A 54,375-nucleotide genomic window follows, 5' to 3' on the forward strand; every position below is an offset into this window, starting at 1 on the left:
CGCAACCCGCTGCGGGCGGCCTTGGCGGCGACATCCAGCAGCAGCGTGGACTTGCCCACCCCGGGTTCCCCGGCCAGCAGGATCGCCGCGGCAGGCACCAGCCCGCCTCCCAGCACCCGGTCCAGTTCGGTGACCCCGCTGGTGCGGAACGCGGCCTGGGAGGCGTCGATGGCGGCGATCGGCTGGGCGGGGTTGGCCACCCGGGCCGCGGCGGTGGTGCGCGCGGCAACGACCCCGACTTCCTCCACGGTGCCCCAGGCCTGGCATTCGGCGCAGCGCCCCACCCATTTGGCGGTGGTCCAGCCGCATTCGGCGCAGCGGAACTTGGCGGAATTCTTCGTACGCGCGGTCTTGCTCATGGATTCATGCTACCCACGGGACCGGACAGTTCGGGCATGGGTGCCTAGCGGTGCAGCGGAGGCAGGGCGGAGGTGGCCTCCTCGGTGTCCGCGCCGGCGGCCTTGAGCAGGTCCACCACCATCGGGCGCAGCAGCAGCACCAGGCCCTCGCCCTGCAACCCCTCGATGCCCATCTGGTGCGGGTCCAGCTTCGCAGCGCAGTCCTGCAGCTGGTGGCGGGCCAGCCGCTCGTACTTGTGCTGCCCGGCCACGGTGGGTTCCCGCACCGAATGCGCCAGCGTGCCCACCGCCTCGGACAGTTCGCGCAGCAGCGCGGTGATCTGCTCGGCCCCCTCGGCGCTCAGCGCGCTTTGGCTCAGCACGGCCGCCAGGCGGCGCACCACCACCCGCAGGTTGCGGGCGGCCAAATCGAAGTGGTCGCTGCGTTCGGAGAGCTGGCGGATTTCCTGGCGGTGCCGGCGCTGGGTGGGGGCGAAGGTGGCCACCTCCAGCGCGGCGGAGAAGGCGGCCGGCAGCTTGTCCACGTGGCGTTGGGTGCCGCGCGCCTTGACCAGGGCATGGAACGCGGAACGGTGGTCGTCATCGCGCACCGCCCAGGAGCATTCCAGCAGCACCTCGGCCATCTCACGCAGCAGCTCGGACAGCGCCGCGATCGGGGTGCGCCGCGAATCGCTGGGCAGCAGGATCATCAGCAGGATCGCCAGGCTGACCCCCACCACCGCATCCAGGGAGCGGGCAAAGGGCCCATCCACCGAGATCGGCAGCAGCACCACCAGCGCGGACTGCATGCCCAGCTGGGTGGAGAAGATCGGCCCGGAGTTCAGGTAGCGGGCCACCAGCAGGCTCAGCGACATCACCGCGGCGGCCTGCCACAGCCCCTGGCCCCACCAGTGCATCAGGAAGTCGCCCATCGCCACCCCCAGGGTGCATCCCACCGCCACCTCCAGCACCTTGCGCATGGTGGTGGCGGTGCCGAAGCCGGAGGCCACCAGCGCGCTGGTGGCGGCGAAGATCGGCTGGGTGTGCCCCAGCAGGGAATCGGCGATCCAGTACGCGCCGATCGCCGCAATGGTCATCCGGATAATGCGCGGCAGGGAGTTCCAGGCACGGGTGAGCCCCACCCGGTTGCGCTGGCGCACGAAGAGCCGGGCGCGCCTGAGGTTCGGTGCACTGGCCATGACAACCAGTCTTTCACGCCTGCCGCGCCGATGGGGGCATCATGACGCACTGTCGATGGTGGGGCTCGGGACGCCGGGATGTGAGGCGGTTCATAGCGGCGCGCGGCGGTGTTAACCTTCCGTTCACCTTCGCCGGGGGTGCTGGTTACCTGCACTGCCTACGCTCAAGGCAGACCTAAAGCCTGTATGGCGGTCACACCACACCGCAATTCCTGAATATGGGGGAAACACTCGTGAACTTCAAACGCCTCTCCAGTGCGGCCGCTGTGCTGTCCGTGGCCGCCCTGGCCCTGACCGCCTGCGGTTCAGACAACCCGACCGGCGCCGCGCAGAGCAGCCCCTCGGGCGACCAGGACACCGCCGCCAGCGTTTCGGGCACCCTGACCGGCGCCGGCGCCTCCAGCCAGAGCTCGGCCATGGACGCCTGGACCAACGCGTTTGCCGCCGCGAACTCCGGCGCGCAGGTGCAGTACTCCCCGGATGGCTCCGGCGCCGGGCGCAAGGCGTTCTTGGCCGGCGGCGCCCAGTTCGCCGGATCCGACGCCTACATGAGCGAAGAGGAGCTGGCCGACTCGAAGAAGGTCTGCGGCCCCGAGGGCGCCTTCGACGTGCCGGCCTACGTCTCCCCGATTGCGATCGCCTTCAACCTGGAGGGCGTGGAAAGCATCAACCTGGATGCCCCGACCATCGCCAAGATCTTCAAGAAGGAGATCACCAAGTGGAACGATGAGGCCATCGCCAGCCAGAACCCGGACGTGCAGCTGCCGGACACCGCGATCACCGTGGTGCACCGCAACGACGAATCGGGCACCACCGAGAACTTCGTGGAGTACCTGAAGGCCGCGGCCGGGGACGTGTGGGACTACGAGGTCTCCGGCGACTGGCCCAAGGACATCCAGTCGGAGAACGCCAAGGGCACCTCCGGGGTGGTTTCCACCACCTCGAGCACCGACGGGGCGATCACCTACGCCGACTTCTCCGCGGTGGGCAAGCTGTCCACCGTGAACGTGAAGGTCGGCCAGCAGTACACCGAAATCTCCGCCGAGGCCGCGGCCAAGGCCCTGGAGGCGGCCACTCCGGTCGAGGGCCGCGGTGAGCACGACATGGCCCTGGAGTTGGCCCGCGACACCACCGAGGCCGGCACCTACCCGATCGTGCTGGTCTCCTACCACGTGTACTGCTCCAGCTACAAGGACCAGCAGACCGTGGACCTGGTCAAGGCCTTTGGCAACTACGTTGTCTCCGAGGAAGGCCAGAAGGCCGCCCAGGAGTCGGCCGGCAACGCCCCGCTCTCCTCGGCCATCGCCGAGCAAGCCGGTGCGGCCATCGATTCGATCACCGTGGCCGAATAGGCCAGTGCACCACCCGGCGCGGGCCGCAGCCCGGCCCGCGCCACACCCCTCCAACCCTCCTTCGCGCCGGTAAACCCGCCGGCATACGACCCCACTAGAAGGCTTATCCCATGACCACCAATGCCCTGAAGAGCGGCTCGACCGCCGGGCGCGCCGGGGACAGGATTTTCTCCACCGCGGCGCTGTCCGCGGGCGTGCTGATCCTGCTGACCCTGTTCGCGGTCGCGGTCTTCCTCTTCATCCAGGCCCTGCCCACCTTCACCGCCGACCCGGCGGAGATCTCCGGCGGCGAGGGCTTCTTCGCCTACATTTTCCCGATCATCATCGGCACCGTGATCGCCGCGGCGATCGCCCTGCTGATCGCCACCCCGATCGGCATCGCGGTGGCCTTGTTCATCTCCCATTACGCCCCGCGTTCGATCGCCGGCCCGCTGGGCTACGTCATCGACCTGCTGGCCGCGATCCCATCGGTGATCTACGGCGCCTGGGGCTACCTGGTGCTGGCCCCGGCCCTGGTGCCCGGCTACCAGTGGTTGGCAGAGAACCTGGGCTTCATCCCGATCTTCGGCGGCCCGGCCAGCCAGACCGGCAAGACCATGTTCACCGCCGGGATCGTGCTGGCGGTGATGGTGCTGCCGATCATCACCTCGCTGTGCCGTGAAATCTTCCTGCAGACCCCGAAGCTGCATGAGGAGGCCGCCCTGGCGCTGGGCGCCACCCGTTGGGAAATGATCACCACCGCGGTGCTGCCCTTCGCCCGCCCCGGCATCATCTCCGCGGTGATGCTGGGCCTGGGCCGCGCCCTGGGCGAAACGATGGCGGTGGCCCTGGTGCTGTCCACCGGTGCGCTGATCCCGTCGCTGATCCAGTCCGGCAACCAGACCATCGCCGCGGAAATCGCGCTGAACTTCCCGGAGGCGTTCGGCCTGCGACTGGCTGAGCTGATCGCCGCCGGCCTGGTGCTGTTCGTGATCACCCTGGTGGTCAACATGATTGCCCGGGCCATCATCGCCCGCCACAAGGAATTCTCGGGAGCGAACTGATGAGCCTGACCAAAACCCCACAGCCAAAGTCCACCTCCGGCTCCGCCCAGTCCCGCGCCGAGCTGGCTCCGCGCACCCGCAACGCGCTGGCCAAGGGCAAGCTGCCGCGCTGGGCCGTGCCGGCGACCGCGGCCGGCGCCGTCATCCTGGGTGCGGCCCTGTCCACCCTGGGCGGATTCTCGGTGGCCAGCTTCGCGATCTACGCGGCGCTGCTGTTCGTCATCGGGGCCACCACGGCCACCGGCATTGTCGAGGGGGCCCGGCGCGGGAAGAACGCGCTGGCCCTGTACCTGATCTACGGCGCCTTCATCCTGGCGCTGATCCCGCTGGCCTCGGTGATCTACACCGTGCTGGAAAAGGGCCTGCCGGGGATGAGCCTGCACTTCTTGACCAGTTCAATGAACGGGGTCACCGGTGCGGTGGACAACCAGAGCGTCGCCGAGGGCGGGCCGGTCGTCGGCGGGGCGTACCACGCGCTGATGGGCACCTTGCTGATCACCCTGTGGGCGACCATCATCTCGGTGCCGGTGGGCATGCTCACCGCCATATACCTGGTCGAATACTCCAAGGGCGGGCTGCTGTCCCGGGCGATCACATTCTTCGTCGACGTGATGACCGGCATCCCCTCGATCGTGGCCGGCCTGTTCGCCGCCGCGTTCTTCGGGGTGATCCTGGGTCCCAACGCCCGCATGGGCATTGTCGCGGCCGTCGCGCTGAGCGTGCTGATGATCCCCACGGTGGTGCGTTCCACCGAGGAAATGCTCAAGATCGTGCCGAACGAGCTGCGTGAGGCCTCCTACGCGTTGGGCGTGCGCCGCTGGCGCACCATCCTGAAGGTGGTCATCCCCACCGCGATCTCCGGCATCGCCTCCGGCGTCACCCTGGCCATTGCCCGGGTGATTGGTGAGACCGCCCCGATCCTGGTCACCGCCGGCATCGCCAGCAACATCAACTTGAACGTGTTCGCCAACTGGATGTCCACGTTGCCCACGTTCATCTACTACCAGATCCTGACCCCGACCAGCCCGACGAACATCGACCCGTCAATCCAGCGTGCCTGGGCCGCTGCCCTGCTGCTGATCCTGATGGTGATGGCGCTGAACCTCGTCGCCCGCCTGGTCGCCTCGATCTTCGCCCCCAAGAAGGGCCGTTGAGCCGCACCGGCTCCGGACCTGTCACCCACAGTTTTTCCAAAGGACCCAACCACCATGTCAAAGCGCATCGACGTCAAAGACCTGAACGTCTACTACTCCAAATTCCTGGCCGTGCAGGATGTAAACATCAACATCGCCGCCAAATCCGTCACCGCCTTCATCGGCCCCTCCGGCTGCGGCAAGTCCACCTTCCTGCGCACCCTGAACCGCATGCACGAAGTGATTCCCGGCGGTCGCGTCGAGGGTGAGGTGCTGCTGGACGGGGACAACCTCTATGAGGCCGGGGTGGACCCGGTGACCGTGCGCAGCCAGATTGGGATGGTCTTCCAGCGCCCGAACCCGTTCCCGACCATGTCCATCCGCGACAACGTACTGGCCGGGGTGAAGCTGAACGGCAAGAAGATCTCCCGCTCGGATGCCGAGGCGCTGGTGGAGAAGTCGCTGCGCGGGGCCAACCTGTGGAACGAGGTCAAGGACCGCCTGGACAAGCCCGGCTCCGGCCTTTCCGGTGGCCAGCAGCAACGTTTGTGCATTGCCCGCACCATTGCGGTCAAGCCGAACGTGATCCTGATGGATGAGCCCTGTTCGGCCCTGGACCCGATCTCCACGCTGGCGATCGAGGACCTGATCAATGAGCTGAAAAACGACTACACCGTGGTGATCGTGACCCACAATATGCAGCAGGCGGCCCGGGTGAGCGACAAGACCGCGTTCTTCAACATTGCCGGCACCGGCAAGCCGGGCAAGCTCATCGAGTACAACGACACCGCCACCATTTTCTCCAACCCTGCCCAGAAGGCCACCGAGGACTACGTCTCGGGCCGCTTCGGGTAGGCGCGGAAGCACAGAATTCGTCCGCTGCCGTTGGCGGCGGGCGGTCCGGAAGGGGGTCTTCCGGGGGATCCTGGAGGGGATCAGGCCGGTGGCCCACCCGCGTGCGGGTGGGCCACCGGCTGTTTAAGACGCACGCCACCTGTCGAGGAAGCTTGCCCTGGTCATTTGGCTGCCCGATTTTACCCGTTTTTCCAAGAAGAACGTGCTGAACAGGGCCACACTCTTTATCCAGGCTGGTGGACTGTCGCCGGTTTTACCATGCTTTGGACTGACACGACCCCAGGGCGGCACGGCAACGAAGCCTGGCGGGCGCTCCCGCAGCATCAGCCGGAAACTCAGTCCTACATGGATTACTGCCGCATCTTCCGCGCAGCGGTCCTCTACCGGCCGCGCCAGTGCGGCATAGGCCGTGCTGGACCGACTGCACGACGGGCAGGGTAAGTCCGCAACCGCGGCGGCTTCACCCATCTCCAACAAGATCGAGCCAGCAGATCGCGCCACCAGCAGACGTTGGCGGCCTCGTCGAGCACTCCCACCAGAGGAGTCTTTAGCCGGCCCTCGGCGGACCGGGAGGCTAGCTCCTCGACGGCTTCCACAACTGCAGCCGTCAGGGAGCAATCGGTCGAGGGGAACGGTGTTGAGATGGTTAGGGCGGTGGCGAAGTTCCGCTGGGACAGGGCACTGTTTGGAGGCCCGCCGGTGACGCTGATCGCTGTGTCGCTGGCCTGCGCGCTACTGCTGGCACTGGGCATGGGAGTGTTTTTCGGGCTGAGCACCGCGGGGATTGGCCAGTGCTCGGTGCGGTATTAGGGGCGCTGATGGTGCTTTACATGACCGTTGCCCTTTGCTGGGTGCTGTGCGTGGAACGCAAGACGCTGGCCGCAGCCATCGAAGATGTCGCGTCCTCGGTCGAAAGCCACTGGTACGGCCGGGCGGCCAGCGCCGTGTTTGCCGACCTGCTGCTGGTGGTGGGAACCGGGCGAGGATCTTCGACTCTCCCCGGGGGCGCGCGCCGCTGAACCTGGTGCTGGTGGCAGTGCTGCTGGTGATACTCGACTTCGCCGCCCACTACCGCTCGCCAAGACGGGCCGAAGGCTGATGCGGAACCGCTTGGCCGAATTCCGCAGGGTCCTGGGGCTGTCCCAGTCGGCGCTCGCCCAGGCGCTGGCGTCTGGCGGAAGACGTTGATTTCATCGCAGAAAGGTCGGTATGACCCGTCCCTTCCGCCGGCCTTCCGGCTGGCGAGCTGTTTCGAATGCGCCATCGAGGAATTGTTCATCCCCGAGCCCCGGGACTGGCTTTGGGACTACAGCTGGGTCAGGGGATAGGCCGCCAGCGCCAGGACGGCGCCGCCTAGGACACACACCACCGGGGTGGCCAGCCAGTGGCCCACGACCCGCATGACGTTGCGCCAGATCACCGACTCAAAGGGCTGGTTGGCGCCGGCACCGACGATTGCGCTGGTCACCGACTGGTTGGTGGACAGCGGCAGGTGCAGCAGCAGGGCGCCGACATACAGCAGCCCCGCGGCCACCCCCTGGGCGACCATGCCGCGCAGCGGGTCGATCTTCACCAGCCGGTGCTCCAGGGTATGGGTGATCCGCCAGCCGCCCAGCAACACCCCGAAGGCCAGGAAGGCGGCCGCGGTCAGTTGCAGGGCCCAGGGGGTGGTTCCCGGCTCCATGGACTGGGCGGTAATGAATACCAGCATCAGCATGGCTCCGGAACGCTGTCCGTCTTGGAGCCCCAGCCCCAGGGCCACCGCGCAGGCGCCCAGGGCTTGGCCGGCTCGTGAACGGGCGCTGACATTGCGCGCCGTTTCGTGGCGGATCAGCCAGGTGGCGGGCAGAACCAGGAAATAGGCCAGTAGGTAGGCGACAATTGGGGTGACCACCAGCGGCAGCAGTACGCCGCTGGCCAGGATGTCCAGGCCGCTGCCGCCGGGCAGGGCCCCCAGCAGCACCGCCGCGCCCGTGGCCCCGGCGATCCCGGAGAGCAGCGCGTGCGTTGAAGAGGTCGGCATGCCCCGCCACCAGCAGAACAGTCCCCAGCCGGAGGCGGCCAGCAGCGCGCAGATCAGCATCATTAGTCCAGCGTTGCCCTCGGGCAGGCTGACATCCAGGCGGTTAACCAGGAAAAAACCGAAGCTGGAGCTGGCCAGGGTGCCCAGGAAGGCGAAGATCGCCGCCACGGTGACCGCGATGCCCGGGGTCAGGGCCCGGGTGCGCACCGCTGCGGCCACCGCCGTGGAGGCGTCACGGAAACCGTTCAGGGTGGTGTAGCCAAGGGTCAACAGCACGGCCACAGCGCACAGGATGGTGGTCATTGCCCTTAGGACTCCTTGACCAGGACGCGGCCCAGGTGATCAGTGAACTGGCGCATGACGGTGCACGCGTCCTGCAGCTGATCGGCCACCAGCTGGTGGCGGTGCATGGTCGAGGCCTTGGAGTAGGAGGCGTTCTCCACGCTCCAGGCCAGATGGGTGCGGGCCATGCGCTTGGAGACGTGCAGCATCTGCAACCAGTTGTCCTCCAGGTCATCAAGGTGGTGCAGCTGGCGCAGCGAGGCGGTGGCCATTTCCCCCAGCTGCCCCATCAGGTCCAACTGCTCGGAGGCCCGGGCGGAGAGCGGGGTGGAGCCCACCAGCGCGATCAGCTCGCCGGTGCCGCGCAGCTTCTCAATGGTCTCGTGCAGCAGCCGGGCGAAGGTGTACATGTCTTCGCGCGGCAGCGTGGACAGGTAGGAGGTGCGCAAGTGGGTGAGCACCGCGTGGTGCAGGTCGGAGGCCTTGGTTTCGGCCTCGGCCAGGGAGCGCAGGGTCTGCTCCCGGCCCTCGGCGTTGCCGATCATTTCGGCCAGGGTGTCCACCGCGCCGTGAATCAGCGCGGCCAGGTCTCGCAACAATTCAAGTCCGCGGGAGGCGGAGGGAAAGAGCTGGAACTTCACGATTTACGGCGCACCATTCAAGTCGTACTTCATTGGGGGAGGACTGACGTTGAACAGTGTACGTCGGGAAGGTTAACAACCGTGATTGGTGGTGCCGGACCGGGAACGCCTCTCGGCGGAAGGCCGCTCGCAGCGGCTAATGGTTGGAGCCCGGGGTTACCAGCGGCCCGACACCAGAGTCCAGTTTTCTCGCTTGCCCCGGTAGATGTCAACCGATTTCAGCTTCCGTGCTGGATCTCACGCATCCGGACGCGGCGGCTGCGGGGCGAGCCTGCCCCGCCGGGCCTCAGGTGGCGCGGCGGCGCAGTGACTTTTCCAGCCCGCTGGCCGCCAGCAGGGCGCAGCAGAACCAGATGGCCCCGGCCGGGCCCAGGCCCACCGCCGCGGTGCCGGCCACCATCGGCACCACCACCTGGCCCAACCGGTTGCCCATGAGCCGCACCGCCAGCGCAGCCCCGCGGTCCTGCCCGGGCACGGAGGTGGAGACCATGGTCATGGTCAGCGGCTGGCCCAGGCCCAGCAGGAACCCGCCGGCGAACAGCGCCAGCGAGGCCACGCCCAGGTGCTCCATCAGCAGGGGCACCAGGGCGATGGCCAGCCCGGAGCCGAAGAGGCTTCCCAGCACCATCTTCTGCCGGTCAAAGCGCTTCGAGGCCCACGGCAGGATCAGCCGGGAGAGCACCGAGGCGGCGCCGCGCACCGCCAGCAGCACCCCGACGGTGGTCGGCGCCACCGCGTGATGTTCGGCCACCAGCGGCAGGAACGCGGCCAGGATGTCAATGATCGCCAGCAGCGTCAGCGAGGCGAACATGTGCGAGGCCATCCCCGGGATCCTGATGATGGAAAGAATGGTGGCCTGGGAGCGCGCCGGTGCACCCTGCGCCCGGGCCGGCCCATCCACCGCCTCGGTGCGTCCTGCCCGGCGTGGCTGCAGGTTCGGCAGCAGCAGCGGGATAGCCACCGCGGCAATTACCGCGCCCAGCCACAGGGATAGGGCGATGTCCCCGGAACGCTGTGTGGACTGCAGCTGCGCATCGTTGCCCAGGATCAGCCCGCCCAGCAGCGGTCCAAGGAACTGGCCCACCGAATAGGCGGCCGTGAACCAGCCGAACCCCTTGTCCAACTGGTCATCGGGGAAGAAGCGGGCAATGGAGGACTGCCCGCCAATGGTGAACATCAGGTGGCCCATGCCCAGCACCGCGCTGCCCGCGGCCACCACCAGGACGCCCGGGGCGCTGGCGATGGCCGCCGCGCCGAGCACGAACAGCAGCACCCCGGCCAGCATCAGGTAGCGGATGCGGCGGATGCGGGAACTGGCCCTTCCCAGCCACATGGCGCTGAGCAGCGGCAGCAGGGCGTACGCTGCGGTGGTCAAACCCACCGCCACCGGCCCGGCGGAGAAGGTCAGCAGCTTGTAGGTGGTCACCGGGCGCACCAGGTTCAGCGTGGTCTGGGTGAGAATTGCGGTGAGAATCAGAACCAGAAGCCATCGGCCGGTGCCCGTAGCTGGCCGTCGTGGTTCTTCGCTCAATCTGCCCGCCCTGGTCGCCTGGAATCTGCCAAGCTACAACTTATCGCGCCCGCGGCTAATCGAGGCAATCATTGCGCCACATGTGGGCGCAGGCCTCCAGGTCCTCGGCGGTGCGCACCAGGGCGGTGGCCCGCTGGGTCAGCACGCTGCCGCGCACCGCATTGGCCAGATCCGCGGCGTCCGCATGCTCCGCCATGCCCAGGGCGATGACCCGGCAATAGGCGGCCGTGCGTTCCAGGGCATGGGCGAAGTCCCCGTCAAAGGCGCCGGAGAGAATCGAGTCGGCCATCCTGCGCAGCTCATCGGCTGTCGGCGGCTCCGCCGCCCCGGCCACGATCCGGTCCACCTCGGCCCGCTCGGCCCCGGCACGGAACCGGGTGGCCATCACCTCCGGGTTGTTCAGCGTCGCGGTGCGGATGGCGTACAGCCGCCACAGGGCACCGGGCAGCGAGCGGGCCGGGGCTTCGCTCCACAGCTCGGCCAGCACCTCGATGCCCTCATCCTCGGCCACGGCCACCAGCCGGGCACTGACCTTCGGATCCTGGTTGGCCAGCCCGCCGTGCACAAAGGCGCGGGCCGAGAGGTGCGCGGCTTCCGAAACGCGCGCGGGATCGGCACCACCCACGTAGGCTTCGAACTCGCGGGGGGTGAATGGCTTGGGCTTGTGGTGGCGGAATCCGGAGTCGTGGGGGACCTTGGAACCTGCGCGTGGGCCTTTCATGGTGTCGAGAATACTCCCTGTTGCTGGGTGGGTGGTCTAAAAGCGGCGGCCAGCCAGTCTACGCCACCGTGGCGCCCGGGGGCAGTTAGCTGGCACACCCCGTGGGGGAGGGAGTCAGCACTGGGCTGACCTGCGGATTAAGAGCGGGTGGCGGTGATCGGGTAACATTGATCTTGGCTAAATGCCGTGCGCCTTTAGCTCAGTTGGTAGAGCACTGGACTTTTAATCCATTGGTCGTGGGTTCGAGCCCCACAGGGCGCACCATCAAGATCGGGTCCGGCGAGGAACACCTCGTGGGGCCCGATCGTTTTTGTTTCGTGCATCCGCGGCGAGGCGGTTATGGCGTGGACCGGTCAGGGGACGCGGCGAGCCGCTCAAGAAACACCCCGACGCGCTGCATCAGCAGCGCAGTGGCCTGCGGATCGTGGCCGGGCAGGGAACTGTCGGTGAACAGGTGGGCCCGTCCCGGGTAGGTGAAAAGCTGCGCCAGCCCGGCGCCCGGACCCTGCACGAACTGCTGCGCCGCGTCCAGGTCCCCTTCATGGGCGAAAAACGGGTCATCAGCCATGCCGTGGATCTGCACCGGCACGGTACTCGGCCACGGCCCGAAGGACCAGGAGGCCTGCGGGTCCACAAAGGACTCCAGCAGCAGGGCACCACGCGCCCCGGCCCGCCGCTGGGCGAAGCGCTGGGCCAACATCACGCCCCAGGAGATCCCGGCATAGACCAGATCCTGCGGCAGGGCGCCCACCAGCTCATCGGCCCGCTGGTTCACCGTCTCCTGCCCGAGCCGCTGCACCAGCTCCATCCCGGAGGGAATGTCGGGCGGCAATTCGCCGGCAAAGAAGTCCGGTGTGTGAACGACGTGCCCGGCCTGCTCCAATTCATCGGCCAGTGCGCGCACCCCGTCGGTCAGGCCCTGCACGTGGTGGAACAAGATGACTTCGGCCATGGGGGCTCCTGAGAGTGGGAGAGGCGGGGATGCGCCCGATCCTAGGGTGTGGGCCGCAGCGCGTCAACGTCCCGCCGCCGCTAACGCCCGCCACCGCCTAGCGTTCGTCCACCAGGTTCTCGATGCGCTGGGGCAGGTGCTGAAGCGCCGAATCCCAGCCGGGCATCTCACTGTTGATCTCCACGCTGTACCCCTCGGTCAGGATGAACTCGGCGCAGGTCAGGGTCTGTGATCCGGAGGTGCTTTCGTAGATGAAGGCGCGGCGGATGTCATGCCACAACAAGGTGGCGGACTCGTCGATGACCAGCCCGGTGGGTTGAACCTCGACGGTGCGCTGCGGGTAGCTCATGGGGGCCTTCCGTGGCTGAAAACGTGCTTTCGTCCCAGTGTAAGGGCAGGATGCGGCGAATCCGGAAGGCCCGGGCCGCAACTCAGGCAATCTTTGGCGGATCCACACGACGCAGCGAGCCCTCGGGCTCCAGGCTGAGCAGGTAGTCCAGGCCCAGGGACGCCAGGAACGCCTCGTCGTGGCTGACCACCAACAGCGCACCGTGGTAGGCCCGCAGCGCCTGGACCAGCTGCTCCACGCTGGAGATGTCCAGATTGTTGGTGGGCTCGTCCAAGATGACCAGGTGGGGAACGGGCTGGGCCAGCAGCACCGTGGCCAGGTAGACGCGGAACCGCTCACCGCCCGAGAGTGTCCCCAGTTCCCGGTCCACACTGGAGCCGCGCAACAGCATCCGGGCCAGGAAGTTGCGGATTTGTCCCGGGCTTGCCCCCGGCGCCGCCGACCGGACATTGTCCAGCGCCGAGGCGTGCTCATCCAGCGAATCCAGGCGCTGTGGCAGGTAGCCCACCAGGTCGGTGTGCAGCGTGGCCGACACCGCGCCATCGGTTGGGCCGGTGCCGGAAAGCAGCCGGCGCAGCAGCGTGGTCTTGCCCGCCCCGTTCGGGCCCACCAGGCCGACCCGTTCGGGGCCCCGGATGCTGTGGGTGGCCGCTGCGTCGCTGAATTCGGCGATGCGCCGTCCGCGCGGCAGCGCCGGGTCGGGTAGTTCCAGGTTGATCTGCTCCACCTGGCGGACCTTCGCGTCGGCCGCGTCCACGGCCTGCTGCGCGCTGTCCACCTTGGATTCCAGATGCGAGCGCATCGCCCCGGCCGAGGCCTGGGATTTCTTGCGCAGGTTATCGGCGGCCATGCGCGGTATGCTGCCGCTCATCTGCAGGGACCGGCCCTGCCGCTGGCGCCGTGCCAGCTTTGTTTCCGCCTCGACGCGTTGGCGCTTTTCCACCTTCAGCGCCTGTTCGGCGTTGCGGGCCGCCTGCTGCGCGGCGGCCTGTTCGGCCTGCAGCTGTTCGCGGTAGATGCTGTAGGGGCCGCCAAAGCTGCGCAGCGTTCCGCCGTGCAGCTCGGCGGTCTGCTCCATCAATTCCAGCAACTGCAGGTCATGGCTGACCACGATCAGGGTGCCCGGCCAGGTCTGCAGCATTGCGTAGAGCTGGCGCCGGGTGGGCAGATCAAGGTTATTGGTCGGTTCATCCAGCAGGGTGATCCCGTGCTGCGCCAGGCGCAGACCGGTGACGGCCAGCAGCATCGCCTCCCCGCCGGACAGGCTTGTGACCGCGCGGGTGAGGTCCTGGGCTCCAAAGCCCACACGCGCCAGCTCGGCCTCGGCCCGCGCCTCGATGTCCCAACGCTCGCCGACGGCCTCGAAATCGGCTACCTCGACGCTGCCGGCCTCGATGGCCCGCAGCGCGGCGAGGGTGGTCTCAATGCCCAGCAGCCCGGCGACGGTCATCTGTTCGTCCAGGATCAGGTTCTGCGGCAGGTAGCCGACCTCCGCGGTGGTTTCCACGTGCCCGCCGCTGGGGCGAAGCTGCCCGGCGATCAGCTTGAGCAGGGTCGACTTTCCGGCGCCGTTCTCGCCCACCAGGCCGGTTTTCCCGGTGTTGAATGTGCCGTTGACTTCCCGCAGCGCGGGGCTGCCGTCGGGCCAGGCGAAGGACAGGGAATGGATGGCGACGGCCGGTGAGTGAGCCATGGGATTCTCCTCGGGCGCCGTGCTCGGCGCGGGTTGCGGCCGGCGACGGGCTGCAGATGGCATCGAGGAAAAGAGCCGCCCCGGCTGGGAGGCGACGTCTTGGGGAATTCGACGAGATCTGAGGTCGGCCAGCCGGTAGTGAACAAGGGCGCGTGCGCGCGGTTCGTTGGGCTAGGCGGTGACGATCTCGGTCTTCATGCAGTGCAGTCTAGCAAAGTGCGGGTGCTGTTCGGCGGAGTTGTGGGCCATTGCACCCAGCGCAGCCGATGCCACGCGCGGAAGCCGACAGAAGCAAAGCACCGCCGCAGGCATTGCCCGCGGCGGTGCTTTCGGGGTCTGTGGCTGGGGCCGGATGCTATTTGGTTGCCCGGTGCAGGGCAACGATGCCCCCGGTGAGGTTGCGGAACTCCACGTTCTGCCAGCCGACGGCCAGGAACTTGTGGGCAAGCTGCTGCTGGTTCGGCCAGGCGGCAATCGACTCCGCCAGGTAGGCGTACGCCGAGGGGTTGGAGGAGACCAGGTAGCCCAGCGCCGGAATCACCCGGGGCAGGAACTGCTGGTAGGCAATCCGGATCGGGGCGAAGGTGGGGGTGGAGAACTCCGCCACCACAATCCGTCCGCCGGGCTTGGTGACCCGACGCATCTCGGACAGCGCCTTTTCGGTGTCGGAGATGTTGCGCAGCCCGTAGGAGATGGTCACCGCGTCAAAGGTGTCGTCCTCAAACGGCAGATCGGTGCCGTCCCCGTACACGAATTCCAGTTCCGGGTGGCGCTTGCGGCCCTCGGCAAGCATGCCGTGGGACATGTCGCAGGCGGTGACCTTCGCCCCGGCCTGTGCGAAGGGAACCGAGGAGGTGCCGGTGCCGGCGGCCAGGTCCAGGATCCGCTCCCCGGACTTGGGGTTCACGGCCTCGGTGGTGAGCTTGCGCCAGTAGTTGACGATGCCGCCGGTCATCAGGGTGTTGAGCAGATCGTAGCGGGGTGCCACGTTGTCGAACATCTCCTGAACCTGGTTTGCCTGCTTGTCCAGGCCCGCACGCACATTATGGGAAGTCATGGATCCAAGTCTTTCACAATCTTGGTGGGTTGGCGTCCAGCCTGTGCCGCACATCGCCCCGCGCCCCGGCGGGTGCCGGGGCGCGGGATGCGCACGGTCAGAGCAGGGAGTCCAGCCGGGCGTAGCTTGCCTCCATCCCGTCGGTCATCCCGGTGCCCAGGATCGAGTCGCGGGTGTGGGCGTCCGGGTAGGTGATCACCAGGGTCAGCAGGGTTCCGCCGGGCGCCGGGGTCAGTGTCAGCTCATTGACGGTGACCGGGGAATCGGTGCCGATCATCTGCTCGGTGGTGCGTTCGTAGACCGGGGCCTGGCGGGCCAGGATTCGGCCGCAGAAGCCGAATCCTTCCTGCCCCGACCCGGCCTGCGGTTCCCACCAGGAACGGTGCTCCTGCCCTACCTCGCTGCCGACCGCACATTCGGTCAGCCGCCAGCCGTCCGGGCCGAACATCCAGCGGCGCAGCATTTGGGGGTCGTGGTAGGCGTGCCAGACCTGCTCCCGGCTGCCGCGGATGACCCGGCTGATGCGCACCTTCGTGTCGCTGAGCAGCTGGGCCTCGGTGGGCCGTGCCAGGGCCACATCACCCAGGTCGACCAGCACCTGGTCCAGCTGTCCCATGGCCAGACGCAGGCCTTCATCCATCCCCATTTCCAGCAGCTGCTCCAGGTCCTCGACGGAATTGAAGTGGGAGGTGACCGTCAATTTCGAGCCTTCTTCCCACGGGCGGAAGGCGAAGCTGACCCGGGTGGTGGGCAGTTGCCGATTTGGTTCCCCCTCGGCCGTGGCGAAGCCGTCGATGACCTCGAAGAACCTGTGCTCGAGAAGTTCACTCCACTGCCAGTAGCCGTGGAACGTCTCGCCCTCGGGGGAGGTCATGTAGTAGTGGCTGAAGCCGTTCGCGCAGCCGTCGTGGCGGGTGAAGGTGGCCGGGTAGTCCGGAGGCCCCCAGAATTTTTCGATCTGGCGCGGGTCGAGGTAGGCCTGCCAGAGGCGTTCGACCGGCACGGGGAATTCGGCGTGCACGGTGAGGGTCAGTGTCTCGGCGTCCTTGAGGACCGAGGTGACGGGCATGGCGTGTTCCTTAGGATGGTGCCTCGTCGGCGAGGAAGTCATCCAGGCGTTCGATGCGCTGGCGCCAGATGTCCTCGAAGGCTGAGAGTGTTTGCGTGATGTGCCGGAGTCTTTCCGGCTGGCCCCGAACGAGTCGTTCGCGGCCACGTGCGATCTTGCTGACCAGGCCCGCCGTCTGAAGCGCGGCCACATGCTTTTGCACCGCGGCGAAGGACATGTCGTAGTCCGCCGCCAGGTCCGAGATGCTGACCTCGGCGTTAAGGGTTCGCCGCACGATGTCACGTCGTGTGGCGTCGGCCAAGGCGCGGAAGACCCGGTTCAGCTGCTCATCGCTCAACTCTTGTACAACCATTTGGTTGTACAATACCGGATGCCGCACGGGCTGGGAAGGGGGCGGGGCAGAAAAATCTCCGCAATTCACTAGGGCGCTAGTCAGGTGACAATTCATCTAATCAAAAGGTGATAAGTCCCCGGGATTCAGGGCGACGGCTCCGGCTCTTCCCAAGGCGTCGCCGGGAGCCTAGCATCGAAGTCACCACCGAGGGGGCGGACAGAGCACGCTAGGGGGCGCAATGGGCGAGGCGATCATCCAGATTTCCGCACTGAGGAAGAGTTTCGGACGCGTCGAGGCGCTAAGGGGCCTGGATTTGGAGTTGGCTCCCGGTCAGATCCATGGCTTTCTCGGCCCCAATGGGTCGGGCAAGACCACGACCATCCGGGTGCTGTTGGGGCTGTTGCGTGCCGATGCGGGCCGGGTGCGGCTTTTCGGGGCTGATCCGTGGCGCGGGGCGGTGTCCCTGCATCGGCGGTTGGCCTACGTCCCCGGGGAGGTGAACCTGTGGCCGAAGCTGACCGGCGGGGAGGTGATTGACCTGCTCACCGCGCTGCGCGGCGCCGCGGACAAGGCGCGGCGCGATGAGATGATTGAACGCTTTGAACTGGATCCGCGGCGCAAGACCCGCACCTATTCCAAAGGCAACCGGCAAAAGGTGGCCCTGGTGGCCGCCCTGTCCAGTGACGTGGATCTGCTGATCCTCGATGAGCCGACCAGCGGCCTGGACCCGCTGATGGAACGCGTGTTCCAGCACGCGGTGCAGGAAGCGGCCGAGCGCGGCACCGCCGTGCTGCTCTCCAGCCACCTGCTGGCCGAAGTGGAGAAGCTGTGCAGCCACGTCACCATCATCCGCGATGGGCGCAGCGTGGAATCCGGAACCCTGCAACAGCTGCGCCACCTGACTCGCAGCGATGTGGTGCTTTCCAGTGACATTCCGCTGGAGCGGCTGCGCGGGTTGCAGGGAGTGGAGGCGGTCCACCAGGAGCAGGGGCTGATCCGGTTCAGCATCGAGCAGCAGCGCGTGGCCGGGCTGCTGCGGGTGCTTGGCGGGTACACCGTGCACTCCTTCAGCTGCACCCCGCCGAGCCTGGAGGAGCTGTTCCTGCACCACTATCAGGCCGGGGCGGGACGATGAGCGCCCGGCGCGGGGGGGCGGCATGCGCAGGTGGGTGTGCGCCGGCAGGGGTTCGGCGCCGCACTGCTCCTGTGGCGGCGGATGCTGTTCGCCTCCCGGTGGGGCATCCTGGTCTGGTCACTGGTGATGGCGGGCCTGCTGTACTACATGGTCCAGGCGGTGCACACCGTGATGGGCCCGGACGGGTTGCAGGCCCGGGCACAGGTGATTGGGCTGCCGGCCGGAGCCATGTTGTCCGGGCCCGGGTACGGACTGGAGGACTATACGCCGCAGGCCATGACGGCCAACGAGCTGCTCGGGGGCTTCGCGGTGGCCGTGGCGATCATGTCCCTGCGTCTGGCGGTGCGCCACACCCGGGGCGATGAGGAAGCCGGGCGTACCGAGCTGCTGCGGGCGCTGCCGGTGGGCCGGTTCGCGCCGCTGGGTGCCGCCGTGGGTACCGGGCTGACGGCCAACCTCGGTGCGGCTGTGCTGGTGTTTCTGGCGTTGCGGGCCTGCGGCTTCGAGGCCAACGGCAGCCTTGGATTCGCCCTCGGGCTGCTGTTGCTGGGGTCGGTGTTCACCGGCGTCGGGGTGCTGTGTGCGCAGCTGAGCCTGACGGCGCGCACGGCCAGCGCCTGGGCGGGAATGCTGTTGGGGTTAACCTACCTGCTGCGTGCCGTGGGGGACGCCGGGCAGCGTGGGGGCGGTGTGCTGTCCTGGGCCAGCCCGATTGGGTGGATCCAGCAGCAGCGGCTCTTCGTTCAGCAGCGCTTCTGGCCGCTGTGGCTGGTGCTGGGTCTGGGGGTGCTCCTGATCGCTGCCGCCTTCGCGCTGCAGGCCCGGCGGGAGGTCGGTGCCGCCATCTTTTCCCAGCGTGCCGGCCGGGGGAGGGCCGGGTTGCTGGGCCGTACCCTGCTGGGATTTGGGCTGCGCATGGAGCGCAACCGGATGCTCTGCTGGGCTGCTGCCGTGCTGGTGGCCGCGGTGCTCACCGGCTCCCTGGCCGGGGCGGTGGCCGATACCTTCGCCCAGTTGCCCCAGCTCCAGGCCCTGTTGGGGGCGCCGGGGGCGGATGCCCAACTGGATCAGCTGGTGATGGCCGCGCTGGCCAAGTTCCTGGCCTTCTTCGCGATGGTGGTGGGCGTCTTCGCAGTGCAGAGCCCGCACCGGCTGCGCCGCGATGAACTGCACCACCGCGGTGAGGTCGTGCTGGCGCTGCCGGTGTCCCGGTGGTGGCTGATGGGTCACCAGATGCTGCTGGGTCTGCTGGGCAGTGCACTGCTGCTGGCCATGGCCGGGCTGGGTCTGGGGATCGGGGCCGGTTCCGCGCTGGCCGCTCCGGTGCTCGGGAGCTTTGTTGCCGCGAGCCTGTGGTACCTGCCGGTGGTGGCCTGCTGGCTGGCGCTGTCCATGGTGGCGCTGGGCATCGAGGTGCGCGGCGGGGCAGCGCTTGTCTGGGTGCTGCTGGTTGGCTGCATCCTGATCGGCACCTACGGGCCACTGCTGAATGTGCCGCAATGGGTCATGGACGCCGAGCCATTCACCTCCATCGCGGCACTGGAAATCGTGCGCGAGGGCGCATCCGCCGTCCCGGCGGCGGGGTTCACCGCCGCGGCGCTGCTGCTCGGTGCCCTGGCCCTCGGGCTGTACCGGCGCCGGGATCTGCGTGGCTAGCCGGCAACGCGCTTAGGGGAGCTCCTGGACCTGGATAATCTTGCCCGTCTGGACATCAACCACAATGGTGGCCGGCTGTCCTGATAAAACCGCGGCCCGATCCTGCAGCGACAGCTCGCTGACGGCTTCGGCCAGCGAACCCTGCGGGACAAAGGCCTCCTGCAGCGGGAAGGGCCGGGACTGGGGCGCGACACCCGCAGGCGCGGGCGCCAGCACGGGCACGGCGATGACAGCGGCAGCCAGCATCAGCACAGCGGCACCGGCAACGCGGCGCATGGAGGTGAACTTCACGGTGTTGTCCAATCACTGGGGAACGAGATTAACCGTCATTGTCTCCCAAGGTGGGACTGTTGCGGGAAAAAAACCACGCATCGGTGCGCGCCCTGGCGGCGGCGCCCTTCAAAAGCCCGCGGATTTGCCCTAGTCTGATGTTCCACGATCAAAAGTTTTAGGCACGGGTCTACGCTTCGGGATTTGGAGTGGCATGGGGGGAGCGGTCATCGACTGGACGGCAGAGGCCCGCAAGGCGGCGCGCGCCCACGAAATGCTTGGCAGCCAATCCGGGAACATCGACGCATTGCCGCTGCGCAACGTGGTGCGCGAATCCTGGAAGCGCTCCCTGTCCATTCCCGGGATCCGCCGCGAACCGGCGGTGCTCAGTGATGAGCGGCTGCGGTTGACTCGCGAACGCAGTGAGCTGCAGCGGATTTGGCCGGTGTTCGAAAAACTACTGGTGCCCGCCGCCACCGACGCGAACCTGCTGGTGGCGCTCGCCGACGCCCAGGGCACCTTGCTGTGGGTGGCCGGCAGCGGCTCCTCCGTGGACGGGGCCGAACGGGTGGGGTTCGCCGCGGGCGCGAACTGGGCCGAAAGTTCGGTGGGAACCTCCGCCCCGGGGCTGGCGCTGGCCACCGGTGACGGGGTTCAGGTTTCGGGGGCCGAGCACCTGTACGAGCACGTGCATCACCTGAACTGTTCGGCAGCGCCCATCCACCACCCGAAGACCGGGCGGATCATCGGCGCGGTGGACCTGACCGGCGGGGATGAGGCCATCGCCGTGCACTCCCTGCCGCTGTTGCGTGCCGCGGTGGCGGCCGCCGAAAGCCAGCTGCTGCTGCCGGGGCCCGCCCACCGTCCGGGCAGCGGGGACTTCCTGGATCTGGGCGCCGCCGAGGGCCCGGAACTGTCTGGCCAGCCCATCTCGCTGCGCCACGCCGAGATCCTCACCCTGCTGGGCGCCCACCCGCGGGGGCTGAGCAACGCCGAGCTGGTCGAGCGGCTCTTCGAATTCCCGGATGCGGCCGCCGCCGGGACGGTGCGCGCCGAGATCGTTCGGCTGCGCAAGGTGCTGGCCGCCGTCCCGGGCCGCAGCATCGCCGCCCGCCCCTACCGGCTGGGATGGGATCTGCACACCAGTCTGGGCCGGTTGTGGCAGGCACTGGAATCCGGGGACCTGGAACAGGCGCTGGCCCTGCACCCGGCGGACATGCTGGCCCGCTCCCAGGCGCCGGGCATCGTGGAACTGCGGGCCCGGGCGCACGCCGCCCTGCGCGAGGTGGCAATGGACCGGGGCAGTGCCCACCAGCTGCTGCGCCTGGGCCGGCAGCTGGCCGACCCGCAGCTGCTGCAGGCGGCGTTGCGCGAGCTGCCCGCGGACTCCCCGGCCCGCTCCCTGGTGGTGGCCGAGGTGGAGGCCATGATCCGCTGAGCTAGGCGGGCAGCCCCACCAGCCCACGGGGCGTATGCCACAGGGCCCCGGCCAGCCATTCGGCACCCAGCCCCCAGTCGTTCAGCACCTGCAGCTGATGGCTGTAGGGGTAGGGGATCGAGGGGAAATCGCTGCCCAGCACCACCTTGCCCGCCAGCCCATGCAGAATGCGGGCATAGTCGGGCGGGACTGGAAAGAGCTGCTGCATGTAGGAGGTGCCCACCATCGTGGTGTCCAGGTAGACGTTGCGGTGCTTGTGGGCCAGCTCGGCAAACGGCAGATAGTCCGGCAACCCGGCGTGGGCGATGATCAGCACCAGACCCGGGTGGCGTTCAATGAGCCGCCGGATCGGTGCGATGCCGGTGAACGTCCCGGGGTGCGGCCCATGCCCGCAATGGATAACCACGGGGGCGCCGGCCTGCTCCACCAGCCTCCAGGCCTCCTCCAGCCGCGGATCCAGGACGCAGAACCCGCCGACCTGGACATGGATCTTGAAGATCCGCGCCCCGGCGTCCAGCGCCCGCTGCACCACGGCAGGGGCCTGGGGTTCCGGGAAGAACGTGGCTGAGTGAATCACCTGCGCATGGTCTTGGGCCAGGGCGGTGCTGAAGTCGTTGAGCCACTGGGCCATGCCCGGGCGGTGCGCGTAGTTCAGCGAACTGAAATTGCGCACCCCCAGCCCGGCCAGCGCCTCGATCCTCTGCTGGAGCGGAAGCCGGTAGTGGATTGGCCAGGCCGGCGCGCCGCTGGCGGCCACCCCATCGAAGAATCCCCAGACCTTCTGCTGCACCCGATCCGGCATGAAATGCACATGCAGGTCAGTGATCCCGGCAATGCCCAGTTCAGCCAGCCAGCCGCTGACCTGCGCGTCACCACCTGGCCCCGCCCTATGCCGCATAGCGCTGCCCACCTGTTCTTGAATCGTCCGCCGCCCGGTCCCCTCGCGCCTCATCGTACGTTGCCCGGGGCATGCAACCTAGTTGCAACCTTCCAGTGACTATCGTCACATCCAACAGCTGCGGTTCACCGCGAAGGAGCCCGCGGCACCGCGGGCCCGGCGCCGGCGGACGCGCCAAGAACCACCACGGGCAGCATCTGTCCGGCCACGAAGGAGCAAGACAACCATGGGTATTTACGCCAACCCGAACACCGACGGCGCACTGGTCGCGTTCAAGTCGCGCTACGAGAATTACATCGGGGGCCAATGGGTGGCCCCGGTCAAGGGCATGTACTTCGAGAACATCACCCCGGTCACCGGCAAGGCGTTCTGTGAGGTGGCCCGCTCCACCGCCGAAGACATCGAATTGGCGCTGGATGCCGCACATGCCGCCGCCCCTGCGTGGGGCAGGACCAGTGTCGCCGAACGGGCGGTCATCCTGAACAAGATCGCGGACCGCATCGAGCAGAACCTGGAAATGCTGGCGGTCGCCGAAACCTGGGACAACGGCAAGGCGGTCCGTGAAACCCTGAATGCGGACCTGCCCCTGGCGGTGGACCACTTCCGCTACTTCGCCGGGGCCATCCGCGCCCAGGAAGGCACCCTGTCGCAGATCGATGATGACACCACCGCCTATCATTTCCACGAACCGCTGGGCGTGGTCGGGCAGATCATCCCCTGGAACTTCCCGATCCTGATGGCCGTGTGGAAGCTCGCCCCGGCGCTGGCCGCGGGCAACGCGGTGGTGCTGAAGCCGGCCGAGCAGACCCCGGCCAGCATCCTGGTGCTCATCGAGCTGATCGGGGACCTGCTGCCCGAGGGCGTGGTGAACATCGTCAACGGCTTCGGTGCCGAGGCCGGCAAGCCGCTGGCCTCCAACCCGCGCATCCGCAAGATCGCGTTCACCGGTGAAACCACCACCGGTCGGCTGATCATGCAGTACGCCTCGGAGAACCTGATCCCGGTCACCCTGGAACTGGGCGGTAAGAGCCCGAACATCTTCTTCGAGGACATCGCGGCCAGGGACGACGCGTTCTACGACAAGGCGCAGGAGGGCTTTACCCTGTTCGCGCTGAACCAGGGCGAGGTGTGCACCTGCCCCTCAAGGGCACTGGTCCAGGAAAGCATCTATGGCGAGTTCATGGAGAAGGTGCTGGCCCGCACCCGGGCGATCAAGCAGGGCAACCCGCTGGACACCGAAACCATGATGGGGGCCCAGGCCTCCAATGACCAGCTGGAGAAGATCCTGTCCTACATGGACATCGGCACCGCGGAGGGCGCCAAGGTGCTCACCGGCGGCGGCCGGGCCGAGCTGGGTGGGGAGCTTGCCGACGGCTACTACGTGCAGCCCACCATCTTCGAGGGCAGCAACAACATGCGCATCTTCCAGGAGGAGATCTTCGGTCCGGTCGTTGCGGTCACCAAATTCAGTGACTACAACGACGCGATCACGATCGCCAATGACACCCTCTACGGCCTGGGGGCCGGCGTGTGGAGCCGCGAGGGCAACACCGCCTACCGGGCCGGACGACAGATCCAGGCCGGTCGTGTCTGGGTCAACCAGTACCACGCCTACCCGGCGCACTCGGCCTTCGGGGGCTACAAGTCCTCCGGCATCGGCCGGGAAAACCACCTGATGATGCTCTCGCATTATCAGCAGACGAAGAACCTGCTGGTCTCGTACTCGGAGGACAAGCTCGGCTTCTTCTAAGCAACACCGTTCACACCCTCCCCGTCCTTGGGGAAACCACTTCCACATTTTGAACAGACCTCGAGGGCGTGGGGTCACCGGGCGCAGCGCCGCCGATAGCCAGCCTCATCGGCGGCCGCCCCGCTCACGCTGCACGCCTTCGAACGCCAAGCAAAGGACAACACCATGAGCACCATGAAAGCAGCCGTCGTCGAGGACTTCGGCCAGGAATTCCAGGTCAAGGACGCCCCCATCCCGGAGCCGGGCCCCGGCCAGGCGCTGGTGAAGCTCATCGCCTCGGGCGTATGCCACACCGACCTGCACGCGGCCGAGGGGGACTGGCCGGTCAAGCCGACGCTGCCGCTGATCCCCGGGCACGAGGGGGTGGGCACCGTTGAGAAGGTCGGCCCGGGCGTCACCGAGGTGAAGGTCGGAGACCTGGTCGGCAACGCGTGGCTGGCCAGCGCCTGCGGCAGCTGCGAATACTGCCGGACCGGCTGGGAAACCCTGTGCGAGTCCCAGACCAACGGCGGCTACTCGGTGAACGGCAGCTTCGGGCAGTACATGCTGGTGGACGCACGGTTCGCCGCCCTGATCCCACAGGGCTCGGACCCCCACGAAATCGCGCCGGTGCTGTGTGCCGGCGTGACGGTGTACAAGGGCCTGAAGATGACCGGGGTGCGCCCGGGACAGTGGGTGGCCATCTCCGGCATTGGCGGGCTGGGGCACATCGCGGTGCAGTACGCGGTGGCCATGGGCATGCGGGTGGTCGCCATCGACGTCGCCGACGAGAAGCTGGCGCTGGCCACGAAGCACGGGGCCGAACTGACCGTCAACGCGTTCGCGCAGGACCCGGCGGAGGTAATCCAGGAAAAGATCGGCGGCACCCACGGGGTGCTGGTCACCGCCGTGCACCCTGCTGCCTTCGGCCAGGCCATCGGGATGACCCGCCGCGGCGGCACCATTGTCTTCAACGGTTTGCCGGCCGGGGACTTCCCCGCCCCGATCTTCGACATCGTGCTCAAGGGACTGACCATCCGCGGCTCGATCGTCGGCACCCGCCAGGACATGATTGAGGCCCTGGAATTCTATGCGGCCGGGAAGATCAAGCCGACCTTCCACACCCGACCGCTGGAGGACATCAACGCCGTCTTCGACGAGATGCGCCATGCGAAGATCGATGGCCGCGTCGTGATCGACTACACGGCGCAATAGTAGGACACTGGGGACCCGGCCACTGCCCGAAGAACGCAGCGTCAGCGCTCACGCGTGCACTTCGGGCGCAGGCTTCCCCGCCGACGCCAAGCCGCACCAACCAGCAAAGGACACACCATGGCCCAGGTTATCGAATCCCGCCCGGTGATCGATGGTGAGCAGTTCTCCCGGGTCGACTTCACCGCCCAGTGCGTGCAGCTGCTGCGCCGGCTGTGGGATCTGCACGGCCCGCTGATGTTCCACCAGTCCGGCGGCTGCTGTGACGGCTCCTCTCCCATGTGCTACCCGGCCGGGGAATTCAAGACCGGCAACGCCGACATCCTGCTGGGGGTGCTGGCGCTGCCTGCTGAGGACGGGACCGTGCTGGGCGACATCGATTTTTGGATGTCAAGGGAACAGTTCGAATACTGGAAGCACACCAGGCTGACCGTGGACGTGGTCAGCGGGCGCGGCTCGGGGTTCTCGCTCGAAGCCCCGGAGGGCAAGCGGTTCCTGATCCGCAGCCAGCTCATCGAACCGCCAGCTCACTAGCGGCGCGGTGCGGGGGCACCGGGCCTAAAGCCCGGTGGAGGGCAGCAGGGGCTGCTGCGGGTGGCGGGGCGCCGCCGTGCGCCGCGCCAACTGGCTGCACACCAGCAGGACCAGCACCAGGGCCGCCAGGCACAAGCCACCGGCCAGCGGCAGGGTGGTCCAGCTGCCGCGCATCAGGAACAGGGCCGGCACCGTGCTGCTGGGAATCCCGGTGAGGATCAGGAACCAGCCGGTAAAACGCTGGATGTCCACCTCGCCGGCCCGTTCCCGGCCCAGGGACAGGCGCCAGAAGAACAGGAACCAGGCCACCGCCCAGCAGAGCCAGATCACCGCAAACACCGGGTCGCTGCCCAGCAGGGACAACGCCTGATACAGCGCAATGGCCGCCACGAACAGGCAGTACCAGCCAAAGCCGTGCTCTTCGGCGCCGGTGACCAGGCTGTAGCCCACCCAGAGATAGGTGATGCCAAACAGGTAGCTGGGCCACGCGCCGGACACCAGCTGCGGGTCACCGCCGGCTTGGGCCAGGATGATGGTGGGCAGCACCACCTGGATGGTCCCCACCAGGAAATTTAGGGGAATAGTGGACCTCGCGCCAATAATCCCGGCCGCGGCCAAGCCGTTGACCAGCAAAATGACACCGACGAATACCAGTCCCACATGTTCCATATTCCACTCCTCGCCGTGCATTGCCGGGGCAATTGGGCTCAACCGGGTCGCGGCAGCGAACCGGGAAGATTTTGGCCGCCAGAGCAGCGGTTGAACATATTGTAGCGCCCCCGGGCCTTGAACGTGACCGGCGGCACTGGCCCGGGGCCGTGGTGTGCGCCGCGCTCGATGCGTAGACTGTGGCCATGCGACTATGGTCCCTGCATCCAAGCCTGCTCGACGTCAAGGGACTGGTGGCCTGCTGGCGTGAAACGCTGCTGGCGCAAAAGGTCCTGGCCGGACAAACCAAGGGGTACACCGCGCACCCGCAGCTGGTGCGCTTCCGGGCCGTGGACCAGCCGCTGGCGGTCATCGGCCGTTACCTGCAGGGACTGTGGGATGAGGCCGCGAACCGTGGCTACCACTTCGACCCCTCGCGCATCCGCGAACCACACCCGGCGGCGGGGGAGCCGACCCTGGCACTGCCCAGCGGGCAGGCGGCCTTCGAACGACAGCACCTGCTGGGCAAGCTATTGATCCGCGACCCGCAGCGTGCCGAGCCGCTGCGCCGCCTTGGGGTCCAGCAGCTGCCGTTGCATCCGCTGTTTCACCTGGTTCCCGGATCCGTGGAACCCTGGGAGAAGGACACGGCCATCACGCGTAACGGATGATGCCGCGGCGCCGGGAAGTTGCTGAAATGGGGGAATGAGCCAAACTTCACCAATCCCCACGGGTGGGACCGACATTGAAATCCAGTTGCGTTGGAGCGACGAGGACAAGCTGGGCCACGTGAACAACGCCCGGATCGTGACGTTGATGGAGGAGGCCCGGGTCCGCTGGCTGCGCCGTGATGGAATCGCCGAACGCTTCGGCAACGGGCTGGTGGTTGCCGCGCTGCAGATCAACTACCTCAAGCCGCTGTACTACCGGCCGTCCATGACGGTTCGCATGGGGGTGGGCCGAATCGGCACCAAGTCCTTTGCCCTGCGGCATCTGGGTTACCAGGACGGCCAGGTCGCCTTTGACGGAACCACGGTGATGGTGGCCCTGGACACCGATGGCGTGTCCTCACGCCTGCCCACCCCTGCCGAACGCCAATGGCTGCAGGACCAGATGCTCAGCGTCGGCAACGCATAGCGTCCACGCCGCCGGTGCCTTCCCCTTGCGGCGCCCGGGGAAGTGTGTCCAACCCGTGGGCGCATCAGCGTGCTGGCCGCCTGCGTGGCAGGCTGTTTGGCCGCACTCCGGGCCGCCCCCCGCTGGCCGTGGCCGCCGGGAAGGCGGGAGGAAGGGCTTTCCCAGTTCCTCGCGGGCCTGCGCATCCCGCGCTTCGGCGGCCCTTCCCGGATCGGGCCGGCAACAGCGCAGCCGGTCAAGGCCGGTTCTATGATGGCACCAGGAAACGGTGAACGTCGGCGGCGGAGGGCAGCTGGCGGCGCCTTGCGGCAGAAGGGAAACGGCAATGAGTGAACAGCGCACGGGGCAGGCACGGACAGTTGTCCTGCACGCCTCGGACAAGGTGCAGGACGTGCAGCGGGCGATCGATTCGGCCCGCCGGCTGGGCGAGGCATTTGAGGGGGTTCGGGTGCGCATCATCATCAATGGCCAGGCGCTGGACGCGGCCACCGGACTGCGCCCGGATCGCCTGCCGCCGGAAACGACGGTGGGGGTGTGCGCGGTGGGTTTGGCCAACCGGGGGATCGATGCCGCCCAGCTCCCCGCGGGAATCCAGGTGGTCCCGGCCGCCCCGATCGCGATCGCGCAGGAGCAGTTCGCCGGCGCCGCCTACGTGCGGCTTTAGCTGGCCAGGACCGCCAAGTGTCCGGCCAGCCGGGTGCTGGCATTGGCCAGGTGCGCGGCCAGCACCTCGGCGGCCGCCTGGCTCTCGCCCCGCGAGATCAGCTCGAGCAGCTGCGCATGCTCGCCCGCAATGCGTTCGGTGGACAGCAGCGTCGCGTCCTGGACATGGCTCATGCACAACCGGATCTCATCGGTGAGCTGGCTGTAGATGGTGCTGGTGCGCGGTGACTCCAGGGCGTCGACCAGTGCGGCATGAAACCGCACGTCGGGGTCGACGATGTCGATGGGCGAGGCGCCGCGCAGGGCGGTGATCTCCGCGTTGGCCTGCAGGGCGGCCTGCGGCAGACGGCGTTCGAGGGCCAGCAGGCGCACCGCCTCGGCCTCGATGATTCCCCGGGTTCGGTAAATGTCCCGCGCGTCATCGGCGTTCAGCACCCGCACCCGCGCGGTTTGGTGGGCGTTGCGGCTGAGCAGGCCGCTGACCACCAGGTTTTCCAGGGCCGCCTTCGCGGTGGGACGGGCCACCTCATAGCGCGCGGCCAGCTCGGTTTCACGCAGCGGTGTTCCCGGAGCCAGTTCCCCGCTGAAGATTCGCTCCCGCAGGTCACGGATGATCGCCTGAACCACGGAGACCACTTGCAAGCGCGCCACCTGCGCTCCTTTCCGCCTTGGTGCCTGGACGGTTCAAGTATCGCACGCAAGGGTCTACCATGGCATGTGTACTTGTTAGACAATCTTTTATGTGGGTAGTCTGGATCCCCAGATGACAGGAGCACACCATGGCCGTGAGCACGCCAGCATTGGGTGAGAGCACCGTTGCGTCGGAAGTATTGAACGTCGTCACCGACGCGTCGCGGGTGCGCACCCGCTCCATTGACCGGGTCGCCTACGCCTCTGATGCCTCGCACTACCTGTTCACCCCGCAGGCGGTGGTCATCGCCGCCGACGCCAAGGAAGTCAGCGGGCTGCTGGCCGCCGCGGCACGCAGCCATCAGCCGGTCACCCTGCGTTCGGGCGGCACCTCCCTGGCCGGGCAGGCCAGTGGGGAGGGGCTGCTGGTGGACGTGCGCAAGAACTTCCGCCAGATCACCGTGCTGGACGGGGGCCGGCGGGTGCGGGTGCAGCCCGGGGCCACCATCCGCCAGGTCAATGCGCGCCTGGCCCGCCACGGCTACAAGCTGGGCCCGGATCCGGCCAGCGAGGCGGCCTGCACGGTGGGCGGGGTGATTGCCAACAACTCCTCCGGCATGGCCTGCGGCACCGAGTTCAACACCTACCGCACCCTGGAGTCCATGGTCTTCGTGCTGCCCAGCGGGACCATGATCGACACCGCCGCCCCCGACGCGGATGCCCAGTTTGCCGCCGCCGAACCGCACCTGGTGGCCACCCTGCAGCGCCTGCGTGAACGGGTGCGCGGCAACCGGGCCTCGGTGGCACTGATTGAAAAGCACTTCGGGCTGAAAAACACCATGGGTTACGGCATCAACGCCTTTTTGGACTTCGACTCGCCCGCGCAGCTGATGGCCCACCTGATCATCGGCTCCGAGGGCACCTTGGCGTTCGTGGCCGAGGCCGTGTTCCGCACCATCCCCATCCGCAAGCTTGCCGTGGCCACCCTGGCCGTCTTCGACAACCTTGACCAGGCCACCCGGGCGCTTCCCGAGCTGGTGGAGTCCGGGGCCGCAACCCTGGAGCTGATGGACAGCACCTCACTGCGGGTGGGGCAGGGCCTTCCCGGGGTGCCCGAGGCCATCCTCGGATTCGAGGTCAGCGACCAGGCCGCGCTGCTGGTCGAATACCATGCCGACAGCGAGCAGGAGCTGGCCGCGCACACCGCCGCCGGGCAGCGCCTGCTGGATGCCGCCGCCCTGCGGGCCCCGGCCCGTCTCTCGGCCGACGCCGCCACCCGGCAGGCCGCCTGGAAATTCCGCAAGGGGCTATACGCCTCGGTGGCCGGCGCCCGGGCTTCGGGAACCACCGCGCTGCTGGAGGACGTGGCGGTACCCGTCGCCGAGCTGGCCGACACCTGCCAAAACCTGCAGGAACTGTTCGGCTCCTACGGGTACGCCGACTCGGTGATCTTCGGCCATGCCAAGGACGGAAACATCCACTTCATGCTCACCGACCGCTTTGAAGGCGACGCCGCCCTGAAGCGGTACAACGCTTTCAACGAACAGATGGTGCAGTTGATCCTGGACAAGGGCGGGAACCTGAAGGCCGAACACGGCACCGGGCGGGCCATGGCCCCCTTCGTCCGCCGACAGTACGGGGATGAGCTCTATTCGGTGATGTGCGAGCTGAAGGCTGCCGCCGACCCGCGCAACATGCTCAACCCCGGGGTCATCATCGATGAGGACCACGCGGCGCACATGCGCAACATCAAGCTGAACGAGACCATCGAAGTTGAGGCGGACCGCTGCGTGGAATGCGGCTACTGCGAGCCGGTGTGCCCCTCCAAGGACCTGACCCTCACCCCGCGCCAGCGCATCGTGGTGCGCCGGGCCATCGCCAAGGCGCAGGCCGAGGGAAACCACGAGCTGGCCCGGGAACTGGAGCGCGAGCAGGGCTATGACTCGGTGGACACCTGCGCCGTGGACGGCATGTGCGTCACCGCCTGCCCGGTGCAGATCAACACCGGGCTGCTGGTCAAGCGGCTGCGGCGCGAAACCGCGAACCCGGTGCTGGCCGCCGGCTTCAAGGCCGCCGCCAAGGGCTGGGGTGCCGCCACCCGGGCCGGGTCGGTCGCCCTGAGCGTGGCGGACAAGCTGCCGGCGCCGCTGGTGCGCGGCACCACCGAGGTGGCGCGCAAGGTCCTTGGGGATGATGTCATGCCGCGCTATGACGCGGACCTGCCGGCCGGCGGGGCCGCCCGCAAACCGTTGACCGGACGGCTCGGTGCCCCCGATGCCGAGCCGGTGGCGCTCTACCTGCCCGCCTGCGTCAACTCCATGTTCGGCTCCTGCGGGGATGGGCCGGGGGTGGGAGCCGCGTTCGAACAGCTGCTGCGCCGGGCCGGGGTCGCGGTGCTGGTGCCCGAGGGCATCGAATCCATGTGCTGCGCCACACCCTGGACCTCCAAGGGCTATGCGCAGGGTCATGAGGTGATGGAGGCCCGCGTCCTGAACCGGGTGCGTGCCGCCCAGCCTGCCGGCGGCAGGCTGCCGGTGATCTCCGACGCGAGCAGCTGCACCGAGGGGTTTGAGCACATCCTGGGCCAGGCCGGATTCCAGGTCATCGACGTGCTCGGCTTCACCGCCGAGCACCTGCTGCATCGGTTGCCGGCGGGGCGGAAAATCCAGTCGCTGACCCTGCACCCCACCTGCTCCTCCACCCAGATGGGGCTGAACGACCAGCTGGTGCAGATTGCCCAGGCGGTTGCCCACACCGTGCAGGTGCCCCAGGACTGGGGATGTTGTGGCTTTGCCGGGGACCGGGGCATGCTGCATCCGGAGCTGACCGCCTCGGCCACCGCTGTGCAGGCCGAACAGGTGCGCCAGCTGGACAGCCAGGCCCACGCTTCCTGCAACCGCACCTGCGAATTGGGAATGAGCCGGGCCACCGGCAAGGACTACCAGCACGTGTTGGAGCTGCTGGCCGCGGCTACTGCCTGAAGCCTGAAGAGACGGTGAGGCAAACTCCCTTTGCACTGGGTGAGTTGATCTCACACGCGAAGCGTGGGGATGCAGGATCCCCCTGGGGTCCGCCCCGTGTGGGTGCTTGAGCGCGCGAACCCATCGTTGTCCTAGCACTCGCACAGGGCCATCACGGCGGCCACGGTGATACTTGGTACCGGCTCGTGGGGCAGCCGCCAGTCCAAAGTGCTGGCGGTCGTACCCCAAAGCGCTTCCGCCGGTACACTTCGTGCCTGGCAGACCAGCGATCCGCTGGCCCCACATGCCTTATGATGCACCGCCTTCCGTCCTTATCAGGCGGTAGCTACCGGGAGATCAAAAGGCAGTGGACTTCATGTCTTGCGGGAATCGGGGTGTACAACCCGGATTCCCGCAACGCAGCTGCAGTTTCTTGCACAACTGCTTCCAGGCGCCTGTGTTAACCGCTCCCGGCTCTAGCGTCCAAAGAGCCGGCTAAAGAAGCCCTTGCCCGGCTCGTTCTCGTGGCCTTGACAGCGGTCCTTGGCGGGGACGCCGCGCATAACCGAGTCAACGTGCTGGCCGCAGCCGGCCCAGGTGGTCTTGCCACATTTTTTGCAGGAAACCTGTCGGCACATGAGGTGCCTCCTTCTCTGGCTCGTAAGCCGTAAATCTAGGAAAGTGAGAGGAAGAGCTTCTCAAGCTCTTCAACGGTCAAGCCGTCTTCCGCTTCGGCGGTCTTTTCGGGATCGATGAGGCAGTGCTGCATGGCCGTGGCCACGATGGCGAATCCGGCGCGGTCCAGGGCGGTGGACACGGCAGAGAGCTGGGTGACCACGTCGCGGCACTTGCCGTCGTTTTCAACCGAGTTGATCACTGCATCAAGCTGGCCGCGGGCCCGCTTCAGGCGGTTGAGGATGCGTTTGCGTGTGGCTTCATCTGCGTTGCGCATGATGTGCTCCTATTCGAAAAGACCATGGGGTGCACCCCCGGATTACTGTTGGGACTTCCCCGCGGCCGCCATCTGGGCGTGCACGGCTTCCATGTCCAGGTTCTTCAGCGAGGCAATCAGTTCCTCCAGGCCGCGGGAGTCCAGCGCACCGGGCTGGGAATAAACCAGCACGCCGTCCTTGAACGCCATCAGCGTGGGAATGGAAGTGATCTGGGCGGCGGCCGCCAAGTTCTGCTGCGTCTCGGTGTTCACCTTGCCGAAGGTCACCTCCTGGTGCAATCCGGCGGCGGTGTCGAAGACGGGTGCGAAGTTGCGGCACGGGCCGCACCAGGCTGCCCAGAAGTCGACCAGCAGCATGGCAGAGGACTTGACGGTTTCAGCGAAGTTCGTTTCGGTCAATTCTAGCGGTTTCATTGATGCTCCTTTGGTTGTTGGCGGTTACTGCGCCGCCCGGGCATTGCGCCAGGGGCATATGGCGGAGAGGGTCGGGATTTTGGTGCAAAGCACCCAGGCGAGGGTGAGCAGGGCCATGGCAGCGGCAAGGATGGCGCCTGCCGGGTGCGGCAGTTCCTGGGCCAGGACGAAGACGCCCATGGCCAGCACGAAGTATCCGAACCCGCGGCGCAGTCTCTGCTCCGGCACCTTCGAAGCCAGTCGCGCTCCAAGCAGGGAGCCAATGATCGCTGCTGCCGTGATGAGCAGGGTCAGCGGCCAGTTGACCGCGGTGGAGTTCAGGTGCCCCAGCAGCCCGGATGCCGAGTTCAGGGCGATCACCAGCAGGGAAGTGCCGACCGCATGCTTCATCTGCAAGCCTGCCAGCAGCACCAGGGCCGGGACGATGAGGAAGCCACCGCCGGCACCCACCAGGCCGGTGACCAGGCCGGTGACCAGGCCGACGGGAATGTACAGCAGCACAGAACGGCCCTTGGCTTCAGCGCCGGCGGCCTTCTTCCGTCCGCGGATCATGTTCCGCGCACTGGCCAGCATGATGATGGCGAAGGCCACCATCAGCACCGTGGCGGGAATGGCCGCGCTGGCCAGGCCGCCGAGGAACGCGCCGCTCATGCTCGCTGCGGCGAAGACCAGGCCGGGGACCCAGCGAACGTGGCGTGCCCGCGCGTGGGGCGGCAGGCTGGCCAACGAGGTCACGCCCACCACGAACAGCGAGGTGGTGATCGCTTCCTTGGCGTCCATGCCCGCGACGTAGGTGAGCAGTGGAACCATCAGGATGGAACCACCGCCACCCAGCAGACCCAGGGTCAGGCCGACGACGATCGACAAGGCCAGGACCAGAATCACCAATGGCTCCACGTCCTTGCCCCTACTTGCCGTTCGGGTTCAGCAGCTGCCCGGCGCTGGGGATCTGGGCCAGGGGGTTGGCCTTGGCGGCCGTGCTGGCCTGGTTCCACGGCATCTTGGACAGCAGGCTGGCCATCGCGCAGGAATTGCTGGCCGCGGAGTAGGTCAGGCCCGCGCCGATCGCCGCCGAGAGGTAGCCCAGCTTCGGGTGGATCAGCTTCGAGGCGACGAAGCCCAGCAGCACCAGCGAGCCTGCGCTCATGCGGACCTGGCGGTCCATGGCCCAGCGCCGGGTGCCGCGCACCACGGTGCCGCCGGACTTCTCATAGGCCGCGATGCCGCCTTCGAGCACGCTGCCGGCTTCGATGTGGATGTCGACCAGCCTCTGCTGCGCCTGGCCGGCGCGGACACCGGACTGGCAAACCAGCACAATCTGCTTGCCCAGCTTGCGGGTCACGTCGTGGGCGTGCTCCGCGACCAGCTCCAGCGGCAGGTTGTAGGAGCCCGGGATGTGCACGGATTCAAACTCCGCGGGGGTGCGCACATCCAGGACTGCTACGCCGGATTCGTCGGACGCCAGCAGCTTTTTCAGGGCCGCTGCGTCCATGACATCAAGGGGGGTGCTCATGTTTGAGGGGGTGTCCTTCTTCGTGGGGTTGGATTAGGCGTTGGTCTTGTTCATGGCGGCAGCCCAGCCGGCGTAGCTGCCGGTCAGTTCGACCACGTCGTACCCGGCATCGCGCAGGGCGCTGGCAACGATCGAGTTGCGCAGGCCACTTTGGCAATAGGTGACGATCTTGCCGTCGGTCGGAAGTTCGTCCAGGGCCCACAGGGCGCGGCCGCCGGAGATGTGCTTCGCGTCCGGGATGGCTCCGGCGTTGAACTCGCCCCGGCCGCGGACGTCGAGGAGCAGGGCGTGATCGAAGTCCTCCAGCTCCGTCGGGTCCACGCGTGGCGGGGTAAAAGCCGGCAGGCCCCGTAGGCTGGTGGCGTAGCCGGACACCGCATCGATGCCCACACGCATCAGGTGGTCGCGCATTTCCTCGGCCGACTCCAGGTTCTCGGCGAACAGGATCAGCTGGCGGTCGTCGGCTTGCGGGTCGAAGGCCCAGGCGCCGAAGCTCGCCATCTTGGAAATGGCCGGGATGGCCAGGGCGCCGGCGACGGTGCCCTCGGCTACGGCCACATGTCCACGGGTGTCCACGAAGACCGCCTCTTTCGCGGAAGTCTTCTCGATGATCTGCTGTGCGGTGAACTGAACCAACTCCGGCAGGGTGCCCAGCACCTTGGCGCCGTCGCGGTTCTGGCGCTTCATCCGGGCGAAGTAGGCGTGGGCGTCGGGCTGTCCGTCGAGCAGCTCGGCGATGAAGCCCTCTTCGTCGTTATTGGCCAGGTAGCGGCCCCACCAGGCGAAGTTGCGCTCGTAGCCCACGGTGGTGGAGGGAACGGCGCCCAGCGCCTTGCCGCAGGCGCTGCCCGAACCGTGGCCCGGGTAGACCTGGATGTGGTCCGGCAACTTCAGAAAGACGTCGCGCAGCGAGGCGAACAGGTCCCTGGCCCCGGCGAAGCGGGTGTCCACGCCGCCGGCCGCCGCGTCCAGCAGGTCCGGGCGGCCCAGATCACCGGCGAAGATGAAATCGCCGGAGAGCATGTAGCCGGGCTGGTCGCTGAAGGCGCCGTCGGTGATGAGGAACGAAAGGTGCTCCGGGGTGTGGCCGGGGGTGTGGCGCGCGGTCACGGTGATGTTGCCCAGTGTGATGGTGTCCTTGTCCATTAGGCGCTCGGCCTGGAAACCGTACTGCCAGTCGGCTCCGCCCTCGCCCGAGACGTAGGTGGGGGCCCCGGTGGCGGCAGCCAGCTCGCGGGTGCCGGAGAGGTAGTCGGCGTGGATGTGGGTTTCGGTCACCGCGACAATGCGCATTCCGTGCTTGGCGGCCAGTGCCAGGTACCCGGAGATGTCACGCCGGGCATCGACGACGATTGCCTCGCCCTTGGCCTGGCAGCCAATGAAATAGCTGGCTTGGGCCAGATCTTCGTCATAGAAGCGTTCCAGAAGCATGGTGCATCCTTTCGTGGGGGGTATGCATCCAACCTAAGCTATACCCCGGGGGGTATGTCAAACGGGCCCGTCGGCCCGTGATTGGTGGTAAGGGGCCTGCGAAAACAAGCTGCAACCTTTCGCTGGCCCGCAGCCCGCAAATTTGCGGCATATCCTGCCCTGAGCGCCGCGGCAGGAGCAACGCCCGGGCCGCCTGGTTCTCCGCTAGGGTTGGGCCATGAGCATTGAACGCGCCGTGCAAGTGCCCCAGCCCATCGATGAGGTGGTGGCCTGGTTCTCCCGGCCTGGCGCGGTGCGCCGCCTGCTGCCGCCCTGGCTGCCGCTGAAGGTGGAACAAGAAGCCCGATCACTGCGTGACGGCACCGCGCTGCTGCGGCTTCCGGCCGGAGTGCAGTGGGTGGCCCGGCATCAGCCGCGGCGGTACATTCCGGGCCGGCGCTTTGTCGACGAATTGGAGCCCCAAGGGTGGCGATCCCTGCCCACCAGGGTGCTGCACTGGCGCCACGAACACCTTTTTGAACCGGTCGGTACCGGGCACACGCGGGTGGTCGACCGGATTGACTCCAGCATGCCGGCCTCCTCCACCGTGCGCATGCTCGCCTACCGGCACCGCCAGCTGCTCGGGGACTTCGCCGCGCACCAGCAGGCGGCCGACGCCGGACTGGGTTCTGGCACGGTCGCAATCACCGGCTCCAGCGGACTGGTGGGCCAGGCCCTGGCCGCCCTGCTGTCCACCGGCGGGCATCGGGTGATCCGTCTGGTGCGCTCGGCCCCCGCCGGGCCGGGGGAGCGCCTGTGGGATCCGGCCAACCCCGACCCCCGGCTGCTTGCGGGGTGCGATGCGGTGATCCACCTGGCCGGGGCCAGCATTTTTGGCCGTTTCACGAAGGAACACCGGCACGCCGTCGAGTCCAGCCGCATTCAGCCGACCGCCCGGCTTGCCCGGTTGGCCGCCGACAGCGGCGTGGAGACCTTCATCAGCGCCTCGGCGATCGGCTACTACGGTGGTGCCGGCGGGGACCAGGAATGGACCGAAGAGGCTGCGGCCGGCAGTGGCGGGGATGACTTTCTCAGCCAGGTGGTGCGCCGCTGGGAGGCCGCGGCCCAGGAGGGAAGCAGCCAGGGGATGCGCCGTGTGCAGGTCCGCACCGGAATCGTCCTGGACAGCGGCGGAGGGATGCTGGCGGTGCTGCGCCCGCTCTACGCGGCCGGCCTGGGTGGCAAGCTGGGCCATGGGCGGCAGTGGATGTCCTGGATTGGCCTGGATGATCTGCTCGACATCTACCTTCGCGCGATGTGGGACCGTTCGCTGAGCGGCCCGGTGAATGCGGTGAGCCCGCATCCGGTGCGCAATGAGCGTTTCTCCGCGGACCTGGCCGCCACGCTGCATCGCCCCGCGGTGATCCCGGTGCCCCAGTTCGCGCCGCGGCTGGTGCTCGGGCGCCAAGGCGCGCAGCTGCTGGCCATGGCCGACCAGCGGGTGGTGCCGGACAAGCTGCTGCAGGCCGGGCACCGCTTCCGTACCGCGCAACTGCCCCAGCTGCTGGCCCACACTCTGGGCCGCGCCGAGTAGGATACGGCGGCCGGCCGGTAGGCCGGCAAAAGGACCCCGGCTGCCCGTACTATCGGGAAGCCGGGGTCCACAGGATTAGTCCAGCACCGGGGCCTGCAGGCCGAAGCGGGATACCGCCTGCGCCTCTCCATCGGCCAGGTGGTAGGTGACGCCCACAACGGCGGTGCGTCCCTCATCGATGGCGTCGGCGATGATGCGTGAACGGTCCACGAGCCGCTCGGAGGTCTCCCGCACGTGTTCCACCACGGTGGAGTTCACATCGCTCAGCCCCTTGCGCTCGGCCGCGAAGACCGACGGGGTGATGTGCTCGACCAAATCGCGGATGAACCCCTTGGGCAGGGTGCCGCTGCGCTTGGAGTCAATCGCGCTGGTGACCGCGCCGCAGCTGTCATGGCCCAGGATCACGATTAGCGGGATGTTCAGGATGTCCACGGCGAACTCCAGCGAGCCCAGGCTCGCCGAGTCGATGACGTGGCCGGCGGTGCGCACCACGAAGACGTCCCCCAGGCCGACATCGAAGATGATCTCGGCGGCCAGGCGCGAGTCCGAGCAGCCGAAGATCACGGCGAACGGCTCCTGCCCGCCGACCAGGGATTGACGTCGATCCCCGTCCTGGTTCGGGTGCTCGGTGTGGCCCTTGATGAACCGCTGGTTTCCTTCGGTGAGCTTCTTCCACGCTTCGGTGGGGGTCATGGCATGCTGTGCGGGATTCGACATACCTCAAAGTTTATCCCCGCCCGATGCCCGCGCCCCCGTCGCCGGAGCCCGTACAGTGCGCCACCGGACTGACACGGTGCCGGTTTCTGCCCAAATTTCCTAGTCAGCTTTCGGTGGCGGGGGCACCGCAGGGCACGGCTGGTGCGCCGTCACAAAACTGCACACCGCCAGGCTTCGGGCTAGGCTCCGGCGCCGGCACCGTCCGGGTGTGGTCTTCGGCGCGCGGCATGCCTTATCCTATTGAATGTCAGGAACCGTTTTACGGTTTCCGGCGCTCTCAAAAGGGGCGATACCCGCTGGCGGCTCTCCGGTAGCGAACGGTAGCGGCAGACATATATGGAATTTTCTCAATCAGCATTTCGTGAAAAGAGTCCATGATGTCCAGCGTCTCAGCTGTAATCGCCCGCGCCCTGAAGCCGATCGCCCCGCAGATTTTCGGATTGATGGGCAACGGCAACGCCCACTTCCTGGATGCCGCGGTCCGCCAGGGCTTCGACTACACCGCCGTTCGCCACGAACAGGCCACCGTCACCGCCGCCGACACCCACTTTAGGCTCAGCGGCAAACTCGCCATCGCCTCCACCACCTACGGCGCCGGCTTCACCAACGCCGTGACCGCGCTCGCCGAGGCCGCGGCCGCCAACACCCCGGTGCTCTTTGTAGCCGGGGACGCCCCCACCGGCGGGCTGCGCGGCTGGGACGTGGACCAAACGGCGATCAACACCGCGGTACGCGCCGTGACCTACACGGTGGACGCCCAGAATCCCGGAGACACCGCCCTGCAGGCCGCCGCCCACGCACTGCGTGAACGCACCCCGGTGGTGCTGGCGATCCCCTATGACCTGGCGGCTGCCCCGGCAAGCCAGGAAGGGCCCTGGGATCTGGGTCAGTACAGCTTTGACCCGCCGGCCCCGCGGCTGGGCGAGGAACAGCTGCAGCAGATTGCCGCGCTGCTCAACGCCGCACAGCGCCCCCACGTGCTCTACGGCCGCGGTGCCCTGGACGCAGCCGGACCCATGGCCCGGCTGGCCGACAAGCTCGGGGCCACCAGCTCCGGCACCCTGCTGGCCCGTGATCTGTTGGCCCGCCCCGCCGATCTTGGCATCACCGGGGGCTTTTCCACCGAAGCCGCGGCGCAGCTCATCGCACAGGCCGACACCGTGCTGGTGCTCGGTGCGTCGCTGAACCAGTTCCAGATGCGCTTCGGGCAGCTGTTCGACCCGGCGGCCCGGGTCATCCAGGTCGATGTCGCCCCGACCGCGACCAGCCCGCGCGTGGATGTCTTTGCCAGCGCCGACTCCGGACAGGCCCTGGACCAGCTGCTGCCCCTGCTTCAGGAGCGGGCCGGAGGGCGGCGCTACTGTGACGGGCTGGACCTAACGGCGGTACGTGCCCGCCCGGCCGGTGACCCGGTGGCCGCGGATGGGCTGCTGGATCCCCGTCGCGTGGCCAGTGAACTGGAGGAAATCCTGCCGGAGAACCGGCTGCTGGTGCAGGACGGCGGGCATTTCATCGGTTGGGGGCCCATGTACTGGTCCACCAGCGGCACCCGGTCGCTGAGCTGCGTGGGCACCGCCTACCAGTCCATCGGCCTGGGTGCGGCTTCCATGGTCGGCGCCGCCCCGGTGGCCGAGGGGCGCACCGTGGTGCTGGCCGCCGGGGACGGCGGGTTCCTGATGTCCCTTTCGGACCTGGAGTCGATCGTGCGGACCGTTAGCAGCGGGGTCATCGTGATCTATAACGATTCCGCTTATGGGGCCGAGATCCACCAGTATGGCTCGATTGGGCTGCACGAGGATCCGATGCTGATTCCGACCGTGGACTTCGCCGCCCTGGCCGCCGCCTTTGGAGCCACGGGGATCAGCGTGAAGAGCGTAGCCGACTTGGAGCAAGTTCGTGCATGGGTTGGGGCAGGCGCCAACGGCGTCTGTCTGGTTGATGCGCGCATTTCCCCGTTGGTGCGCGCCCCCTATATGGAGGAAGTGCTTCAGGCCAACGCAAAAAGCGCCGCTGAGCTGGTATCACAATCTGATTAAGCCGCTGGAAATCCCCAACGCGTTCAGCGTAGGGTTGCCACGTGCAGTTTTTGTCGGTTAGCCTTGCAGCTTTTGGCCTGGGAAGCGCCCTGATCTTTCCCGCCACCCCGGCTGCCGAGCAGACCCCAAAACCGGTGGACTACCAGCAGTGCGGGATCTTCGACATTGAAGAGGACCCGGCCTACCCCTTCGGGGCCCAGTTGTTGGAGGACCTCTGGGTCGATTCACCGGATGGCAAACTGCGCGTGGCAACCTTCGACGTGAACCTCAGCGCCAAACAGCAGGGCCAGCTCGGCGCCGACCTGGCCGGGGGCGCCAGCACCGAGGCCGCGCAGGTGGCCAGGGCCATCCAGCAGGCGGACGCCGACGTGGTGCTGCTGACCGGCATTGACGCGGATGAGGCAGCGGCCCGCTCCCTGAACAACCAGTACCTGAAGCACGCCCAGGATGGTGGGCGGGCGGTGGACTACCCCTATGTCTACGCCGGGCCCACCAACAAGGGCACCCCCAGCGGCGCCGACCTGGACAACGACCAGGTGGTCGGCGGCCCAGCCGACGCCTGGGGGTACGGCGAATTCCCCGGGCAGGGTGCCATGGTGCTGCTCTCCAAGCACCCCATCGACGCCCAGCACGTGCAGACCGTGACCAAGCAGCGCTGGTCCCAGATGCCGGGGAACACCATGCCCCAGTCGGGACTCAACGGCACCATCGCCGAGGCCATGCCGGTCATGGAATCCGGACTCTGGGATGTACCTATCAAGGTGGGTGGCAGCACCGTGCGGGTCATCGCCGTGCAGACCGACCAGGTGCGCGAGGAACTGACGCACTCCGCGCCGCGGCACAGCGACCAGCTGCGCATTGTGGGCGATTGGCTTTCGGCGGCCGACTACCTGCAGGATGACCGCGGCGCCGCCCCCGGCAACCACCAGCCCTACGTCGTGCTAGGCGAGCTGGGACGCAACCACGGCAATAACCAAGCCGTGGATGACATGCTGGAGAACCTCGGGGTCGCCGAGCAGGGCATCCACGACGACACCAACTACATCCTGCCCGCCGACACCCTGGAGATCGCCCGTCACGGGAGCATCCGGGACCAGGAAATGACCCCGTCGAACCCCGGCACCGAGCAGCCCAACCTCAGCGGAACCCCGGAACTACTCTGGAGCGATTTGACCTACTAGTGGGTAACGCGGCGCGGCCGCAGCCGCACCCGGTCGATCCGAACCACGTTTTCCCTGCAAATTTCTAGCCTTGCTCGCTACAGTTGGTACATCATGAGCAAAGACCCCATCACCATGTCACTGATCGGACCCGACGGAAAACCCCGTTCCGGCGTCCAGCAGGCCATCCTCAAGGGCATTGGCGTGCAGCGTCCCATCGTGCTGGCCTACCTCAAGCGCCTGCACCGCAAGCACCCCCAGGCCACGGCGGCGGAACTGGCCAAAATCGTGGAACGGGACTACCTGGCGCTGGCCACGGGATCCGGCGCAGCGGTCGGCGGGACCGCCGCCGTGCCGGTGGTGGGAACCACCGCTGCCCTGGGGCTGTCCCTGGCCGCCACCCTCGGGTTCCTGGAGGCCAGCGCGCTCTACGCCCAGGCCCTGGCCGAACTGCACGGCATCGCCATTGAGGATCCGGAGCGCTCCCGGGTGCTGGTGATGGCGGTGCTGATGGGCGAGGAGGGAAGTTCGATGATTTCGGGCCTGACCGCCCAGGCCGCCGGCCGCGGCGGGGGACCGGTCAAGGGCTGGGCCCGGGCATTCGGGGCAGGACGCCCCACCAGCTTCTACACCTCCATGCAAAGAACCCTGCAAAAGAAGTTCATGCGCAAGATCCTGGGCACCCAGGCCGCCAGCATGCTGGGCAGGGTGGTGCCCTTCGGGATTGGGGCGGTCATTGGCGGAGCCGGAAACCGGTTCCTGGCCAAACGGGTCATTGAGACCGCCGCGGACGCGTTCGCCGGAATCCCCACGCTCAGCGACCAGCAGCTGGCGCTGGACGACCCGAACATCATCGACGCCGAAGTCATTGAGCCGGTTCCGCAGCCGGCCCTGCGCCGCAGCGGCCGCCGACGCCGGGGCGAGAGGTAGCCTGCCGGGCCGCCCGGCTATCCGGCCAGGAGCAGGATCAGCTGCCCTCCGGCATAGATGGCCACCCCGGCCAGGGCCCCGATGACGGTCCCGTTGATTCGGATGAACTGCAGGTCCCGGCCCACCTGCAGCTCCAGCTTCGCACTGGCCTCGGCCGGATCCCAGCCGCGCACGGTGTCGCTGACCAGAGCCGCCAGGGACTGTCCGTGTTCTGCGGTGAACCGCTGCACCATCGTGACCAGCCGGGTCTCAAGGCTTTGGCGCAGGGCCCGCTCACGCAGCAGTCGACGCCCAAAGTCCTGGACGGCTCCGTTCAGGGCCCGGCACAGTGGGGAATCGGGATCGGCCAGGGAGGCATCCAGGCCGGCCTTCAGTGACCCCCACCCGGTGACCGCAAGTTCCCGCAACTGCCGGTCCCCGAGCAGCGAGTGCTTGAACTGCTCCACCTTGGCTATGGTGGCCGGGTCGCTTTGCATGTCCCGGGTGAATCCGGCCAGCCAGTCGGTGACCGCCCGGCGCAACGGGTGGTCCCGGTCCCCGGCCACCGCGTTCAATACCCCGCCCAGTTCGCGGTGGATCTTCTGCGCCAGCAGCTCATCCACGACCCGGGGAACCCAGGAGGGCGAACGTCCGGTGACCACCTCACGAAATACCTCCGGGTGCCCGGCCACCCACACCTGGGCGCGTTGGGCCAGCAGCTGCACGGCCGCCTCGTGGTGCCCGTCCTGCACCAGCTTGGCCCCCAGGGTGCCCAAGGTGGTGGACCACTGTGGGGCCACCATGTAGTCCCGGGCCAGGGCCTGCAGCACCGGCAGGACCTGTTCGTCATCCACCGTGTCCAGCATCCCCCGGGCCACCGTGCGCAGCTGGGCGCTGGCTGCGTCCGCTCCGGGCCGGCTGGCCAAGTAGCCGCCGGCGCGGGCCAGCAGCCTGGCTTCGAGCAGCTTGCGGCCCACCACCGCCGGGTTCAGGAAGTTTTCCTGGACAAAACTGCCCAACGAGGCGCCCAGTTCGTCCTTCTTGCGCTGAATCAGGTTCGTATGCGGAATCGGCAGGCCCAGCGGGTGGCGGAACAACGCGGTCACCGCAAACCAGTCGGCCAGCGCACCGACCATCCCGCCCTCGGCGGCCGCCCGAAGATAGGCGAAAGCGGGCCACTGGCCCTGTAGCAGCAGCCCGGCCACGAAAAGCACGAACATCAGCAGCAGCAGTGACAGGGCCACGCGTTTCATCCGGCGCAGTGCAGCGGCGCGCGGCTCCAAAAGCTGGGACATGCGCACCACTTTAACGCACGGTAGACCCTGGCACGCCGGGCCGGGGCCGGTGCGCCGACCATTTTTCGAAGTTCGCCGGCTCTTGGCCAACACACAACCCGAGGACCGTGCACCGGGCGGCCACTGGCCAGTAGCGTAGGGGCATGAGCACTCTCTTCTACGCCCACCGCGGAAGCTCGGCACAATTCGCCGAAAACACCCGTGCCGCCTACCTGCAGGCCATTGCCGAAGGCGCGGACGGAATCGAATGCGACGTGCACCTCAGCGCGGACCAGGTGGTGGTCTGCCACCACGACCCCACCGTGAACCGCACCTCCAACGGCGAAGGGCGTGTGGCCCGGTACACCGTCAAGCAGCTGAAGGAGCTGGACTTCACGGTGCTGCGTTCCACCCCGATTCCGGCCGCCTATGGGGACATCCACGAGCAGCTGCTCACCCTGGATGAACTGCTCACATTGATTGAGCACAGCAATGCCGCGGTGGGGCTGGCCGTGGAAATTAAGCATCCCAGTCCGGCTGGGCGCGGACTGGAAGACGCGGTGCTGCAGGTGCTCGACGCCCACGGGTTCAACCGCGAAACCGGCGCCGCCGGAAGCAGCGGGCAAATTCAAGTGAGCCTGATGAGCTTTGAGCCGGAGTCCAACCGCTACCTGGCGGACCTGGTCAACCGCAAACTGCTGTGCCAGCTGATCACGGAGGTGGACGCCGAATGGGTCGACGAACTGCTCTCCAGCGGGCAGACCGACCGTGCCGCGGTGTACCGGGTGCTGCAGCGTTCGGTCGAAGAAGGCCTGGAGCTGATCAGCCGCGGCACCGTGGGAATGGTCGGGCCGGGCGTGGCCTGGGTGCGCCGGAACGAGGACCTGGTCCGGCGGTGGATCGGTGAAGGCCTGGTGCCCCGGGTCTGGACCGTTGACGAGCCGGCGGACGCGCGCTACCTGCACGGCCTGGGGGTGCGCCAACTGACCAGCAACCATCCGGCCTGGCTGCGCGGGGCCACCGGCCTGGCCTAGACGCCCCGACCGATGCACGTGCCTTCGGTTACGGTCGGTGAACCGGCTCAACAAACGTTTGCCGGTGATCTGCGGCTAAGCTGAAAAACGTGAACACGCCAACATCCCCACAGGAACAGGCCTACCTGTTCGACACCTACCTGTTTGAGAACGAGGCGGAGGTCATTGCCGCCGGGGCCGATGACGAGGGGCAGTACATCGCCCTGAGCCCGAACATCTTCCATCCGCGCGGCGGCGGCCAGCCAGAGGACACCGGGACCGTCAATGGCCAACCGGTCACCGTATCGCGCATTGAATCCCTGGTGGTGCTCCACGGAACCACTGGGCTACAGGTCGGGGACCGGGTGGTGGCCACCATCGACGCCGAACGGCGCAAATTGCATGCCGCACTGCACACCGCGGGGCACCTGGTGGGGTTCGCCGGTGAGGAGCGCGGCTGGCAGCACCGCGGGCATTCGCACTTCCCGGGCCAGGCCCGCCTGGACTTCGATCCACAAAGCCTGGATGTGCCGGTGGAGCAGCCCGAGCAGCGCCAGGCGGCGGAGGCCTGGCTGCAGCGGCGGGTCGATGAGCTGCTTGCCGCCGGCACAGCGGTCACCAGCACCATCGCCGCGGATGGGACCCGCACGGTCAGCATCCAGGGCGTGAACAGTGAACCGTGCGGCGGCACCCACGTCCAGCACGTGTCCCAGTTGCGGCAGGTGCAAATTGGTCAGGCCCGCGTCAAGCGCGGGGTGTACAAGGTGCGCTACGATGCCGGACATGCCTAGGGGCAAACTGACGCCGGCGACCCGGATGGGCCTGTCCATAGCGATTGCCACCGGGCTGTACGGCATTTCCTTCGGGGCCCTGGCCATCGCCGCGGGACTGAACCTGTGGCAGACGGTGGCCCTGAGCGCGCTGATGTTCACCGGCGGTTCGCAGTTCGCGTTTATCGGGGTGATCGCCGGCGGCGGGACGGCCTCGGCCGCCTTTACCGCCGCCTCGCTGCTTGGGGTGCGCAACGCGGTCTACGGCATGCAGATCAAGCAGGCCCTGCGTCCGCGGGCTGGCCAGGTGCCGCTGATGGCCCACGTGACCATCGACGAATCCGTGGCTACCTCGCTGGCCCAGTCCTCCCCGGCAGAGAAGTCCCGGGGGTTTTGGACCGCGGGCCTGGGAGTGTTCATCCTGTGGAACCTGTTCACCCTGGCCGGGGCACTGCTGGGAGAGTCCCTGGGGGACCCGGCCGCCTGGGGGCTTGACGGCGCGGCCGTGGCCGCGTTCCTGGGTCTGCTCTGGCCCCGGCTGAAGGGCGCCGAGCCGATCCTGGTGGCGATCGGTGCAGCGCTGGTCACCGCGCTGGCGGTACCCTTCACTGCGCCGGGCCTGCCGATCCTGATCGCCGCAGCAGGCGCGGTGCTGTACGCCCTGGCCGGGTCCCGGCACGCGCCGCGGGCCACCGAGCACGGCGGACTGCGTGAAGTTGATGGAGGCAAGCCGTGAGTGAATTGAGCTGGTGGATCCTGGGCGCCTGCGTGAGCGCCTTCGCGATCAAGCTGTGCGGCTACTTCGTGCCGCGCCGGGTGCTGGATTCCCCGGTGATGTCCCGCGTCGCCGGCATCCTGACCATTGCCCTGCTGGCCTCGCTGGTGACCATGAACGGGTTCACCTCCGGGCAGGACTTGGTCATTGACGCCCGGGTGGGGGCCCTGGGCGCCGCGGCGATTGCGCTGCTGTTGCGGGCCCCGTTCCTGTTGGTGGTAATTGCCGGGGCAGGGGCCGCGATCCTGCTGCGGGCCACCGGGCTGGCCGCGTAGCGTACGCACGCAAGGGATGACAATGCCGGTGGGACGGTGGCACAGTGGGGATCGACACCACCGGCCCCAAGGAAGGATTTTCCCATGATCGTCGCATTCTCCGTAGCCCCATCCGGAACCGGCAGCAACCCCGACGGCTCCGTCCACGATGCCGTCGCCGCTGCAGTTAAGGTCGTCCGCGACTCGGGCCTGCCCAATAGGACGTCGAGCATGTTCACGGAGCTTGAAGGCAGCTGGGACGAGGTCTTCGACGTCGTCAAGCGGGCCACCGAGGCCGTGGCCCCGTTTGGGTCGCGGATCTCCCTGGTCATCAAGGCCGACATCCGCCCGGGTTACGAAGGTGAGATCCACGGCAAACTCGAACGCCTGGAGAGCGCCATCGAGGAATCCGGGCAGTAGCGGCCCGCAGGCCGAAGGGGGAAGCAGCCGTCGATGAGCTCCGCCCCGGTTTGGGGGCGGGAGGTTGCCGCAGCGCGCTGGGCCGAGGAGACGAAGAAACCTGGCTAGACGTGGTGCTCGCTATCCACCAGTGGCTCCTGGACAGGGCGCGGCTCACCGATCACCGGATAGCTGCGGGCCAGGTAATAGGTGGCAACCCCGCCCACCACGGCGATGAGCGGGCCCATCCAAAAGGTGACCGGCCCGGAAAGCAGCCCGCAGATGCTCGGAGCCAGCACCAGCGGCACCAGGTAGTACCAGTGCCTGCGGTTCAGCTGCGCGGAGCCGCGTTCAAGCTGGGCGATGACGGTGAAGCAGCCCATCAGCAGGATCGCCCCGGCCACCGCCAGCCACAGCCCGGGCGCCAGGCAGATCACCAGCGAAAAGCCCGTCACCATGGCGGCGGCCACCCACGCGAACTTTTCATTGTTGCTCACGCGTCAGGGCACCTCCAAGGCGGGTCGTGGTGCCGGTGGGCACCGAGTGTTTGTCTAAATGCCAGTCTTTCAAATCCGGGCGGGGCGCTCAATCGTACTTAAGTAGGAGAGCATCCGCGCGCCCAACGTGAGATGGCTGAAATTTTCCGTCCGCGTGGTTTCTTGGCCACTCTCGCATGGCCTGTCGTACGCTGTAGTGGTGCAACTGAGGAACGACTATCGAATTCGTTTGGCCCGGACCGAGGACATCCGCCCGGCACTGCTGATGAAATTGCAGGCATGGCGCGAGGCGTATGGCCATCTGCGGCCCGAATCCTTCTTTACCGAGCAGGAGGACCAGCTAGAGGCGCAGGTCCAATGGTGGGAGCGCGGGATTGAGGCCGGCGCCCAGTTCTACGTCGCCGAACTGGCCGACGGGACCATCATCGGGCTGGCTGGCGGTACCCCGGTGATCGATGAGGACAAGGACACCGGGGTCGAGATCGAGCTGGGCATGCTCTATGTGCTCTCCCCGCTGTATGGAACCGGGGTGGGCGAGCACCTGCTGGAGACCGTGCTTTGCCGGCGCGACGCGCTGGTTTGGGTTCTGGAGCAGAACGCCCGCGCCCGGGCCTTCTATGCCAAGCACGGTTTTGAGGCGGACGGTACCGGGGAAGACCTGGCCGGCTGCTGGGAAGGCCTGCGCGAAATCCGGATGGTGCGAAAACGTGGCTAGAACCACCGGTGCCCTGCTGCCCGGGCAGTATCCGATTGACACCGGACTGGCGGAGATTGAGCCGGACCCGTACGGGGCCGAACGCTACATCCTCAAGGTCAACGGGGTGCCCTCCTCGCATATTGACCTGAATGATCCCACGTTCCTGGACTTCGAATACATGCGGTGGATGCAACCGCTGTTCGGCTTCGGCTATCCGGCGGAGCGGTTTGATGGCCGGCAACGCAAGCTGCGCGTCCTGCATCTGGGCGGGGGCGGATGCACCATGGCGCGCTGGGTGGCAGCCACCTACGACAACGCCCGGCAGGTGGTGGTGGAACTTGACGCCAAGCTCGCCGAGCTGGTGCGCACCCAGTTCCAGGTGCCCCGGGCCCCACTGGTGCGTCTGCGGGTGGGGGATGCCGCGCAGGTGCTGCCCGGCCTGAGCGATGCCAGCCGGGACATCATCATCCGGGATGTCTTCGCCGGCAGCACCACCCCGGTGGAACTGACGACGCTGGAATATGCCCGTCAGGTGCAGCGCGTACTGGATGTGGGCGGCACCTACCTGGCCAATTGCGGGGACACCGCGGATCTGGCCGGGGCGCGGGCCGAGGCCGCCACTCTCAGCGAGGTGTTCGCCCATGTGGCCATGGTGGCCGATGCCCCCATGCTCAAGGGGCGGCGCTACGGGAACATCGTGTTCTTGGCCAGTGACGAACCGCTGCCGCTGGATGCCGGATTCGAACGCAACCTGCGCATGGCCCCGTTGCCGGCCCAGGTCATTTCCGGGGCCGGGGTGCGCCGCTTTATTGCCGGCGCCAGCCCGATCAGCGGCTAGCCTGCGCTACGCCGCGCCGGTGCTTCGGTAGGCGCTGCCGTTCGCGCTGCGCTCCAGAAGCAAGCTGTCAACCATGTAACGGCGCAGCAACGCGACGTCCGGGTGGATTGTGCGCAGCCGGTCGTTGAGCCGCTCTTCACTTAGTTCCTCATCAGCGCCAATCGCCGCATCCCGGATCTGGCGCAGCACCTCGTGCCGTTCAACGGGCCTCGCCGGCAGCGTGAGCAGGCGCGGCCCGTTGAAAAATCGCTGCACCCCTTCGGGCTTGGGCCGGGCCCGAGCCCGAAGGGCCGAGGTGAGCAGCTGCTCGTTAAGCTCCCAGCCCGGCCCCTGGCGCAACAGGCCAATTTTCTCCCACCGCTCCAGATTCTTCGTGGTGGTTCGATCCTCGGGCAGCTGCTCTTGCTGGCCGCAGAGCACCAGCCCCAGCACGTGGCGCATCCCGGGATTCTTCATGCCGGCAAAAACTTCGATCCATTGGGTGCCCATGCCGCGTAACCTCCTGCAGGTGGGAAGTGGTATCCGGCCGCCGCGGAGCGCAGGACCGTTGTTGGTGAGTCTACATTGACCCATCACGGCCGTGGCGCATGCCGGATGGCCCGGTGTACGACAAACGGGTCGAATCCGGAGCGCCATCCGACGCTCCGGATTCGACCCGTGCTGCGCAGGGGCGTTGAACGGCTACACGCCCGTGAGCTGCTCGATCAGGCCAATGCCGAAGAACAACACGAAGGCGGCGGCCACTACCCACATCAGAGGGTGCACTTCGCGGGCCCGGCCCTGGGCTGAGCGGATAAACACGAAGGCGATGAAGCCGGCGCCAATCCCGTTGGCGATCGAGTAGGTGAACGGCATCAGGGTGAAGGTCAGGAACGCCGGCAGCGCCAGGCCCCAGTCGTTCCAGTCGATCTTGGTGACCTGCGAGATCATCATGAAGCCAACCACCACCAGTGCTGGGGCCACGGCCTCGAAGGGCACCAGGTAGATCAGTGGGGTCAGGAACATGGCGGCCAGCAGCAGCAGTCCAGTGATCACCGAGGCAAACCCGGTCCGTGCGCCTTCGCCGATGCCGGCGCCGGACTCGACGAAAATCTGGGACGAGGAGCTCGAGGTGCCGCCACCGACAATGGCGCCGGCGGCATCCACCAGCAGGACCTTCTCAACGTCGGGGATGTTGCCTTCCTCGTCGATGTTCCCGGCTTCGGCCGCCAAGCCCACCATGGTGCCCATGGCGTCAAAGAAGATTGACAGAAGGATCACGAACGCCAGCAGCAGCGCTGCGGTCACGCCCAGGGAGGAGAACGCGCCGATCGGGTTCACGTGGCCGATCAAGCTCAGATCCGGCAGGGTCCAGGAGGGAAGGGAGGGGACCACCAGCGACCAGCCGCTGGGGTTCTCGGCGCTGGAGGCACCGATGTCGAACATGGCCTCCAGGATGTTGGCCAGCACCGCTGCGGCGACAATGCCGATGAGGATGGCCCCCTTGACCTTGCGGACCACCAGGGCCATGGTCAGCAGCAGTCCGACGATGAACACCAGGATGGGCCAGCCCAGCAGCTTGCCGTCAAAGCCCAACCCCACCGGAACCGTGGTGCCCGCGGCGTCCGGGATGCGGCGCACAAAACCCGAGTTCACCAGACCGATCAGGGCAATGAACATGCCGATGCCCACTACGATCGCCGTTTTCAGCGAGGCCGGCACCGCGTTGAACACCGCCGTTCTAAAGCCGGTAAGCACCAAAACGAACATCACCACGCCGGCGATGACCACCAGTCCCATGATGTCCTGCCAGGTAAGGCCCGGATTGGTGGCTACGGTGATGGCCACAAACGCATTTACGCCAAGGCCGGTGGCCATGGCGAAGGGGTGGCGGGCCCAGACGCCCATGATGATGGTCAGGATGCCGGCCACGAACGCGGTCACGGCGGCCACGCGCTGCAGCCCGAGCTCGGTGCCGCTGGCATCGGCCCCGGAGAGCACCAGCGGGTTGAGCACGACGATGTAGCTCATCGCAAAGAAGGTGGCGATGCCACCGCGGATTTCGGTGGAGAAGGTTGATTGGCGTTCGGAGATCTTGAAATAGCGGTCTACGCGCTGGGCGAACGTAAGTGTCGCGGGGGTTTGGGTGCTGGAGGACATGGTAAAAATTCTATGCTTTTCTGCCTCGGCGAAAAACCCCGAACCCCGCAATGAGTAGGCTGTGCGTGAAATCATTAGACCCAACTCACACCAATGGGAAGAATGGAAGTACATTGGGGGTAACGGGAATCACCCCGATGTAAGTGCCGGGCTATGAGGAGTGAATCTGATGAGCGACCAGACACCTGCCGCAACCGAGAAGATCGAGGGGATCGTCGTTGGCGTCGATGGCTCCCAGCAATCGCGTTGCGCCCTGAAGTGGGCGGTGCGTGAGGCGAGCCGCAGGGGAACCGTGCTGAACGTGGTTTCGGCGTACACCATTCCGGTGTTCGCCGCATCGTCAATGGACGCGGGCTATTCCACCCTGGACGACGACTTGATCCGTGGCGGCGCCGAGGACATTGTGCGTCAGGCCCGCGAGGAAATAGGGGACACCGACGTTCAGGTTCGCACCTACATTGAATCCGGGGACCCGGCTGGAGTGCTGTTGGACCTGAGCAATGACGCCGATCTGGTGGTCGTGGGCACCCGCGGCCGCGGCGGCTTCGTCGGGCGCCTGCTCGGCTCGGTGTCCTCCGCCTTGCCGGCCCACTCCAAGTGCCCCACCGTGGTGGTGCCGCTGAGCATGGCCAGGGAGCAGGAGAGCCAGGAGATCGAAAGCCGCGAGGCCATCGTGGTCGGTGTGGACGGTTCGGACCGTGCCCGCGCCGCGGTGCTGGCCGCGGCGGAGGCCGCGCTGGCCCGGGACATCACCCTGCGCGTCGTGTGCGCTGTGGCCCCGGTCAGTGCCGCGCTGGCCTGGATGCCGGCCACCGTGGACCAGGAGGCGGTGCTCGAAGACGTGCGCTATCAGATGGAAGTCGGTGCACGCTGGCTGAAGTCGCATTTCCCGGACTTGAAACTGGAAACCGATGTCATCCCCGGCCCTCCGGTGGAAGTGCTGATCCGTGAATCCGAGCACGCGGTGCTGACCGTGACCGGTTCGCGGGGCCGCGGCGGATTTGCCGGCATGCTGTTGGGCTCGACCAGCCAGGGCGTGCTGCACCACTCGAAGGGCCCGGTGATGGTGGTCCCGGACAGCGAGGACCCGCGTCTGGCAGACCGCAAGGACTTCGAGGAAGAGGAACAGTAGAAAGACCCAGCGCTCCGGCACTCACGTAGCCGGAAGCCTGAACGAGCGGCCGCTGGACCGCCGGGAAGCCCCGGTGATCCAGCGGCCGCTGGGTGTCAGGGGGTTGCGCGGAGGGTTGGGGAGCCCCTGCATCCGCCGGGTCAGGTGTTCGGGGCATGAAAAGGGACCGTGGGCGGGGCAGTTCGAGAAGAATGCTCCATCCACGGTCCCTGTGACCGGGTGCTGGCTGTCCCTTTCGGGTGTGCCTAGTAGCGTGCCGCCCGCGGCATGATGTTGTTGACGTAGCTCAGCGGGGTCACCGAGATGCCGGCCTGTGGGTTGCGTGCGTGCACGACCTGTCCGTTGCCGATGTAGATGGCCACGTGGTACATGGAAGCCCCACCGTTGGAGGAGGAGAAGACCAGGTCCCCTGGGCGCAACTGGCTCAGCGATACGTACTGCGGGGCAGCCTGGTACTGCTGGGTGGAGGAACGTGGCAAGGAGATGCCCGACTGGGCGAAGGCCCGCTGGGCAAAGCTGGAGCAGTCAAAGGCGTTCGGGCCATTGGCGCCGAAGACGTAGTACTTGCTCGGGTCATTGGCGGTCTTCATGGCCCAGGAGATCGCCGCCGAGTAGTTGCTGCTGCTCTGCGGGGTGATGGTTTCCTTGGGCTTCTCCGTCACTTGCGGCTTAGGCTGCGGCTTGGGAGTAGGCTTCGGAGTGGTCTGCGGCTGCGGCTGCGGCTGCGGCTTGGGCTTGGCGGTTTCCTTCGGCTTCTCAGCCTTGGGCTTTTCCGTCTTTGGCTTCGTTGATTCCTTGGGCTTATCCGCCTTCGGCTTGCTGGTTTCCTCGGGCTTCTCGGTGGCCTTCGGCTTTTCGGCCTTTGGCTGCTCTGGCTCGGGTGCCTTGCTCTGCTCCGGCTTCGGGGTCGGCTTGGCTGCTTCCTGAGGCTTCTCTTCCTCGGCCTGCTCCGTTTCGACTTCCGGAGTTGGCGCCACGTTCGGCTTGTCCTGCTCCTGTGAGTCCTCCGGCTCGCTGGCAGCCAGTTCCTGAGGCTTCTCTACCGTTAGCGGAGTGACCTGCCCGACCGTCGGGGCCTGCTCGTTGTCCTCAACCTTGGGCTCAGTGTCCTGGGCAATGACGGAGTCAAGCTTCTCTTCGTCCGCCTTGGCTTCAGCCTTCTCGACCTGCTTGCGCACCTCGGCTTCTTCCTGCTCTTGCAAGGTGGCCAGGTGACCGATTAGTTCGTCGCGCAGCTTGCGCTGCGGATCCACGGCCGATTCGTAGCGGTTCAACGTGGAGTTGGCGGTCGAAGCAGCCTGATCGTAGTCCTCGGTGGCCTTCTTTGCCGCCTTTTCGGCTGCAGACGAATAATCCTGCCAGGCGTCGACCAGGGCCTGCGCTTCAGCGGCGGAGTTCAGTTTGTGGGCTTGGCTTTGGCTCAGCGCATCAATGGTTGCGGCCTTGTAGAACACGTCGTTGGACTCGTCGTCCTGCAGGAGAATGCCCAGGGTGGAGGAGCTTGCGCCGCCGCGGTACAGGTCGGCCGCGATATTTCCAACGGCTTCGCGGCTCTGGTCCAAGTAGGTCTTGGCCAGTTTCACCTGCTCGCGGGCCCGGTCGGCCTCGGCAACGCGGGCGTCGCGCTCTTCGGTGGCCGTGAGTAGAACATCTTGCGCCTGCAGCGCCTCAGCTTCCGCCTGCTCCAGCTGATCCCGGCTGGCGGCCAGTGAGCTCTCCAGTCGGCTGATCATGGCGTCGGTGGCGGCCTTGTCGCCCTTGGCGGCTTCCACCTCTGCGGCAGTGGGCATGCTCGAACCTTCTGGTGCTGCCGGGACCGTGAAGGATGAGGTGACAGATGGCTGGCTGGAGGCCGCGGCCGGAATGGCGCCCGCGAGGCAGGTGGCAGCCAGGGCAAGGGAGCATGCAGCGACGCTGAGCGTGTGGCGTTTAGGCATGTGGTCGTTCCTCACGAGTTTTGAATGATGATGAGTGGTGCCCGCATCCGTTGTTATGAAGCCTTCGAAATCCGTCTCAAAGGTCACGGTTTGGATAAGGTTCCAACTAGCACACTAGGCCAATTCTGTAACCGATGGCAACACTCGTCACACCAGTCACATGAATTACATTGCTGGAAGATTCTCCCGAAACGGTGTGACATGAGGACTTTTGATATGCATGAAAGAGATTGGGTTTCCTTGAGCTAGTGCTGGGCCTCGCTAAACTCCGCATGAAGGTCTCAGAATTTGGAGGATTGTTGCGATTCGGTATAAGGAAGCGTCCTGCATTCGCTGTCGGAAAGGGTTCGGGCGGTGGTCCTGGATTCAATACGGGCTGGGTCGGATGGCGTCGGGTGCGGCCCCTCTCCGGCAGCTCTCGTCCGTTACCTATAGATAGGCTCTTAAGGGGATCCGCGGTTTG

The 54,375-nt window shown here is 67.1% G+C and carries 54 protein-coding genes and 1 tRNA gene (1 of these 55 running past the window's edge); 28 read left to right on the forward strand and 27 right to left on the reverse strand.

What is annotated here, in order from left to right; genetic code table 11:
* A protein-coding gene (radA, locus tag GcLGCM259_RS00520; protein ID WP_138925420.1) for a DNA repair protein RadA crosses the window boundary here: on the reverse strand, positions 1-359 show its start. 1,033 nt of this gene lie to the left of the window's left edge; only the first 359 of its 1,392 coding nucleotides appear in the window; the start codon lies at positions 357-359; its stop codon lies beyond the left edge, outside the window.
* A gap of 44 nt (positions 360-403) precedes the next feature.
* On the reverse strand, positions 404-1,537 hold the full coding sequence (locus tag GcLGCM259_RS00525; RefSeq protein ID WP_138925421.1) for an FUSC family protein: 1,134 nt from the start codon (positions 1,535-1,537) through the stop codon (positions 404-406).
* A 218-nt stretch (positions 1,538-1,755) separates the two neighbouring features.
* Here GcLGCM259_RS00525 and pstS point away from each other — a divergent pair, with 218 nt between their 5' ends.
* From pstS to GcLGCM259_RS00555, 5 genes are all read left to right on the forward strand, one after another.
* Positions 1,756-2,889: a phosphate ABC transporter substrate-binding protein PstS gene (gene pstS, locus GcLGCM259_RS00530; RefSeq protein WP_138925422.1), complete on the forward strand. Its 1,134-nt coding sequence runs from the start codon at positions 1,756-1,758 to the stop codon at positions 2,887-2,889.
* Between the two features lie 110 nt (positions 2,890-2,999).
* Complete coding sequence (gene pstC / locus GcLGCM259_RS00535; protein WP_138925423.1) at positions 3,000-3,932, forward strand: phosphate ABC transporter permease subunit PstC; 933 nt, start codon at positions 3,000-3,002, stop codon at positions 3,930-3,932.
* Positions 3,932-5,086, forward strand: coding sequence for a phosphate ABC transporter permease PstA (pstA, locus tag GcLGCM259_RS00540; protein ID WP_138925424.1), 1,155 nt, complete (start codon positions 3,932-3,934; stop codon positions 5,084-5,086). Before pstC ends, pstA begins: the two co-directional genes overlap by 1 nt.
* Before the next feature lie 54 nt (positions 5,087-5,140).
* Entirely contained in the window at positions 5,141-5,920 is a 780-nt protein-coding gene (pstB, locus tag GcLGCM259_RS00545) for a phosphate ABC transporter ATP-binding protein PstB (protein ID WP_138174705.1), read from the forward strand.
* Between the two features lie 830 nt (positions 5,921-6,750).
* Positions 6,751-6,939 (forward strand): hypothetical protein, encoded by a 189-nt coding sequence (locus GcLGCM259_RS00555; protein ID WP_138925426.1) that lies wholly within the window; start codon positions 6,751-6,753, stop codon positions 6,937-6,939.
* A 287-nt stretch (positions 6,940-7,226) separates the two neighbouring features.
* Here the strand turns inward: GcLGCM259_RS00555 and GcLGCM259_RS00565 are convergent, their stop codons facing one another.
* The 4 genes from GcLGCM259_RS00565 to GcLGCM259_RS00580 form a co-directional block, all read right to left on the reverse strand.
* Positions 7,227-8,246, reverse strand: coding sequence for an inorganic phosphate transporter (locus tag GcLGCM259_RS00565; RefSeq protein WP_138925427.1), 1,020 nt, complete (start codon positions 8,244-8,246; stop codon positions 7,227-7,229).
* Positions 8,247-8,251: 5 nt separating this feature from the next.
* Positions 8,252-8,866, reverse strand: a complete 615-nt coding sequence (locus GcLGCM259_RS00570) for a hypothetical protein (RefSeq protein WP_138925428.1) — start codon at positions 8,864-8,866, stop codon at positions 8,252-8,254.
* Positions 8,867-9,152: 286 nt separating this feature from the next.
* The gene (locus GcLGCM259_RS00575) at positions 9,153-10,397 is read right to left on the reverse strand and encodes an MFS transporter (protein ID WP_138925429.1); all 1,245 of its coding nucleotides are present in this window, start codon (positions 10,395-10,397) and stop codon (positions 9,153-9,155) included.
* 55 nt (positions 10,398-10,452) lie between these two features.
* Positions 10,453-11,118 carry a hypothetical protein gene (locus GcLGCM259_RS00580; protein WP_138174693.1) on the reverse strand — a complete coding sequence of 222 codons (666 nt, stop codon included), beginning with the start codon at positions 11,116-11,118 and terminating at the stop codon, positions 10,453-10,455.
* Positions 11,119-11,306: 188 nt separating this feature from the next.
* Between GcLGCM259_RS00580 and GcLGCM259_RS00585 the strand changes: the two genes are divergently transcribed.
* Positions 11,307-11,382 (forward strand) — tRNA-Lys (locus tag GcLGCM259_RS00585).
* Between the two features lie 73 nt (positions 11,383-11,455).
* On the opposite strand, the gene GcLGCM259_RS00590 is transcribed toward GcLGCM259_RS00585, so the two are convergent.
* From GcLGCM259_RS00590 to GcLGCM259_RS00615, 6 genes are all read right to left on the reverse strand, one after another.
* Complete coding sequence (locus GcLGCM259_RS00590) at positions 11,456-12,070, reverse strand: dienelactone hydrolase family protein (RefSeq protein WP_138925430.1); 615 nt, start codon at positions 12,068-12,070, stop codon at positions 11,456-11,458.
* A gap of 97 nt (positions 12,071-12,167) precedes the next feature.
* Entirely contained in the window at positions 12,168-12,419 is a 252-nt protein-coding gene (locus tag GcLGCM259_RS00595) for a hypothetical protein (RefSeq protein ID WP_138174689.1), read from the reverse strand.
* A gap of 82 nt (positions 12,420-12,501) precedes the next feature.
* Positions 12,502-14,112: an ABC-F family ATP-binding cassette domain-containing protein gene (locus tag GcLGCM259_RS00600; protein ID WP_138925431.1), complete on the reverse strand. Its 1,611-nt coding sequence runs from the start codon at positions 14,110-14,112 to the stop codon at positions 12,502-12,504.
* A gap of 355 nt (positions 14,113-14,467) precedes the next feature.
* Positions 14,468-15,169 carry a demethylmenaquinone methyltransferase gene (locus tag GcLGCM259_RS00605; RefSeq protein WP_138925432.1) on the reverse strand — a complete coding sequence of 234 codons (702 nt, stop codon included), beginning with the start codon at positions 15,167-15,169 and terminating at the stop codon, positions 14,468-14,470.
* Positions 15,170-15,266: 97 nt separating this feature from the next.
* Positions 15,267-16,238, reverse strand: coding sequence for an SRPBCC family protein (locus GcLGCM259_RS00610; RefSeq protein WP_138925433.1), 972 nt, complete (start codon positions 16,236-16,238; stop codon positions 15,267-15,269).
* Between the two features lie 10 nt (positions 16,239-16,248).
* A complete protein-coding gene (locus tag GcLGCM259_RS00615) occupies positions 16,249-16,590 on the reverse strand; it encodes an ArsR/SmtB family transcription factor (RefSeq protein WP_138925434.1) in 342 nt (113 codons plus the stop codon).
* A 220-nt stretch (positions 16,591-16,810) separates the two neighbouring features.
* Here GcLGCM259_RS00615 and GcLGCM259_RS00620 point away from each other — a divergent pair, with 220 nt between their 5' ends.
* Both GcLGCM259_RS00620 and GcLGCM259_RS00625 read left to right on the forward strand, forming a co-directional pair.
* Positions 16,811-17,707 carry an ABC transporter ATP-binding protein gene (locus tag GcLGCM259_RS00620; RefSeq protein ID WP_138925435.1) on the forward strand — a complete coding sequence of 299 codons (897 nt, stop codon included), beginning with the start codon at positions 16,811-16,813 and terminating at the stop codon, positions 17,705-17,707.
* A 36-nt stretch (positions 17,708-17,743) separates the two neighbouring features.
* Positions 17,744-19,363: an ABC transporter permease gene (locus GcLGCM259_RS00625; RefSeq protein ID WP_175419276.1), complete on the forward strand. Its 1,620-nt coding sequence runs from the start codon at positions 17,744-17,746 to the stop codon at positions 19,361-19,363.
* Between the two features lie 12 nt (positions 19,364-19,375).
* On the opposite strand, the gene GcLGCM259_RS00630 is transcribed toward GcLGCM259_RS00625, so the two are convergent.
* On the reverse strand, positions 19,376-19,666 hold the full coding sequence (locus GcLGCM259_RS00630; RefSeq protein ID WP_217496546.1) for a hypothetical protein: 291 nt from the start codon (positions 19,664-19,666) through the stop codon (positions 19,376-19,378).
* Positions 19,667-19,847: 181 nt separating this feature from the next.
* Here GcLGCM259_RS00630 and GcLGCM259_RS00635 point away from each other — a divergent pair, with 181 nt between their 5' ends.
* The gene (locus GcLGCM259_RS00635) at positions 19,848-21,071 is read left to right on the forward strand and encodes a transcriptional regulator (RefSeq protein ID WP_138925438.1); all 1,224 of its coding nucleotides are present in this window, start codon (positions 19,848-19,850) and stop codon (positions 21,069-21,071) included.
* 1 nt (position 21,072) lies between these two features.
* Here GcLGCM259_RS00635 and GcLGCM259_RS00640 read toward each other — a convergent pair whose 3' ends face one another.
* Entirely contained in the window at positions 21,073-21,969 is an 897-nt protein-coding gene (locus GcLGCM259_RS00640; protein WP_138925439.1) for an amidohydrolase family protein, read from the reverse strand.
* A gap of 226 nt (positions 21,970-22,195) precedes the next feature.
* Between GcLGCM259_RS00640 and adh the strand changes: the two genes are divergently transcribed.
* The 3 genes from adh (at position 22,196) to GcLGCM259_RS00655 (ending at position 25,444) form a co-directional block, all read left to right on the forward strand.
* On the forward strand, positions 22,196-23,719 hold the full coding sequence (gene adh, locus GcLGCM259_RS00645; protein ID WP_138174670.1) for an aldehyde dehydrogenase: 1,524 nt from the start codon (positions 22,196-22,198) through the stop codon (positions 23,717-23,719).
* A 165-nt stretch (positions 23,720-23,884) separates the two neighbouring features.
* Positions 23,885-24,913 (forward strand): alcohol dehydrogenase AdhP, encoded by a 1,029-nt coding sequence (gene adhP, locus GcLGCM259_RS00650; protein WP_138174668.1) that lies wholly within the window; start codon positions 23,885-23,887, stop codon positions 24,911-24,913.
* A gap of 117 nt (positions 24,914-25,030) precedes the next feature.
* On the forward strand, positions 25,031-25,444 hold the full coding sequence (locus GcLGCM259_RS00655; RefSeq protein WP_138925440.1) for a DUF779 domain-containing protein: 414 nt from the start codon (positions 25,031-25,033) through the stop codon (positions 25,442-25,444).
* 24 nt (positions 25,445-25,468) lie between these two features.
* Here the strand turns inward: GcLGCM259_RS00655 and GcLGCM259_RS00660 are convergent, their stop codons facing one another.
* On the reverse strand, positions 25,469-26,113 hold the full coding sequence (locus tag GcLGCM259_RS00660; protein ID WP_138925441.1) for an AmiS/UreI family transporter: 645 nt from the start codon (positions 26,111-26,113) through the stop codon (positions 25,469-25,471).
* A 185-nt stretch (positions 26,114-26,298) separates the two neighbouring features.
* Here GcLGCM259_RS00660 and GcLGCM259_RS00665 point away from each other — a divergent pair, with 185 nt between their 5' ends.
* The 3 genes from GcLGCM259_RS00665 (at position 26,299) to GcLGCM259_RS00675 (ending at position 27,893) form a co-directional block, all read left to right on the forward strand.
* The gene (locus GcLGCM259_RS00665) at positions 26,299-26,763 is read left to right on the forward strand and encodes a pyrimidine dimer DNA glycosylase/endonuclease V (RefSeq protein WP_138925442.1); all 465 of its coding nucleotides are present in this window, start codon (positions 26,299-26,301) and stop codon (positions 26,761-26,763) included.
* Positions 26,764-26,797: 34 nt separating this feature from the next.
* Entirely contained in the window at positions 26,798-27,229 is a 432-nt protein-coding gene (locus tag GcLGCM259_RS00670; RefSeq protein ID WP_138925443.1) for an acyl-CoA thioesterase, read from the forward strand.
* A 325-nt stretch (positions 27,230-27,554) separates the two neighbouring features.
* Positions 27,555-27,893, forward strand: a complete 339-nt coding sequence (locus GcLGCM259_RS00675; RefSeq protein WP_138174657.1) for a hypothetical protein — start codon at positions 27,555-27,557, stop codon at positions 27,891-27,893.
* Here GcLGCM259_RS00675 and GcLGCM259_RS00680 read toward each other — a convergent pair.
* The gene (locus GcLGCM259_RS00680; RefSeq protein ID WP_138925444.1) at positions 27,890-28,543 is read right to left on the reverse strand and encodes a GntR family transcriptional regulator; all 654 of its coding nucleotides are present in this window, start codon (positions 28,541-28,543) and stop codon (positions 27,890-27,892) included. The two genes, GcLGCM259_RS00675 and GcLGCM259_RS00680, sit on opposite strands and share 4 nt — an antisense overlap.
* A 128-nt stretch (positions 28,544-28,671) precedes the next feature.
* On the opposite strand from GcLGCM259_RS00680, the gene GcLGCM259_RS00685 reads away from it, so the two are divergent.
* A complete protein-coding gene (locus GcLGCM259_RS00685) occupies positions 28,672-31,503 on the forward strand; it encodes an FAD-binding and (Fe-S)-binding domain-containing protein (protein ID WP_138925445.1) in 2,832 nt (943 codons plus the stop codon).
* A gap of 652 nt (positions 31,504-32,155) precedes the next feature.
* On the opposite strand, the gene GcLGCM259_RS00695 is transcribed toward GcLGCM259_RS00685, so the two are convergent.
* The 5 genes from GcLGCM259_RS00695 to GcLGCM259_RS00715 are packed head-to-tail and all read right to left on the reverse strand — an operon-like array spanning position 32,156 to position 35,792.
* Complete coding sequence (locus GcLGCM259_RS00695; protein ID WP_054821262.1) at positions 32,156-32,434, reverse strand: metal-sensitive transcriptional regulator; 279 nt, start codon at positions 32,432-32,434, stop codon at positions 32,156-32,158.
* A gap of 42 nt (positions 32,435-32,476) precedes the next feature.
* On the reverse strand, positions 32,477-32,848 hold the full coding sequence (gene trxA, locus GcLGCM259_RS00700) for a thioredoxin (protein WP_138174649.1): 372 nt from the start codon (positions 32,846-32,848) through the stop codon (positions 32,477-32,479).
* A 24-nt stretch (positions 32,849-32,872) separates the two neighbouring features.
* Positions 32,873-33,745 carry a sulfite exporter TauE/SafE family protein gene (locus tag GcLGCM259_RS00705; protein ID WP_138925446.1) on the reverse strand — a complete coding sequence of 291 codons (873 nt, stop codon included), beginning with the start codon at positions 33,743-33,745 and terminating at the stop codon, positions 32,873-32,875.
* A 10-nt stretch (positions 33,746-33,755) separates the two neighbouring features.
* Positions 33,756-34,361 carry a rhodanese-like domain-containing protein gene (locus GcLGCM259_RS00710; protein ID WP_175419277.1) on the reverse strand — a complete coding sequence of 202 codons (606 nt, stop codon included), beginning with the start codon at positions 34,359-34,361 and terminating at the stop codon, positions 33,756-33,758.
* 33 nt (positions 34,362-34,394) lie between these two features.
* Positions 34,395-35,792, reverse strand: coding sequence for an MBL fold metallo-hydrolase (locus tag GcLGCM259_RS00715; RefSeq protein ID WP_138925447.1), 1,398 nt, complete (start codon positions 35,790-35,792; stop codon positions 34,395-34,397).
* A 217-nt stretch (positions 35,793-36,009) separates the two neighbouring features.
* Here GcLGCM259_RS00715 and GcLGCM259_RS00720 point away from each other — a divergent pair, with 217 nt between their 5' ends.
* Positions 36,010-37,365 (forward strand): TIGR01777 family oxidoreductase, encoded by a 1,356-nt coding sequence (locus GcLGCM259_RS00720; RefSeq protein ID WP_138925448.1) that lies wholly within the window; start codon positions 36,010-36,012, stop codon positions 37,363-37,365.
* A 75-nt stretch (positions 37,366-37,440) separates the two neighbouring features.
* Here the strand turns inward: GcLGCM259_RS00720 and GcLGCM259_RS00725 are convergent, their stop codons facing one another.
* Complete coding sequence (locus GcLGCM259_RS00725; RefSeq protein WP_138174641.1) at positions 37,441-38,082, reverse strand: carbonic anhydrase; 642 nt, start codon at positions 38,080-38,082, stop codon at positions 37,441-37,443.
* A 374-nt stretch (positions 38,083-38,456) separates the two neighbouring features.
* Here GcLGCM259_RS00725 and GcLGCM259_RS00730 point away from each other — a divergent pair, with 374 nt between their 5' ends.
* The 3 genes from GcLGCM259_RS00730 (at position 38,457) to GcLGCM259_RS00740 (ending at position 42,208) form a co-directional block, all read left to right on the forward strand.
* Positions 38,457-40,118, forward strand: a complete 1,662-nt coding sequence (locus tag GcLGCM259_RS00730; RefSeq protein ID WP_342773576.1) for a thiamine pyrophosphate-binding protein — start codon at positions 38,457-38,459, stop codon at positions 40,116-40,118.
* A gap of 41 nt (positions 40,119-40,159) precedes the next feature.
* A complete protein-coding gene (locus GcLGCM259_RS00735) occupies positions 40,160-41,299 on the forward strand; it encodes an endonuclease/exonuclease/phosphatase family protein (RefSeq protein WP_138925449.1) in 1,140 nt (379 codons plus the stop codon).
* A 93-nt stretch (positions 41,300-41,392) separates the two neighbouring features.
* A complete protein-coding gene (locus tag GcLGCM259_RS00740; RefSeq protein WP_138925450.1) occupies positions 41,393-42,208 on the forward strand; it encodes a hypothetical protein in 816 nt (271 codons plus the stop codon).
* A 17-nt stretch (positions 42,209-42,225) separates the two neighbouring features.
* Here GcLGCM259_RS00740 and GcLGCM259_RS00745 read toward each other — a convergent pair whose 3' ends face one another.
* The gene (locus GcLGCM259_RS00745) at positions 42,226-43,482 is read right to left on the reverse strand and encodes a DUF445 domain-containing protein (RefSeq protein WP_138925451.1); all 1,257 of its coding nucleotides are present in this window, start codon (positions 43,480-43,482) and stop codon (positions 42,226-42,228) included.
* Positions 43,483-43,625: 143 nt separating this feature from the next.
* Between GcLGCM259_RS00745 and GcLGCM259_RS00750 the strand changes: the two genes are divergently transcribed.
* From GcLGCM259_RS00750 to GcLGCM259_RS00770, 5 genes are all read left to right on the forward strand, one after another.
* Complete coding sequence (locus tag GcLGCM259_RS00750; protein ID WP_138925452.1) at positions 43,626-44,495, forward strand: glycerophosphodiester phosphodiesterase; 870 nt, start codon at positions 43,626-43,628, stop codon at positions 44,493-44,495.
* 89 nt (positions 44,496-44,584) lie between these two features.
* Complete coding sequence (locus GcLGCM259_RS00755) at positions 44,585-45,265, forward strand: alanyl-tRNA editing protein (RefSeq protein WP_138925453.1); 681 nt, start codon at positions 44,585-44,587, stop codon at positions 45,263-45,265.
* A complete protein-coding gene (locus GcLGCM259_RS00760; RefSeq protein WP_138925454.1) occupies positions 45,258-45,980 on the forward strand; it encodes an AzlC family ABC transporter permease in 723 nt (240 codons plus the stop codon). The genes GcLGCM259_RS00755 and GcLGCM259_RS00760 overlap by 8 nt, the downstream gene beginning before the upstream one ends.
* Positions 45,977-46,294, forward strand: a complete 318-nt coding sequence (locus tag GcLGCM259_RS00765) for an AzlD domain-containing protein (protein ID WP_138925455.1) — start codon at positions 45,977-45,979, stop codon at positions 46,292-46,294. The genes GcLGCM259_RS00760 and GcLGCM259_RS00765 overlap by 4 nt, the downstream gene beginning before the upstream one ends.
* A gap of 84 nt (positions 46,295-46,378) precedes the next feature.
* A complete protein-coding gene (locus GcLGCM259_RS00770) occupies positions 46,379-46,693 on the forward strand; it encodes a thiamine-binding protein (RefSeq protein ID WP_054821224.1) in 315 nt (104 codons plus the stop codon).
* A 104-nt stretch (positions 46,694-46,797) separates the two neighbouring features.
* On the opposite strand, the gene GcLGCM259_RS00775 is transcribed toward GcLGCM259_RS00770, so the two are convergent.
* Positions 46,798-47,169: a hypothetical protein gene (locus GcLGCM259_RS00775; RefSeq protein ID WP_054821225.1), complete on the reverse strand. Its 372-nt coding sequence runs from the start codon at positions 47,167-47,169 to the stop codon at positions 46,798-46,800.
* A 199-nt stretch (positions 47,170-47,368) separates the two neighbouring features.
* Between GcLGCM259_RS00775 and GcLGCM259_RS00780 the strand changes: the two genes are divergently transcribed.
* A complete protein-coding gene (locus GcLGCM259_RS00780; RefSeq protein ID WP_138925456.1) occupies positions 47,369-47,884 on the forward strand; it encodes a GNAT family N-acetyltransferase in 516 nt (171 codons plus the stop codon).
* Positions 47,877-48,704, forward strand: a complete 828-nt coding sequence (locus GcLGCM259_RS00785) for a spermidine synthase (protein WP_246049667.1) — start codon at positions 47,877-47,879, stop codon at positions 48,702-48,704. The genes GcLGCM259_RS00780 and GcLGCM259_RS00785 overlap by 8 nt, the downstream gene beginning before the upstream one ends.
* A gap of 6 nt (positions 48,705-48,710) precedes the next feature.
* Here the strand turns inward: GcLGCM259_RS00785 and GcLGCM259_RS00790 are convergent, their stop codons facing one another.
* Positions 48,711-49,193, reverse strand: coding sequence for a DUF2087 domain-containing protein (locus GcLGCM259_RS00790; RefSeq protein ID WP_175419279.1), 483 nt, complete (start codon positions 49,191-49,193; stop codon positions 48,711-48,713).
* A gap of 192 nt (positions 49,194-49,385) precedes the next feature.
* Complete coding sequence (locus GcLGCM259_RS00795) at positions 49,386-50,843, reverse strand: NCS2 family permease (protein ID WP_054821227.1); 1,458 nt, start codon at positions 50,841-50,843, stop codon at positions 49,386-49,388.
* A 169-nt stretch (positions 50,844-51,012) separates the two neighbouring features.
* Between GcLGCM259_RS00795 and GcLGCM259_RS00800 the strand changes: the two genes are divergently transcribed.
* Positions 51,013-51,975: a universal stress protein gene (locus GcLGCM259_RS00800; protein ID WP_138925458.1), complete on the forward strand. Its 963-nt coding sequence runs from the start codon at positions 51,013-51,015 to the stop codon at positions 51,973-51,975.
* A gap of 245 nt (positions 51,976-52,220) precedes the next feature.
* Here the strand turns inward: GcLGCM259_RS00800 and GcLGCM259_RS00805 are convergent, their stop codons facing one another.
* Positions 52,221-53,765, reverse strand: a complete 1,545-nt coding sequence (locus tag GcLGCM259_RS00805; RefSeq protein ID WP_175419280.1) for a C40 family peptidase — start codon at positions 53,763-53,765, stop codon at positions 52,221-52,223.
* Between the last annotated feature and the right edge of the window lie 610 nt (positions 53,766-54,375).

Origin of the sequence: Glutamicibacter creatinolyticus, assembly GCF_006094275.1 — a bacterium.
In the GTDB taxonomy this organism is placed as follows: Bacteria; Actinomycetota; Actinomycetes; order Actinomycetales; family Micrococcaceae; genus Glutamicibacter; species Glutamicibacter creatinolyticus.

Coding starts and splice junctions, on each gene's coding strand:
- GcLGCM259_RS00525 (WP_138925421.1), bottom strand. CDS start 1,537: ATGGCCAGTGCACCGAACCTCAGGCGCGCCCGGCTCTTCGTGCGCCAG.
- pstS (WP_138925422.1), top strand. CDS start 1,756: ATGGGGGAAACACTCGTGAACTTCAAACGCCTCTCCAGTGCGGCCGCT.
- pstC (WP_138925423.1), top strand. CDS start 3,000: ATGACCACCAATGCCCTGAAGAGCGGCTCGACCGCCGGGCGCGCCGGG.
- pstA (WP_138925424.1), top strand. CDS start 3,932: ATGAGCCTGACCAAAACCCCACAGCCAAAGTCCACCTCCGGCTCCGCC.
- pstB (WP_138174705.1), top strand. CDS start 5,141: ATGTCAAAGCGCATCGACGTCAAAGACCTGAACGTCTACTACTCCAAA.
- GcLGCM259_RS00555 (WP_138925426.1), top strand. CDS start 6,751: ATGACCGTTGCCCTTTGCTGGGTGCTGTGCGTGGAACGCAAGACGCTG.
- GcLGCM259_RS00565 (WP_138925427.1), bottom strand. CDS start 8,246: ATGACCACCATCCTGTGCGCTGTGGCCGTGCTGTTGACCCTTGGCTAC.
- GcLGCM259_RS00580 (WP_138174693.1), bottom strand. CDS start 11,118: ATGAAAGGCCCACGCGCAGGTTCCAAGGTCCCCCACGACTCCGGATTC.
- GcLGCM259_RS00590 (WP_138925430.1), bottom strand. CDS start 12,070: ATGGCCGAAGTCATCTTGTTCCACCACGTGCAGGGCCTGACCGACGGG.
- GcLGCM259_RS00595 (WP_138174689.1), bottom strand. CDS start 12,419: ATGAGCTACCCGCAGCGCACCGTCGAGGTTCAACCCACCGGGCTGGTC.
- GcLGCM259_RS00600 (WP_138925431.1), bottom strand. CDS start 14,112: ATGGCTCACTCACCGGCCGTCGCCATCCATTCCCTGTCCTTCGCCTGG.
- GcLGCM259_RS00605 (WP_138925432.1), bottom strand. CDS start 15,169: ATGACTTCCCATAATGTGCGTGCGGGCCTGGACAAGCAGGCAAACCAG.
- GcLGCM259_RS00610 (WP_138925433.1), bottom strand. CDS start 16,238: ATGCCCGTCACCTCGGTCCTCAAGGACGCCGAGACACTGACCCTCACC.
- GcLGCM259_RS00615 (WP_138925434.1), bottom strand. CDS start 16,590: ATGGTTGTACAAGAGTTGAGCGATGAGCAGCTGAACCGGGTCTTCCGC.
- GcLGCM259_RS00620 (WP_138925435.1), top strand. CDS start 16,811: ATGGGCGAGGCGATCATCCAGATTTCCGCACTGAGGAAGAGTTTCGGA.
- GcLGCM259_RS00635 (WP_138925438.1), top strand. CDS start 19,848: ATGGGGGGAGCGGTCATCGACTGGACGGCAGAGGCCCGCAAGGCGGCG.
- GcLGCM259_RS00640 (WP_138925439.1), bottom strand. CDS start 21,969: ATGCGGCATAGGGCGGGGCCAGGTGGTGACGCGCAGGTCAGCGGCTGG.
- adh (WP_138174670.1), top strand. CDS start 22,196: ATGGGTATTTACGCCAACCCGAACACCGACGGCGCACTGGTCGCGTTC.
- adhP (WP_138174668.1), top strand. CDS start 23,885: ATGAGCACCATGAAAGCAGCCGTCGTCGAGGACTTCGGCCAGGAATTC.
- GcLGCM259_RS00655 (WP_138925440.1), top strand. CDS start 25,031: ATGGCCCAGGTTATCGAATCCCGCCCGGTGATCGATGGTGAGCAGTTC.
- GcLGCM259_RS00660 (WP_138925441.1), bottom strand. CDS start 26,113: ATGGAACATGTGGGACTGGTATTCGTCGGTGTCATTTTGCTGGTCAAC.
- GcLGCM259_RS00665 (WP_138925442.1), top strand. CDS start 26,299: ATGCGACTATGGTCCCTGCATCCAAGCCTGCTCGACGTCAAGGGACTG.
- GcLGCM259_RS00670 (WP_138925443.1), top strand. CDS start 26,798: ATGAGCCAAACTTCACCAATCCCCACGGGTGGGACCGACATTGAAATC.
- GcLGCM259_RS00675 (WP_138174657.1), top strand. CDS start 27,555: ATGAGTGAACAGCGCACGGGGCAGGCACGGACAGTTGTCCTGCACGCC.
- GcLGCM259_RS00685 (WP_138925445.1), top strand. CDS start 28,672: ATGGCCGTGAGCACGCCAGCATTGGGTGAGAGCACCGTTGCGTCGGAA.
- GcLGCM259_RS00695 (WP_054821262.1), bottom strand. CDS start 32,434: ATGCGCAACGCAGATGAAGCCACACGCAAACGCATCCTCAACCGCCTG.
- trxA (WP_138174649.1), bottom strand. CDS start 32,848: ATGAAACCGCTAGAATTGACCGAAACGAACTTCGCTGAAACCGTCAAG.
- GcLGCM259_RS00710 (WP_175419277.1), bottom strand. CDS start 34,361: ATGAGCACCCCCCTTGATGTCATGGACGCAGCGGCCCTGAAAAAGCTG.
- GcLGCM259_RS00715 (WP_138925447.1), bottom strand. CDS start 35,792: ATGCTTCTGGAACGCTTCTATGACGAAGATCTGGCCCAAGCCAGCTAT.
- GcLGCM259_RS00720 (WP_138925448.1), top strand. CDS start 36,010: ATGAGCATTGAACGCGCCGTGCAAGTGCCCCAGCCCATCGATGAGGTG.
- GcLGCM259_RS00725 (WP_138174641.1), bottom strand. CDS start 38,082: ATGTCGAATCCCGCACAGCATGCCATGACCCCCACCGAAGCGTGGAAG.
- GcLGCM259_RS00730 (WP_342773576.1), top strand. CDS start 38,457: ATGATGTCCAGCGTCTCAGCTGTAATCGCCCGCGCCCTGAAGCCGATC.
- GcLGCM259_RS00740 (WP_138925450.1), top strand. CDS start 41,393: ATGAGCAAAGACCCCATCACCATGTCACTGATCGGACCCGACGGAAAA.
- GcLGCM259_RS00745 (WP_138925451.1), bottom strand. CDS start 43,482: ATGTCCCAGCTTTTGGAGCCGCGCGCCGCTGCACTGCGCCGGATGAAA.
- GcLGCM259_RS00750 (WP_138925452.1), top strand. CDS start 43,626: ATGAGCACTCTCTTCTACGCCCACCGCGGAAGCTCGGCACAATTCGCC.
- GcLGCM259_RS00760 (WP_138925454.1), top strand. CDS start 45,258: ATGCCTAGGGGCAAACTGACGCCGGCGACCCGGATGGGCCTGTCCATA.
- GcLGCM259_RS00770 (WP_054821224.1), top strand. CDS start 46,379: ATGATCGTCGCATTCTCCGTAGCCCCATCCGGAACCGGCAGCAACCCC.
- GcLGCM259_RS00790 (WP_175419279.1), bottom strand. CDS start 49,193: ATGGGCACCCAATGGATCGAAGTTTTTGCCGGCATGAAGAATCCCGGG.
- GcLGCM259_RS00795 (WP_054821227.1), bottom strand. CDS start 50,843: ATGTCCTCCAGCACCCAAACCCCCGCGACACTTACGTTCGCCCAGCGC.
- GcLGCM259_RS00800 (WP_138925458.1), top strand. CDS start 51,013: ATGAGCGACCAGACACCTGCCGCAACCGAGAAGATCGAGGGGATCGTC.
- GcLGCM259_RS00805 (WP_175419280.1), bottom strand. CDS start 53,765: ATGCCCACTGCCGCAGAGGTGGAAGCCGCCAAGGGCGACAAGGCCGCC.